The organism is Cupriavidus nantongensis, from assembly GCF_041726985.1.
GTDB lineage: Bacteria > Pseudomonadota > Gammaproteobacteria > Burkholderiales > Burkholderiaceae > Cupriavidus > Cupriavidus nantongensis_A.
Genome location: NZ_CP168302.1, coordinates 2,446,214 through 2,503,157, shown reverse-complemented (window position 1 = coordinate 2,503,157; position 56,944 = coordinate 2,446,214). Strand labels below are relative to the sequence as shown.

At 65.5% G+C, this 56,944-nt stretch carries 50 protein-coding genes (1 of these 50 only partly in view); 26 read left to right on the top strand and 24 right to left on the bottom strand.

The genetic code is table 11. The features are described from left to right. The 5 genes from ACEI37_RS10975 to ACEI37_RS10955 form a co-directional block, all read right to left on the bottom strand. Positions 1-357, bottom strand: partial view of a fumarylacetoacetate hydrolase family protein gene (locus ACEI37_RS10975; protein WP_373376729.1) — the start only. It extends 408 nt beyond the left edge of the window; only the first 357 of its 765 coding nucleotides appear in the window; the start codon lies at positions 355-357; its stop codon lies beyond the left edge, outside the window. A gap of 76 nt (positions 358-433) precedes the next feature. Further along, positions 434-1,882, bottom strand: coding sequence for an MFS transporter (locus ACEI37_RS10970; protein ID WP_373376728.1), 1,449 nt, complete (start codon positions 1,880-1,882; stop codon positions 434-436). A gap of 109 nt (positions 1,883-1,991) precedes the next feature. Further along, positions 1,992-3,518, bottom strand: coding sequence for an amidase family protein (locus ACEI37_RS10965; RefSeq protein ID WP_373376727.1), 1,527 nt, complete (start codon positions 3,516-3,518; stop codon positions 1,992-1,994). A gap of 90 nt (positions 3,519-3,608) precedes the next feature. After that, positions 3,609-4,913, bottom strand: a complete 1,305-nt coding sequence (locus tag ACEI37_RS10960; protein ID WP_373376726.1) for an MFS transporter — start codon at positions 4,911-4,913, stop codon at positions 3,609-3,611. A gap of 113 nt (positions 4,914-5,026) precedes the next feature. Then, positions 5,027-6,247: an alanine--glyoxylate aminotransferase family protein gene (locus ACEI37_RS10955; RefSeq protein ID WP_373376725.1), complete on the bottom strand. Its 1,221-nt coding sequence runs from the start codon at positions 6,245-6,247 to the stop codon at positions 5,027-5,029. A gap of 191 nt (positions 6,248-6,438) precedes the next feature. Here ACEI37_RS10955 and ACEI37_RS10950 point away from each other — a divergent pair, with 191 nt between their 5' ends. The 7 genes from ACEI37_RS10950 (at position 6,439) to ACEI37_RS10920 (ending at position 14,844) form a co-directional block, all read left to right on the top strand. Continuing rightward, positions 6,439-7,164 (top strand): GntR family transcriptional regulator, encoded by a 726-nt coding sequence (locus tag ACEI37_RS10950; RefSeq protein WP_373376724.1) that lies wholly within the window; start codon positions 6,439-6,441, stop codon positions 7,162-7,164. Between the two features lie 177 nt (positions 7,165-7,341). Continuing rightward, the gene (locus ACEI37_RS10945; RefSeq protein WP_373376723.1) at positions 7,342-9,402 is read left to right on the top strand and encodes a hypothetical protein; all 2,061 of its coding nucleotides are present in this window, start codon (positions 7,342-7,344) and stop codon (positions 9,400-9,402) included. A gap of 98 nt (positions 9,403-9,500) precedes the next feature. Beyond that, a complete protein-coding gene (locus ACEI37_RS10940; protein ID WP_252681566.1) occupies positions 9,501-9,734 on the top strand; it encodes a hypothetical protein in 234 nt (77 codons plus the stop codon). Between the two features lie 49 nt (positions 9,735-9,783). Next, positions 9,784-11,940 carry a phosphocholine-specific phospholipase C gene (locus ACEI37_RS10935; RefSeq protein WP_373376722.1) on the top strand — a complete coding sequence of 719 codons (2,157 nt, stop codon included), beginning with the start codon at positions 9,784-9,786 and terminating at the stop codon, positions 11,938-11,940. A 157-nt stretch (positions 11,941-12,097) separates the two neighbouring features. After that, on the top strand, positions 12,098-12,985 hold the full coding sequence (locus ACEI37_RS10930) for a LysR substrate-binding domain-containing protein (RefSeq protein WP_373376721.1): 888 nt from the start codon (positions 12,098-12,100) through the stop codon (positions 12,983-12,985). Between the two features lie 90 nt (positions 12,986-13,075). Beyond that, positions 13,076-14,095: a M14 family zinc carboxypeptidase gene (locus ACEI37_RS10925; RefSeq protein WP_373376720.1), complete on the top strand. Its 1,020-nt coding sequence runs from the start codon at positions 13,076-13,078 to the stop codon at positions 14,093-14,095. Beyond that, positions 14,092-14,844 carry an alpha/beta fold hydrolase gene (locus ACEI37_RS10920; RefSeq protein ID WP_373376719.1) on the top strand — a complete coding sequence of 251 codons (753 nt, stop codon included), beginning with the start codon at positions 14,092-14,094 and terminating at the stop codon, positions 14,842-14,844. Before ACEI37_RS10925 ends, ACEI37_RS10920 begins: the two co-directional genes overlap by 4 nt. Here ACEI37_RS10920 and ACEI37_RS10915 read toward each other — a convergent pair. The 4 genes from ACEI37_RS10915 to ACEI37_RS10900 form a co-directional block, all read right to left on the bottom strand. Next, positions 14,830-15,417, bottom strand: a complete 588-nt coding sequence (locus ACEI37_RS10915; protein ID WP_373376718.1) for a TetR/AcrR family transcriptional regulator — start codon at positions 15,415-15,417, stop codon at positions 14,830-14,832. The genes ACEI37_RS10920 and ACEI37_RS10915 overlap by 15 nt on opposite strands. 207 nt (positions 15,418-15,624) lie before the next feature. Continuing rightward, a complete protein-coding gene (locus tag ACEI37_RS10910) occupies positions 15,625-16,245 on the bottom strand; it encodes a copper resistance protein CopQ (protein ID WP_373376717.1) in 621 nt (206 codons plus the stop codon). 397 nt (positions 16,246-16,642) lie between these two features. Next, complete coding sequence (locus ACEI37_RS10905; RefSeq protein ID WP_373376716.1) at positions 16,643-17,209, bottom strand: TetR/AcrR family transcriptional regulator; 567 nt, start codon at positions 17,207-17,209, stop codon at positions 16,643-16,645. Between the two features lie 271 nt (positions 17,210-17,480). Next, a complete protein-coding gene (locus ACEI37_RS10900; protein WP_373376715.1) occupies positions 17,481-17,867 on the bottom strand; it encodes a hypothetical protein in 387 nt (128 codons plus the stop codon). Between the two features lie 337 nt (positions 17,868-18,204). Between ACEI37_RS10900 and ACEI37_RS10895 the strand changes: the two genes are divergently transcribed. The 5 genes from ACEI37_RS10895 to ACEI37_RS10875 all read left to right on the top strand — a co-directional run bounded on the left by ACEI37_RS10895 (position 18,205) and on the right by ACEI37_RS10875 (position 21,117). Further along, positions 18,205-19,131, top strand: coding sequence for an alpha/beta hydrolase (locus ACEI37_RS10895; protein WP_373376714.1), 927 nt, complete (start codon positions 18,205-18,207; stop codon positions 19,129-19,131). 150 nt (positions 19,132-19,281) lie between these two features. Continuing rightward, a complete protein-coding gene (locus ACEI37_RS10890; protein WP_010812500.1) occupies positions 19,282-19,566 on the top strand; it encodes a hypothetical protein in 285 nt (94 codons plus the stop codon). A 120-nt stretch (positions 19,567-19,686) separates the two neighbouring features. Further along, complete coding sequence (locus ACEI37_RS10885; protein ID WP_373376713.1) at positions 19,687-20,379, top strand: alpha/beta hydrolase; 693 nt, start codon at positions 19,687-19,689, stop codon at positions 20,377-20,379. A 58-nt stretch (positions 20,380-20,437) separates the two neighbouring features. Beyond that, positions 20,438-20,806, top strand: a complete 369-nt coding sequence (locus ACEI37_RS10880; protein ID WP_062803234.1) for a hypothetical protein — start codon at positions 20,438-20,440, stop codon at positions 20,804-20,806. A 110-nt stretch (positions 20,807-20,916) separates the two neighbouring features. Continuing rightward, the gene (locus ACEI37_RS10875; protein WP_373376712.1) at positions 20,917-21,117 is read left to right on the top strand and encodes a hypothetical protein; all 201 of its coding nucleotides are present in this window, start codon (positions 20,917-20,919) and stop codon (positions 21,115-21,117) included. A 193-nt stretch (positions 21,118-21,310) separates the two neighbouring features. Here the strand turns inward: ACEI37_RS10875 and ACEI37_RS10870 are convergent, their stop codons facing one another. After that, entirely contained in the window at positions 21,311-22,438 is a 1,128-nt protein-coding gene (locus tag ACEI37_RS10870; protein WP_373376711.1) for an AGE family epimerase/isomerase, read from the bottom strand. A gap of 134 nt (positions 22,439-22,572) precedes the next feature. On the opposite strand from ACEI37_RS10870, the gene ACEI37_RS10865 reads away from it, so the two are divergent. Both ACEI37_RS10865 and ACEI37_RS10860 read left to right on the top strand, forming a co-directional pair. Beyond that, positions 22,573-22,821, top strand: coding sequence for a hypothetical protein (locus tag ACEI37_RS10865; protein WP_373376710.1), 249 nt, complete (start codon positions 22,573-22,575; stop codon positions 22,819-22,821). 241 nt (positions 22,822-23,062) lie between these two features. Further along, complete coding sequence (locus ACEI37_RS10860; RefSeq protein ID WP_373376709.1) at positions 23,063-23,341, top strand: hypothetical protein; 279 nt, start codon at positions 23,063-23,065, stop codon at positions 23,339-23,341. Positions 23,342-23,374: 33 nt separating this feature from the next. Here ACEI37_RS10860 and ACEI37_RS10855 read toward each other — a convergent pair whose 3' ends face one another. After that, positions 23,375-25,009 (bottom strand): acyl-CoA synthetase, encoded by a 1,635-nt coding sequence (locus ACEI37_RS10855; protein ID WP_373376708.1) that lies wholly within the window; start codon positions 25,007-25,009, stop codon positions 23,375-23,377. A gap of 196 nt (positions 25,010-25,205) precedes the next feature. Here ACEI37_RS10855 and ACEI37_RS10850 point away from each other — a divergent pair, with 196 nt between their 5' ends. From ACEI37_RS10850 to ACEI37_RS10830, 5 genes are all read left to right on the top strand, one after another. Then, the gene (locus tag ACEI37_RS10850) at positions 25,206-25,922 is read left to right on the top strand and encodes a Crp/Fnr family transcriptional regulator (protein ID WP_373376707.1); all 717 of its coding nucleotides are present in this window, start codon (positions 25,206-25,208) and stop codon (positions 25,920-25,922) included. 118 nt (positions 25,923-26,040) lie between these two features. Further along, on the top strand, positions 26,041-26,685 hold the full coding sequence (locus ACEI37_RS10845; RefSeq protein WP_373376706.1) for an AraC family transcriptional regulator: 645 nt from the start codon (positions 26,041-26,043) through the stop codon (positions 26,683-26,685). Positions 26,686-26,893: 208 nt separating this feature from the next. Continuing rightward, positions 26,894-28,504, top strand: coding sequence for a hypothetical protein (locus ACEI37_RS10840; RefSeq protein ID WP_373376705.1), 1,611 nt, complete (start codon positions 26,894-26,896; stop codon positions 28,502-28,504). A 304-nt stretch (positions 28,505-28,808) separates the two neighbouring features. Continuing rightward, positions 28,809-29,441 (top strand): response regulator, encoded by a 633-nt coding sequence (locus tag ACEI37_RS10835; RefSeq protein ID WP_373376704.1) that lies wholly within the window; start codon positions 28,809-28,811, stop codon positions 29,439-29,441. Continuing rightward, a complete protein-coding gene (locus tag ACEI37_RS10830) occupies positions 29,438-31,279 on the top strand; it encodes an ATP-binding protein (protein WP_373376703.1) in 1,842 nt (613 codons plus the stop codon). Before ACEI37_RS10835 ends, ACEI37_RS10830 begins: the two co-directional genes overlap by 4 nt. A 55-nt stretch (positions 31,280-31,334) precedes the next feature. Here ACEI37_RS10830 and ACEI37_RS10825 read toward each other — a convergent pair whose 3' ends face one another. The 6 genes from ACEI37_RS10825 to ACEI37_RS10800 all read right to left on the bottom strand — a co-directional run bounded on the left by ACEI37_RS10825 (position 31,335) and on the right by ACEI37_RS10800 (position 36,240). Continuing rightward, a complete protein-coding gene (locus ACEI37_RS10825) occupies positions 31,335-31,502 on the bottom strand; it encodes a hypothetical protein (RefSeq protein WP_010812488.1) in 168 nt (55 codons plus the stop codon). Positions 31,503-31,709: 207 nt separating this feature from the next. Continuing rightward, positions 31,710-32,132, bottom strand: a complete 423-nt coding sequence (locus ACEI37_RS10820; protein WP_373376702.1) for a VOC family protein — start codon at positions 32,130-32,132, stop codon at positions 31,710-31,712. Positions 32,133-32,161: 29 nt separating this feature from the next. Next, positions 32,162-33,277, bottom strand: coding sequence for an NADH:flavin oxidoreductase/NADH oxidase (locus ACEI37_RS10815; RefSeq protein WP_373376701.1), 1,116 nt, complete (start codon positions 33,275-33,277; stop codon positions 32,162-32,164). An 87-nt stretch (positions 33,278-33,364) separates the two neighbouring features. Beyond that, on the bottom strand, positions 33,365-34,600 hold the full coding sequence (locus ACEI37_RS10810; RefSeq protein WP_373376700.1) for a YbfB/YjiJ family MFS transporter: 1,236 nt from the start codon (positions 34,598-34,600) through the stop codon (positions 33,365-33,367). A 155-nt stretch (positions 34,601-34,755) separates the two neighbouring features. After that, positions 34,756-35,364: a TetR/AcrR family transcriptional regulator gene (locus tag ACEI37_RS10805; RefSeq protein ID WP_373376699.1), complete on the bottom strand. Its 609-nt coding sequence runs from the start codon at positions 35,362-35,364 to the stop codon at positions 34,756-34,758. 249 nt (positions 35,365-35,613) lie between these two features. Then, entirely contained in the window at positions 35,614-36,240 is a 627-nt protein-coding gene (locus tag ACEI37_RS10800) for a DUF3304 domain-containing protein (RefSeq protein ID WP_373376698.1), read from the bottom strand. A 309-nt stretch (positions 36,241-36,549) separates the two neighbouring features. Between ACEI37_RS10800 and ACEI37_RS10795 the strand changes: the two genes are divergently transcribed. Continuing rightward, positions 36,550-36,741, top strand: a complete 192-nt coding sequence (locus ACEI37_RS10795; RefSeq protein WP_373376697.1) for a hypothetical protein — start codon at positions 36,550-36,552, stop codon at positions 36,739-36,741. Positions 36,742-36,928: 187 nt separating this feature from the next. Here ACEI37_RS10795 and ACEI37_RS10790 read toward each other — a convergent pair whose 3' ends face one another. The 5 genes from ACEI37_RS10790 to ACEI37_RS10770 form a co-directional block, all read right to left on the bottom strand. After that, positions 36,929-37,210, bottom strand: a complete 282-nt coding sequence (locus tag ACEI37_RS10790; RefSeq protein WP_373376696.1) for a hypothetical protein — start codon at positions 37,208-37,210, stop codon at positions 36,929-36,931. Between the two features lie 108 nt (positions 37,211-37,318). Beyond that, on the bottom strand, positions 37,319-38,683 hold the full coding sequence (locus ACEI37_RS10785) for a T6SS immunity protein Tli4 family protein (protein ID WP_373376695.1): 1,365 nt from the start codon (positions 38,681-38,683) through the stop codon (positions 37,319-37,321). A 9-nt stretch (positions 38,684-38,692) separates the two neighbouring features. After that, entirely contained in the window at positions 38,693-41,698 is a 3,006-nt protein-coding gene (locus ACEI37_RS10780) for a phospholipase (protein ID WP_373376694.1), read from the bottom strand. Positions 41,699-41,703: 5 nt separating this feature from the next. Continuing rightward, complete coding sequence (locus ACEI37_RS10775; RefSeq protein WP_373376693.1) at positions 41,704-45,000, bottom strand: type VI secretion system Vgr family protein; 3,297 nt, start codon at positions 44,998-45,000, stop codon at positions 41,704-41,706. 150 nt (positions 45,001-45,150) lie between these two features. After that, positions 45,151-45,984 (bottom strand): hypothetical protein, encoded by an 834-nt coding sequence (locus ACEI37_RS10770; protein ID WP_373376692.1) that lies wholly within the window; start codon positions 45,982-45,984, stop codon positions 45,151-45,153. A 277-nt stretch (positions 45,985-46,261) separates the two neighbouring features. Between ACEI37_RS10770 and ACEI37_RS10765 the strand changes: the two genes are divergently transcribed. The 6 genes from ACEI37_RS10765 (at position 46,262) to ACEI37_RS10740 (ending at position 54,906) form a co-directional block, all read left to right on the top strand. Further along, entirely contained in the window at positions 46,262-47,119 is an 858-nt protein-coding gene (locus tag ACEI37_RS10765; RefSeq protein WP_373376691.1) for a M15 family metallopeptidase, read from the top strand. Positions 47,120-47,206: 87 nt separating this feature from the next. Next, on the top strand, positions 47,207-47,476 hold the full coding sequence (locus tag ACEI37_RS10760) for a PAAR domain-containing protein (protein WP_373376690.1): 270 nt from the start codon (positions 47,207-47,209) through the stop codon (positions 47,474-47,476). Between the two features lie 58 nt (positions 47,477-47,534). Continuing rightward, on the top strand, positions 47,535-49,028 hold the full coding sequence (locus ACEI37_RS10755) for a hypothetical protein (RefSeq protein WP_373376689.1): 1,494 nt from the start codon (positions 47,535-47,537) through the stop codon (positions 49,026-49,028). Between the two features lie 60 nt (positions 49,029-49,088). Further along, the gene (gene tssM, locus ACEI37_RS10750; RefSeq protein WP_373376688.1) at positions 49,089-53,039 is read left to right on the top strand and encodes a type VI secretion system membrane subunit TssM; all 3,951 of its coding nucleotides are present in this window, start codon (positions 49,089-49,091) and stop codon (positions 53,037-53,039) included. Beyond that, on the top strand, positions 53,036-54,025 hold the full coding sequence (gene tagF / locus ACEI37_RS10745; RefSeq protein WP_373376687.1) for a type VI secretion system-associated protein TagF: 990 nt from the start codon (positions 53,036-53,038) through the stop codon (positions 54,023-54,025). Before tssM ends, tagF begins: the two co-directional genes overlap by 4 nt. A 92-nt stretch (positions 54,026-54,117) precedes the next feature. Then, on the top strand, positions 54,118-54,906 hold the full coding sequence (locus tag ACEI37_RS10740; protein ID WP_373377760.1) for an OmpA family protein: 789 nt from the start codon (positions 54,118-54,120) through the stop codon (positions 54,904-54,906). A gap of 55 nt (positions 54,907-54,961) precedes the next feature. On the opposite strand, the gene tssA is transcribed toward ACEI37_RS10740, so the two are convergent. After that, positions 54,962-56,053 carry a type VI secretion system protein TssA gene (gene tssA / locus ACEI37_RS10735; RefSeq protein ID WP_373376686.1) on the bottom strand — a complete coding sequence of 364 codons (1,092 nt, stop codon included), beginning with the start codon at positions 56,051-56,053 and terminating at the stop codon, positions 54,962-54,964. 245 nt (positions 56,054-56,298) lie between these two features. Continuing rightward, positions 56,299-56,934: a DUF6708 domain-containing protein gene (locus tag ACEI37_RS10730; protein WP_373376685.1), complete on the bottom strand. Its 636-nt coding sequence runs from the start codon at positions 56,932-56,934 to the stop codon at positions 56,299-56,301. Positions 56,935-56,944 lie beyond the last annotated feature (10 nt).

Sequence of the window (56,944 nt, the reverse complement as noted above, 5' to 3'; positions counted from 1 at the left end):
GTAGTCAAGGCTGGCCGCTTGCGCCAAGTCCACGCCCTGCCCCAGCCGCAGCGCAATTTCCGCCTCGATGCCGCGCCATGCAAAGGGCCAGTCTCCGGCGTTGGCCGGGCTGGTCCAGACCCCGGCCGATGGCAGCCGTGCATGGGTCAGCGTGGCCTCGCGCGAGGGACCGCCGGACTTCCAGTACGCGGCGCCGGGCTCTTGCCATCCCATTGTTTGCGCAACGATGGCTTGCACCGCGTAGGCCTGCTCGGCGTTGTCGAGCGCCGTGGCGAATGCCTGCGCATCAGCGCAGCGGTGTTCGCGCCGCGCGCTGAGCAGGGCCTGGGCGACGCGGTCGATATCGGTGGTTGTCATGACTTGGATGATTCCTCGTGGATCAAGAATATTGCCTGGCAAGCCGCGCCCGCACGCTGGCGGGCGCGTCCAGGCTTCAGGAAACGCTGGCGTTGGCCGTTTCGGCGCGGACCTCACGCGGGCCTTCGGCGTCATCGTCGGTCTCGCCCATGGCGCGGCCAAAGGTTTCCGGCGCGAACTGCACGGCCAGCGCAAAGACGCCATACATGGCCGCCAGCATGCTGAACATGCCGCCGACGCCGTAGGTCTCGAACACACGCCCGCTGACCAGCGGCGTCAGCGCCCCGGCCAGCGTGCCAAGCGCCAGGATCACCGAGGTACCGAAGGCGCGCACATGGGTAGGATACTGTTCCGGCGCGAAGATCCAGATCGAGGTATTCAGCAACACCACGCAGAAGGTGAAGGCCGCGCCGAACAGCAGCACCAGCGCAACGTTATACGTCAGGAAGCCGAAGCACAGCCCCGCTGCGCAGGCCAGCCCCGCACCGACGGTCAGCACCCGCTTGCGCGGGATGTGATAACCGCAGTACGACGCCGCCAGCGCGCCGAACAGGCTGCCGCTCTGCATCACCATGGTGAAGAGAAAGCTCTTGGAGATGGTATAGCCCTGTGCCATCAGGATGGTCGGCATCAGCGTCAGCACCGAGATCTGCGCGCCGTACGTCATCGACACCGCAATGCCCAGCGCGATGGTGCGCCGTCCCAGCCGGCCCTTGAAGATATCGCTCAGCCGCACTTTGGCGCGCGGCGCTTCGTCCTGCACCGCCGCCTTGATGTAAGGCGTGGGCTCGCCCTCGAGCTTGCCCAGCCGCCCCGATGCCAGTATCGACAGCACGCGGTTGGCCTCGTCCACGCGGCCCTTGGACAGCAGGAAGCGCGGCGTCTCCGGGATAAAGCGCCGGTAGAAGATGACGAAGAACGCCGGCAGCACCAGGCAGGCAAAGAGCCAGCGCCAGCTGTCCGGCCCCGGGAACATGGCGAAGACCGCCAGGCCGAACGCCGGCGCCAGCATATTGCCGAGGCCGCCGCTGCCGACACTGACCAGGCCCACCGCCGTGCCGCGGAAGCGGGTCGAGCACAGTTCCGCCAGCATAGTGACGGCGATCGAGATCTCGCCGCCCAGGCCGATGCCGACGATAAAGCGGCCCGCCGCCAGCACCCAGTAGTTCGGCGCCAGCGCGCAGATGATGGCACCCAGCGTGAACAGCAGCAGGTTGGCGCTCAGCATCGCGCGCCGGCCGTAGCGGTCGGCGATATAGCCCGAGCCGATGCGCCCCAGCGCGGCGGCGCTGAACGTCAGCGTGTTGAGAAAGCCGATTTCCGCCACCGAAATCCCCCACTGCTCGCGCAGCATGGGACCGATCAGGCCGACGGCGTTCTGCTCGAACACATCGAACATCACGCCCAGCATGATCATGAAAATGATCTTCTTGTGCGAGGCGGTCACCCCGATGCCGTCCATGGCCCGGTCCAGCTCATGCTGCTGGGGGGAATTCGGCGATTGAACTACAGTTTCTGCGCCCATCTTTTGTCTCCTCCTCGTTTCGAGGTGTCGCGGTTTTTCCGCGACCTTGGCGCCGCCGCGAGCGGCGGGCATGTGTCGAGCAGCGATAAAACTTCGTTCCGGCGCGCCGTTACTCCAGGGCCGGCGTCGAGTGCGGGGGCCGGCGGCCCCGCAAGGCCTGCTCGGCGGCGAACGCCAGGCGCAACAGCACCGGCTCCGTGAAAGGCAGGCCGAAGAATTCCAGCCCCACCGGCACGCCTTGCGGCGCATTGCACTCCGGCGCGGAAAAACCGGCCGGGATGACGATGGCGGGAAAGCCGGTGGCCGAGGCAAGCACGCCGTTGCGCTCGGCCTGGGTCTCGCCGACCGGCACCACCAGCCGCCGCTGGTGCGGAAAGACCAGTGCGTCAAGCCGGTGCCGCGCCATCAGGTCGCGCAGCCATTGGCGCAAGGCGTGCTGGCGCTGCAGGCGCTCGCGGTATTCGCCTTGCTGCTCGCTCAGCGCGACCGCGGTGGCCAGCGTTCCGGCCACGCTGGGGTGCATGCCGCCCATGGCGATGATGTCCTTCATCGATCGCACCGGCACGCCGCGCGGCAGCTGTTCCAGGTAGGCGTCGAGATCGCGCTCCATCTCGTAGTGGTGCACCAGCGTGGAAGCCAGCAATTCGTCGGGGCTGATCGCGTCGTCGATGTCGACCAGCTCCGCGCCCTGTGCGGCGATGGTGGCCAGCGCCTGCTGCATCACGGCGTTGACCGGTCGATGCACGTCCTGGCCGCCGAAGAAACTGCGCAGCACGCCGATGCGCGCGCCCCTCAGTCCGTCGCGGTCGAGGCTCGCGGCATAGCTTGCCGGGAGATGGCCAGCGCCTTCGCTGGTGACCGGATCGGCCGGGTCATGGCCGGCGATGGCATCGAGCATCAGCGCGGTATCGGCAACAGTGCGGGTGATCGGGCCGATGGTGTCCTGCGTCAGCCCGCACGGGACCAGCCCGGCCCGGCTGATCAGCCCCATGGTCGGCCGCAGTCCGACCAGGTTGTTGGCCGAGGCCGGAGAGCGGATCGAATTGACTCCGTCGGTGCCGATGCCAAGCACGCCGAAGCTGGCGGCGATGCCGGCGGCGGTGCCGCCGCTGGAACCGCCCGGCGTGCGTGCCAGGTCATAGGGATTCAGGGTCTGCCCGCCCAGCGTGCTGACGGTCTCGCCACCGGACGCAAGCTCGTGCAGGTTGGTCTTGGCCAGCACCACGGCACCTGCCTCGCGCAGCCTGCGGATGACGAAGGCATCGTTACCGGACAGGTTGCCGCGCAGGCATTCGGCGCCCGCCGTGGTGGCCATGCCGGCGCATTCGATGTTGTCCTTGACCAGCACCGGCATGCCATGCAGCGGCGCCAGCGGTTGAGAGGGATTGCGCGCAGCGATGGCGTCGAGGCGGCCCGCTTCTTCCAATGCCTGCGAATGGACCTGCAGGATGCTGCGCAGCGCGGGGCCGCGCTGGTCATAGGCGGCGATGCGGTCCAGGCAGCGGCTGGCCAGCTGGCGCGCCGTCAGCGTGCCGTCGCGCATCGCGGCATGCGCCCCGGCAACGGTGGCTTCCACCACGCTGAACGGCGCGTGCTGGCCCGGGCCGGGCGGCACCGGTTGGTACAAAATTTTCATGAGGGGATTTCCATGCGCGGGCACGGGCGCGAAGGGTTGGTGGGAGTGCGGCGGGGCCACGGCAAGTTCGCCGCGCCCCGCCTTGCCCGGCTATCGGTTGACCAGCCTGGCGGGAATGGTCCAGATCGCGAAGGCCCCAAGGACCAGCATGCCGGCGATCATGTAGTAGGCGCTGTTGCCGCTCTGGGTCACGTCGCGCAGGTAGCCGATCATGTAGCCGCTGGTGAAGCCGGCCAGGTTGCCGATCGAATTGCTCATGGCGATGGCCGTCGCCGCTGCCGCGCCACTGAGGAACGCAGTCGGCAGGGACCAGAACAGCGGGGTGCAGGTCAGGATGCCGGCGGCGGCGATCGACAGGAACACCAGCGACAGCGCGGTGTTGTGCATCACCCATGGCAGCGCCAGGAAGCCGATCGCGCCCATCATGCAGGGGATGATCAGGTGCCAGCGCCGTTCGCGGTGCTTGTCGGCGCTACGGCCGAAGAAATACATCGCGACGATAGCAGCCATGTACGGGATCGCGCTCAGCAGGCCGATATGGAGCGGGTCGGCGACGCCGGTCGACTTGATGAAGGTCGGCAGCCACAGCGTGATGCCGTACTGCCCCGTGACATAGCAGAAGCAGATCAGGCTGATCAGCCAGACGCGCGGATCGGTGAACACCTTGCCGACGCGGGCCTGCGGGTCCGCCGCCTTGACGTCATCCGCCTTGGCCTGCTCGAGCACGCGCTTCTCGTCGCTGGTCAGCCACTTGGCCTTCGCGATGGAGTTGTCGAGGTAGTAGAAGCAAAAGCAGCCCAGCAACACCGCCGGCACCGCCTCGATGATGAACATCCATTGCCAGCCACCCCACCCGCCCACGCCGGCCATGCTGCCCATCAGGAAGCCCGACAGCGGATTGCCGATGATGCCGGACAGCGGCGAGCCCATGCAGTAGATGGCCATGATCTTGGCGCGCCTGTGCGACGGATACCAGCACGACAGGTAATACACGATGCCGGGCGTGAAGCCGGCCTCGGCCAGGCCCAGCAGGAAGCGCAGCGTGTAGAACTGGGCGGGCGTCTCTACGAAGGCGAAGCCCGCGGACAGTATCCCCCACGTGATCATGATCCGGCCGATCCATACCTTGGCGCCGAACTTGTGCAAGGCCAGATTGCTCGGCACTTCGAACAGGAAGTAGCCGATAAAGAAGATCCCGGCGCCCAGCCCATAGACGGTTTCGCTGAAGCCCAGTTGCTGCGACATCTGCAGCTTGGCAAAACCTACGTTGACACGGTCGAGATAGGCGATCAGGAAGCACACCATCAGAAATGGCACGAGCCTCCAGCTCACCTTGCGATAGGTCGCATCCTCGAACGTCCTGATTCTTGTTCCCGCCTGCAGGGTCGTATCCACAGCGTCTCCTCTGTATTTTTGTCGGGTACGGCAGTGCTGCGCTGATCGGTTGCGATCAGTTTCCGGCCGGGACGTGCATGCGCCCGTCCCGGTGACGGAGGGAAAGGGCTGCGTCAGGCGGCAGCCTTGAGCGACAGCGGCACGGTGTGCGCGGCGAGGTAATCCATGGCGGCAACGGTGCCGCTGGCGGCAACCGGTACGCCCGAGATCTTCAGCCCCATCTCGCAGCCGGCCAGCGTGGCCATCAGCGTGAGGTCGTTGCAGTCGCCCAGATGGCCGATGCGGAACATGCGGCCCTTGACCTTGCCCAGGCCGGCGCCGAGCGACATGTTGAAGCGCTCGTAGATGTGCCGGCGGACCACGTCCGCATCGACGCCGTCGGGCATCATCACGCCGGTCAGCACCGGGCTGTAGACCGACGGATCCGCGCACTGGATCTCCAGGCCCCAGGCCCTGACCGCGCGGCGGCAGGCCTCGGCCAGGCGCTGGTGGCGGGCAAAGACGTTGTCCAGTCCTTCGTCCAGGATCATGTCGAGCGCTTCGGACAGGCCATACAGCAGGTTGGTGCTGGGGGTGTAGGGCCAGTAGCCGGTCCGGTTCATCTCGATAATCTCGTTCCAGCCCCAGAAGCTGCGCGGCAGCCGGGCCGAACGCGAGGCTTCGATGGCCTTGGGCGATACCGCGTTGAAGCTGATCCCCGGCGGCAGCATCAGGCCCTTCTGCGAGCCCGACACGGTCACGTCGACGCCCCACTCGTCATGGCGGTAGTCGGCGGAGGCGAGGCCGGAGATGGTGTCGACCAGCAGCAGCGCGGGGTGCCCGGCCGCATCGATGGCGCGGCGCACCGCGGCGATGTCGGAGGTCACGCCGGTCGAGGTTTCGTTGTGCACCACGCATACGGCCTTGACGGCATGCGTGGCATCGGCGCGCAGGCGGGCCTCGATCATGTCGGCCTGCACCCCGTTGCGCCAGCCTTCGATGCCCGGCAGGCCCAGGAACTCAGGGCGGATGCCTAGGTTCTCCGCCATCTTCTTCCACAGCGTGGCGAAGTGGCCGGTTTCGAACATCAGCACGGTGTCGCCGGGGCTCAGCGTGTTCGACAGCGCGGCTTCCCACGCGCCGGTGCCCGAGGCCGGATAGATCACCACTGGGTGTTCGGTCTTGAAGATCTTCTTGATTCCGTCCAGCACCTTCAGGCCAAGCGCGCCGAATTCCGGGCCGCGATGGTCGATGGTCGGGTAGCTGATGGCGCGCAGGATCCGGTCCGGCACCGGGCTGGGACCGGGGATTTGCAGGAAGTGGCGGCCGGCGGGGTGAAAGTTGAGATTCAGCATGGAACTCCTCCGTTTGAGTTTTGAATGCAAAATACTCTAGCAAAGGAGTGGCAAAAAAGCAGGGCCTGCCCGGACCTTTTTCGCTAGCGTTTACCCGGTAAATTGCGGTGCTACTGGGGTTTACGATCAATCTGGCGTTCCTGTTAAGCGGCTGCTAAACTTGCATTCAATCTGTCCATCGGACGAATTGAATGCAAATACAAGCCGATTCCAACCCTGACCTGCCGCGCCAGCTTCCGCCGGTGGAACGTCAGCGCCTGCACGACACCGTGGTGGCGCATCTGCGCACCCTGATCATCGAGGGCGCGCTGGAGCCGGGGCGCAAGCTCAATGAACGCGAGCTGTCCGAGACCCTGGGCATCTCCCGCACGCCGCTGCGCGAAGCGCTGAAGGTACTGGCGTCGGAAGGGCTGATCGAGATCTCGCCCAACCGCGGCGCCAGCGTCGCGCGGCTGTCCGCGACGGAAATCCGCGATACCTTCGAGCTGTTGAGCAACCTGGAGGCGTTTTCCGGCGAACTGGCTTGCGAGCGCATCACCGCCGTGGAGCTGGCCGAACTCAAGGCCCTGCACTACGCGATGCTGGCCTGCCGCGCCCACGAAGACCTGCCCGGCTACTACCGCCTGAACCACCAGATCCATGACCGCATCAACCTGGCGGCGCGCAATGCGGCGCTGCGCCAGACTTACCTGTCAGTGAACCGGCGGCTGCAGGCGCTGCGCTTTCGCTCCAACTACCGCAAGCCCAAATGGGACAGCGCCATCCAGGACCATGAAGAGATGCTGGCGGCACTGGAAGCCCGCGACGGCAAACGCATGGCCGAAATCCTGCGCCAGCACCTGCTCGACAAGCGCGACGCCGTGCTGCTGATGCAGGCGGGCGTGGGCGGCGAAGCCGGCGGCACACCGCAGGCCTAGCCCGCGTTCACCAGGTCCGCCTCAAGAATCCGAATAGCCCCATCAGCATTCTTTGCCCCGCTGTCACCACCGTGACAACCCCGCTTCTTACTCTGCGAGCGCATTGCGGCACACGCAATCCGCCGCGCGGCCATTGCCGCCGGCGCACAACAACGCAGATGAACAGGGGAATGAACGATGGCAGGGAACCTTGCACCGGACTGGTTAGCGGGGATGGCGCGCACGGGCACGCGTGCGCTGGCCGGCACCGTCGCCGTCATGCTGGCCGCGACGCTGGCCGGCTGCGGCGGCGACGACAGCGCAACGTCCGGCGCGCCCAACGATACCGATACCAGCAAGCCCGCGCCGGAGCCTGAGCGCGCCAGCGGCCCGCGCGTACTGCTGGTCGGCGTCGACGGCGCCACCTATGCACAGGTGCAAGGCGCGGTGCTGCGGCGTGAACTGCCCAACCTGGCCAGCCTGAACCTGGTGCCGACCGCCACCGGCGGCATGCCCGGCACCATCACCGCCCAGCCCACGCTCGACGCGCCCAGCTGGGCCACGGTGCTGACCGGTGGCTGGGCCAACCGCCATGGCATCGATGACGACACCGGCAGCACCGCGCTGCGCGCGCCGACCGTGTTCCACTACCTGCGCGCAGCCGGCAAGGCCGGCGGGCAGCAAGGCGCCGTGGTCAGTGCGCCGGTACTGCCGGTGCTGCTCAAGACCGACCAGGAAGCCGGCGTGCTCGATACGCTGGTCGACTGCGCGGGCGTCGACCGCTGCGTCACGCAGAATGCCGTGCGCCAGGTGCAATCCGGCTATGGCGTGGTGTTCGCGCAGTACAGCGCCCCGGCGCAGGCCGCGCAAGCCAGCGGCTTCGGCAACGGCGCCTATGCCGCCGCGCTCGGCGAGACCGACCAGGCGCTGGGCGAACTGCTCGCCGCCGTGGCCGCGCGCCGCCAGGCGCAACCGGGCGAGGACTGGCTGGTGCTGGTCACCACCAGCCACGGCCTGGATGCCACCGGCGCCACCACCACGGTGCCGACGGTGGAGAACCGTACCGCCTTCCTCGCCACCAACAAGACCCTGAACGCCGCGCTGGCCAAACCCGGCGCCGCGGCCCCCGACACCCCGGCGGACCTGTCGGCGCTGCCGACCGAGGCCGATATCGTGCCGACCGTGCTGGCCCACGCCGGTGTCGCGCTCGATCCCGCGGCAATGCGCCTCGATGGGTCAGCGCTGACCACCGCCAGCGCCGGCGTGCGGGCCATCGGCGCCAGCATCAGCCAGTACAACGACGCCATCACGTTGACCTGGCAGAACCCGAGCCCGGCTTACGGCGTCACGCGCGTGCTGCGTGACGGCGTGCAGATCGCCGCGCTGGGACCCGAGGTGCGGAGCTTCACCGACAAGGCTTTCGACATGCCCACGGGCCTGTACCAGTTCAACTACACGCTGGTGCGCAACGACGTGCCGGTGTCGTACCTGGCGCAGATCCACTACGTCAAACCGGTCACGCTGATGCCGTCGCTGCTCGATGGCCTGGCGTCGTATTTCAGCCTGGACAGCAAGCCGTTCGCCGACGCGAAGAACGCAGCCACGCTGGGCCCGTGGGTGGCGAGCCTTGACGGCGGCACGCTCGCCGCCGACAACTTCGGCCAACAGTCGCTGCAGCTGGACTCGCGCATCGACAGCTACCAGCTCAGGCACAACGCCGCCGATATCGCGCAAAGCCCGCAGTTCACCATCGGCCTCTGGTTCCGCACCGACTGCACCCAGGGCAACGGCACCGGCGAGCCGATCCTGTCGAACAAGAACTACATCTCGGGCGGCAATGCCGGCATTGCCATCGCCCTGTTCGGCAGCTGCGAGATCCGCTTCAACCTGGGCAGCGGCAGCGGCAAGCGCGACGACATCAACGGCATGAAGGTATCGGCCAACCAGTGGGCCTACCTGGCGCTGTCGGTCGACGCGGCGGCGAAGCGCTTCAGCGCCTACGTCATCGACCCGGTGCTCGGCCTGCAGAAGACCGAGAACAAGGCGATCGCCAATACCGACGTGACCAGGCTCGCCGGCCTCGGCACCGGCTGGGGCGTCAACGACGACGCCACGCACAACTACGTCGGCAACAACCCCGGCGCGCTCAAGGGCGTGATGGGCCTGAACGACCTGGCGATGTGGACGCGCGTGCTGACGCTCGACGAGCTGAAGGCCATCACCGGCGCACGCCAGCCGTTGTCGACGCTGAATCCCTGAACCCGAGCATCCGGCGGCGCACCCGTTTCCCCAGGGAACGGGTGCTGGCCTGCCCTCACCCTCCCCGCATCCCGATCCCCCTGCAGGAGATTGACACCATGACCTTCCGACCTTCCACCCTGGCCCGGCCGCACTGGCTGGCCGCCTTGTTGCTGAGCGCGGCGCTCGCCGGCTGCGGCGGCGATTCCGGCGAGGGCACCAGCGGCACCCCGGCCGCGGCGCCGACCACGCCTGGTGCTCCCGGCACCGGCGGCAACCCCGGCCAGGGGAACGGCAGCGACCGGCCTGGCGAGACCCCGGCGGTCAAGCCGCAGCTGCGCTGCGCGCCCTGAACCCGGCCCGGCCTGTCCAACCTCCCCGCAACCTTCCGGCACCGTATCCATGAACCCGCAAAGCAGACGCAACTTCCTCAGGCTCGCCGGCGGCAGCGCCGCCGCCACCGCCGCACTGGCGGCCTTCCCGCCATCGATCCGCCGCGCCCTGGCAATCCCGGCCAACAACGCCACCGGCACCATCCGCGATGTCGAGCACGTGGTCATCCTGATGCAGGAGAACCGCTCGTTCGACAATTACTTCGGCACGCTGCGCGGCGTGCGCGGCTTTGGCGACCGCTTCCCGATCCCGCTGGCGGGCGGCCTGAACGTCTGGCAGCAGACCTATACCAACGGCAGCACCACCCGCACCGTGCTGCCCTACCACCTCGACAGCAGCGCCGGCAATGCGCAGCGCGTCAGCGGCACCCCGCACTCGTATCCGGACGCGCAGAACGCGTGGGACCTGGGCCGCATGAACAAGTGGCCCACCTACAAGCAGACCCAGTCGATGGGCTTCTACACCGAGGCGGAGCTGGATTTCCAGGTGGCGCTGGCCAACGCCTTCACGCTGTGCGACGCCTACCACTGCAGCTTCCATGGCGGCACCAACCCCAACCGCCTGTTCCACTGGACCGGCACCAACGATCCGGCCGGCGCCTTCGGCGGCCCGGTGATCGACAACAGCGGCGACTCGTTCACGGGCTCCAACAGGCCCTATACCTGGAAGACCTACCCGGAGCGGCTGGAAACCGCCGGCGTGAGCTGGAAGGTCTACCAGAACATGCCGGACAACTTTACCGACAACCCGCTCGCGGGCTTCAAGCAGTATCGCGACGCCAATGCCGCGCGCGGCAACCAGGCCAACGGCAGCCCCTATCCGCCGTACACCAGCGCCGACGACGCGGTCAGCCCGCTGCTGAAGGGCGTGGCCAACACCATGCCCGACGGCGGCTTCCTGCAGGCGCTGCGCGACGACATCGCCGCGGGCAAGCTGCCGCAGGTGTCGTGGATCGTGGCGCCGGCCACGTATTCGGAGCACCCCGGGCCGTCCAGCCCGGTGCAAGGCGCCTGGTACACGCAGGAGGTGCTCGATGCCCTCACCGCCAATCCCGCGGTCTGGAGCAAGACCGTGCTGCTGATCAACTTCGACGAGAACGACGGCTATTTCGACCACCTGCCGCCGCCGTGCGCGCCGGCCTATGACGGCGACACGCTGGCCGGCGCCACCACGCTCGACCTGGAGCAGGTCAAGCCGGAATACCACGTCGACAAGCGTCCCTACGGCCCCGGCCCGCGCGTGCCGATGTATGTGGTCTCGCCCTGGAGCCGCGGCGGTTGGGTCAACTCGCAGGTGTTCGACCACACTTCGGTGCTGCGCTTCCTGGAAGCGCGCTTCGGCGTGGCGGAGCCCAATATCAGCGGCTTCCGCCGCGCGGTGGCGGGCGACCTGACCTCGGCCTTCAACTTCGTCAGCCCCAACACCAACGCCCTGCCCGAGCTGCCCAGCCGCGACAAGGCCAGCGCCGACGCCATCCGCACCGCTCAGGGCGTGCTGCCGCAGGTGCCGCTGCCTCCGGCCGGCAGCCAGCAGATGCCGCAGCAGGATCCCGGCACGCGCCCGTCGCGCGCCCTGCCCTATGAACTGCACGTCAGCGCGCGCGAAGACGCCCGCGACCAGCGCGCGGTGTGGCTGCTGTTCAGCAACACCGGCACGGCGGCGGCGGTGTTCCACGTCTACGACCGGCTGCACCTGGACCGCGTGCCGCGCCGCTATATGGTCGAGCCGGGCAAGGAGCTGCATGGCAGCTGGGACGTCTTTGCCACCGACGGCGGCAAGTACGACCTGTGGGTGCTGGGCCCGAACGGCTTCCACCGCGCCTTCCGCGGCGACGTGGCGGCGGTGACCGCGGCCGGAGCCAGCGCGCCGGAGATCCGCGTCTGCTATGACATCGCCAACGCCGCGGTGTATGTGGACATGATCAATACCGGCAGCGCCCCCTGCACCTTCACCGTCCAGGCCAACGCCTACCGCACCGACGGCCCGTGGACCTATGAAGTGCCCGCCGGCATGCAGTTGCAGCAGCACTGGCCGGTGGCGCGCCAGGGCAACTGGTACGACTTCACCGTCACCACCGCGCAAGGCGGCTTTACGCGCCGCTTTGCCGGGCGCATCGAAACCGGCAAGGACGGCGTGTCCGACCCGGCGATGGGCGCAGCCGCCTGACGCAGCCCGTCGACCTGGCGCAACGCCAGTCCCGCCCCGGCCGGTCCCCAAGCGGACCGGCCCGGGCGGGCGTAGCCGTTTTGTCATATTGGGCCGCTAGACTGCGCGGTCGTCCGGGCCGGTCCGGACCCCCTTCCCAAACTCCGCGCGGATAACCATGCTAGGCGACCTGCTGATGACCTTTTTCGAAGTGGCGCGCCAGGGCAGCATCACCATGGCGGCGCGGCAGTTGCGCGTGAGCCAGCCCACGGTCACGGGACGCATCCGCCAGCTGGAGGAAACCTACGGCGTGGAGCTGTTCCATCGCCGCGCCAGCCGCGTCGACCTGAGCGATGTGGGCGTGGCCCTGATGCCGGTGGTCGAGCAACTGATGCAGCAGGAAGGCAATGCCGATTACCTGCTGCGCAACGCGGGCAACCTGCGCTTTGGCAACCTGCGCATCGGCGCCACCGGGCCGTATTACATCCTGCGCGCGGTGGCGGCGTTCCGGCAGCGCTATCCGGCGATCGACGTGAGCCTGGATATCGGCAACTCGCAACAGATGCTCGAAGCGCTGTTCGAGTACCGCATCGACGCGGCCGTGTCCTCGCATCCGGTGGACGATGACCGCCTGGCCTGCATCCGGCTGGCGAGCGACCCGATGGTGCTGGTGGTGCATCCCGAGCATGCGCTGGCACGGCTGGCGCAGATCGACCTGCCGCAGTTGCGCGGCTGTCACCTGCTGGTGCGCGAGCACGGGTCGATGACACGCAAGACGATCGAAACCGCGCTGGCCGCTTGCGGGCTGGAGCTGCCGCCGCACACCGTGATCGGCAGCCGCGAGGCCATCTACGAGGCGATCCGCCAGGGCCTGGGCGCCAGCGTGGTGCCGCTGGGCGAGGTGCCACGCGACCCGCTGCTGCGTGTGGTGCCATTTGCGTCGCGCGCGCCGGTGCTGCACGAATACCTGTACTGCCTGCAGAGCCGGCGGCAGACGCGGCTGGTCGGCGCCTTCCTGGACTGCGTGGCGCTGGATGCAGCGACGCTCACCGCCCACGCTGCCTGATCCGTCAGATTTCATCTTTGGAGCCCCGCTGCATGCCAGCCGCACCACGCCTGGTCCCGTTCAATCTCATGGCCGCCACCCGGTGAGTCCATGCACCCGCGCGCCGACTTCCCGGAATATGACCAGTTGCTGACCTTGCTGGATGCCGGCAGCCACGTGCTCGAGACCCAGGTGGTGTGCGAAACCACCGTGCAGGGCCACCGCTTTGGCGTGCATGTCGCCACGCTAGGCAGCCGCGACCCGGGCGCGCCGGCCATCGGCATCTTCGGCGGCATACACGGGCTGGAGCGTATCGGCACTCAGTTGGTGCTGGATTACCTGCGCTCGGTGCTGTCGCGCCTGGCGTGGGACGAACTGCTGCACCGCGAACTGCAATCGGTGCGGCTGGTGTTCATGCCCATCGTCAACCCCGGCGGCATGTGGGCCGGCACGCGCGCCAACCCCAACGGCGTCGACCTGATGCGCAACGGTCCGCAGGATGCCGACGCGCGCGTGCCCTTCCTGGCCGGCGGGCAGCGCATTGGCGCCTGGCTGCCGTGGTACCGCGGCGCGGCCGGCGCGCCGATGGAGGTCGAAAGCAGCGCCCTGCTGCGCGTGGTCCGGCAGGAACTGCTGCCGCGTCCGCTCAGCTTTGCGGTGGATTGCCATTCCGGCTACGGCTGGCGCGACAGCATCTGGTTTCCGTACGCGCGCACGCGCCGGCCGATGCCGCACCTGGCCGAGATGTACCTGCTCAAGACCCTGTTCGAGCAGGCCCATCCGCACCATGGCTATACCTTCGAGCCGCAGAGCCACCAGTACCTGCTGCACGGCGACCTGTGGGACCATGCCTATGACCTGGCCCCGCGCGGCAACCTGTTCCTGCCGATGACGCTGGAGCTGGGCTCGTGGCTGTGGATCAAGAAAAACCCGCGCCAGCTGTTCTCGCGCGAGGGCATCTTCAACCCGATCAAGGCGCACCGCACCGCGCGCGTGCTGCGCCGGCACGTCAGCCTGTTCGACTTCCTCGGCCGCATCGCCTTTGCGTCGGACCGCTGGCTGCCCCGCGGCGCGCAGCGCGACGAACTGCTGCAGCAGGCACGCCAGCACTGGCACACGGAGCCGCCATGAGCCGATGGGTATTCCTGCGGGGACTGACGCGCGAATCGCGCCACTGGGGAACGCTGCCGGCGCGCTGGGAGGCAGCCGGGCTGGGACGCCCGCTGTTGCCCGACCTGCCCGGCAATGGCGCGCTGTCGGCACAGCCCGCGCCGTGGAGCGTGCGCGACATGGTGACGGCGGTGCGGCGCCAGCTGACCGCCGCCGGCGTGCCGGGACCGTACCGCGTGCTGGCCATGTCGCTGGGGGCGATGGCTGCGACCGAGTGGGCGAGCGCGTATCCTGAGGAAGTGAGCGGCCTGGTGCTGGTCAACACCAGCATGCGGCCGTTCTGCACGCCGGCGCAACGCCTGCGTCCGCGCAACTGGGGCAGGCTGCTGCGCGTGGCGCAGCACTGGCGGGATCGCGCGTATTGCGAGCGGACCATCCACGCCATCACCTGCGCGCGCACCGACACGCAGGCCGCCGACCTTGCGCAGTGGCAGGCGATCGCGGCGGACGCACCGGTCAGCCGGCAGGCCGCGCTGGCGCAATTGCTCGCCGCCGCGCGCTACTGCGCGCCCGCCGAGCCGCCGCGCTGTCAGGTATTGCTGCTGGCGTCGGCGGCGGATCGCCTGGTCAACCCGGCCTGTTCGGCGCGCATCGCGCAGGCCTGGGGCGTGCCCTTGCTGACGCACCACTGGGCCGGCCACGACCTGCCGCACGACGACCCGCAATGGGTGTGCGATGCGGTCGCGCGTGCCGGATCACGCTTCGGCTAGCGCCTCTTCTACTGGCATGGCGCTAGCCAGCAGCGCCGCCGCGGCATCGACGCGTTCCCACGTGCCGAACAGCCGCGCACTGATCAGCCCGTTCTGCAGCGCGCCGAATACCACCTGCGCCAGTTGTTGCGGCGGCATCGAGAACGGCGCTGCGCCCCGGGCGGCGGCCTGTTCGAGCAGGCGCGTCAGCCACTGCTCGTTAAGGCGGGTGAAATCCTGCATCGCGGCGCGCACCTCGTCCGACATGGACAGCACGTCGGCCGACAGCATGCCGACCACGCAGGCCTGGTCGGTGCATGCGCCGTCGCGCAGTGGCTGCAAGTATTGCCGCGCCTGCTCGGCGCACGGCAGGCTGGTATCGATGGCTTGCAGCCGCGCCTGCTTGCGCGCGCTGTATTCGCGCACCGCCTCGAGCACCAGGTCGTCCTTGGACGGGAAGTAGTAATGGATGCTCGAGGTCTTGACGCCGACCAGTTCGGCCAGGTCGCGGTAGCTGAAGCCGTTGAAGCCCCTGCGGCGGATCAGCACCAGCGCGTGTTCGACCAGTTGCTCGCGTACGGTTTGGGGTTTCATGGCATCACTCCTCGGCTTGCCGCCGGACCCTTCAGGCCGGCAGCGTTTGTGCGATCAGCGTGATGAGGGACCCGCTCGCAAGGCAAAGTCCAACCCATCCGCCCAGGATCAGCGCAGTGTCACGCCAACGCATGATCAACTCCTGAAGCGGGGCCGCTCCGTGGCGGCCCGGTGGTTTTGGATGGCCGGCGCCGGGCCGGCCGGTTCTCAGGCGATGGCGCCGTCGGTGTAGGGGTCGGCCTTGCCGACGCGCGCACCGTCGGTGTACGGGTCGACGCTGCGGGCCGGCGCGGCCGACACGCCGCTGCGGTCCAGGCCGGCTACCGTGCGGGCGCCGTCGGTGTACGGATCAGCCTTGCCCACGCGCGCACCGTCGGTGTACGGGTCGAAGCTGCGGGCCGGTTCGGCCGACACGCCGCTGCGATCCAGGCCGGCAACCGTGCGGGCGCCGTCGGTGTACGGGTCGGGCTTGCCCACGCGGGCGCCATCGGTGAACGGGTCGACCTTGCCGCTGCGGAAGTTGTAGCCGTAGCTGTCGGCCGGCACCGTGGCCGCGATCGTGCGCGCGCCGTCGGTGTACGGGTCAGGCTTGCCGACGCGTGCGCCTTCGGTGAACGGATCGAACTTGCCGCTACGCGCACCCTCTGTGAACGGGTCGAACTTGCCGGTGCGGGCACCGTCGGTAAAGGCATCGGCGTTGCCGACGCGGTAGCTGTAGCCGTACTTGTCGCCGGCGTTGGCGTTCACGCTGGCGGCCTGCGCCACACCGCCCGCGAGCGCGGCGGCAAGAGTGGCGGCGGTGATCAGGGTCTTGGCGGTCTTGGTCATGATGGGCTCCTGGGGTGCGATGGTTCGGATCGCGTCAAATTCGGTATCAGTGGCTGTTGCAGTCCTTCTTCCGATTCCGCATCTATCAGTAGATAGATAACCGGCCTCAAAAAAATGACCGCTTCCGGTCGTGCAATGGGACCGCCGTATGCCGCCTGGTCTTGCTTGTTGGTGGCGGTGCAGCGCTTCCATGGACTTGATACTATCTACTACTAGGTAGAGAGTCAAGGAAAAACGTTTCAATCGATCCGATAGGCATTCTCCATAACGCCTTAAACCGTTGTTTATGAAGCGATTTTCCGCAACCCGCCGGCCGCGCGGCAGGCAAATAAAAAAACCGCCATGCGGCTTGGGCCACATGACGGCTTCAGACGCGCCACTGATATCGCGCGCAAACTCAACCGGATACGGCAGCCATCAGCGTGTCGGCAGCGGCTTCAACGCGGTCCGACGTGCCGAACAGGCGTGCGGCGATCAGCCCGCTCTGCAGCGAGCCGAATACCACCTGTGCCAGCCGCGCCGGCGGCACCGGAAACGGCGTGCTGCGATGCGGCTGGGCCCGCTCCAGCAGGCCGGCGAGCCATTGCTCGTTCAGCAGGAAAAAGCCCTGCAGCATCTTGTGAACGGATTCGGGCAGGCACAGCGTCTCGGTCGACAGCATGCCGCACAGGCAGATCTGGTCCGAGCCGCAGCTGGCGCGGAATGGCGCCAGGTAGATGGCGGCCTGCTCGGTGACCGGCAGGGTCGTATCGATGGCGTTGATGCGCTCGGACAGGCGGGCGCTATATTCCTTCACCGCTTCCTGGACCAGGTCTTCCTTGGTCGGAAAGTAATAGTGGATGCTGGAGGTCTTCACGCCCACCAGCTCCGCCAGGTCGCGGTAGCTGAAACCGTTGAAGCCGCGCCGCCGGATCAGGATCAGGGTGTGCTCGAGCAATTGCTCGCGTACGGATTGGGTTTTCATGCAAGCAGTTTATCTACGCGAAGATAGACGCTCAAGTTGAAATGCCCCGGGGCTGGGGTAATTCCCTAGCCTCGGGGCACAGTGCACTACATGGGCGTTAGCCAGGCAGGACCTGCGCGGCGAAGGTAATCATCGAGCCACTCGTCACGCAAAGTACCAGCCATCCGCCAAGCAACAGGATGCTGTCACGCAAACTCATGATGGACTCCATCGGACGGCGGCCGGGTGCCGCCATCGTAAGTTGTGGGCCGCCGGCCGATGCCGGCGGCAATCAGGCCAGGGCGCCGTCGGTATAAGGATCAGCCTTGCCGACGCGCGCACCATCGGTGTACGGGTCGAAGCTGCGGGCCGGCTCGGCCGAGACGCCGGTGCGGTCCAGGCCCGCCACGGTGCGGAAGCCATCCGTGTACGGGTCGGTCTTGCCGACGCGTGCGCCTTCGGTGAACGGATCGAACTTGCCGCTGCGCGCACCCTCCGTGAACGGGTCGAACTTGCCGGTGCGAGCACCATCGGTAAAGGCATCGGCGTTGCCGACGCGGTAGCTGTAGCCGTACTTGTCGCCGGCGTTGGCGTTCACGCTGGCGGCCTGCGCCACACCGCCGACGAGCGCGGCGGCAAGGGTGGCGGCGGTGATCAGGGTCTTGGCGGTCTTGGTCATGATGGGCTCCTGGGGTGCGATGAGTCGGATCGCGTCAAATTCGGGGTCGGTGGCGATTCAGTAGGTCGTTTTCCAAGCTCGCATCTACTAGTAGATAGATTACAGGGCCTGAAAAAATGACCGCTCAGGTCATGCAATGGAATCGCCACATTTTCGTGCCTTCTTGCTTCCGTTGGCAGTGCAGCGGTGCCATGGACTGAATGCTATCTACTGATAGGTAGATAGTCAAGGAAAAAGATTTCTATCGAAGGGATAGCCGCCTCGCACCCGCCAGGGAAAAGCGCTCCTGGATGAACAATTCTTCACTTGCAAAGCCCGGCCTGCTAGCCTGAAGAAGATGAATCCCGACCCCCGCCCCCCTTCTCAAAGCGCGAGGCACCGATGGCTGGCCGCGGCAGCAGGCATGGCCGTGGCGGCCGGGGTCGCGCGGCATCTGCTGTTTCGTGCGCTGGAGCGCAAAGCCTTTGTCACGCCGACGGATGAGACAAGCCTCGCGGAATCACCCGACAATTCAGCCCCTATCGTGCGGCACGCCACCTTCGCCAGCGGCGACCGTATCCTCCACGCGGCCTTCATGCCGGTGGCAGACCCCGAAGCACCGGCCCTGATGGTGTGCCATGGCGACAACGAATGCCTGCCCGACTGGGCACCGGTGCAGGCCATGCTGGCCGATGCGGGCATCGCTTCCTATGTGTTCGACTACAGCGGCTACGGGCGCAGCAGCGGGCGGCCAAGCGTGCGCCGGCTGCGGCAGGATGCACTGGTCGCCTATGGACAATTCATCGCCGCCACCCCGCAATCGAAACGGCGCGTGGTGCTGGGACATTCGCTGGGCTCGGGCATCCTGCTCGATGTGGCGCGGCGTTTTGAGCCGCAGCCGGATGGCTATGTGATAGCCGCGGGCTTCAGCTCGGCGCGGCTGGCCGCGGTGCAGACCGGGCGCATCCCCGCATGGGCTGCGTGGCTGCTGCCGGATCCGTGGAACAACGCGGCACACGCGAGCAAGCTGGAACGGCCCCTGCTGGTGGTGCACAGCCGTGATGACGTGGTCATCGTGCCGCCCCATGCGGAACGCGTGGCAAGCGCTGCCAGGCATCTGCATGCGCTGGTCATGCACGAGGCCATGCCACACGATGCGGCCATATTGCCCGAGCATATCGACACCTTCTGGCCGCCGATCCTGCGCTTCGTGCAGGCACAGGCAACCAGCCCCGAAGCGCGATCGCAGCAAGCGCGTGATACCGGGCACATCATGGCCGATTAATCTAACGTAGAGTCCCGCGAGCGGCAATCATCCTTGTGGGCGAGGCGCCACGGCCAAGTGTCCGAGGGACGCTTTCGCGATTTCTTGTCTATATTTGTCCTCATGGCGAAAGCCCGCAAACTCGCTGTTGACAGCACTGGAGGTACTGCCATGCGTTGGCTTGCAAACTTGTTCAGTCCGCCGACCCCGGAAAAAATCGCCGAAAGGGAACTGCAAGACATGAGGCTGACGCTATTCCAGGCCGAACGGCGCTTGCTCGAGGCACAGATGCAGGTCGCCTACTACCGCGACATGGTGGCGTTCCTGGAAGATGTCGCGGCCAAGGGCGTGGAAGACGTGGTCGACAAGCGCCGCGCCACACCGCCCGCCATGCCCGAGCTGCCGGCGCGCACGCCCGGCCTGACCACGGTGCCGATCGTTCCGTCCGCGGCCTGAAGCGGACCCCATGCCGCGGCGCGTGCGAGGGCATGCGGCAAGGCAGGTCCGGACCTGTGCGATACTCGCGCTGCCTGACGCCCCCGTGGCGCAGGCACACCATCCACAGGAACCGGCCCCATGAGCGAACTGCTGCCCGCGATCGAAGTTGAAACCGCGCCCAATCCCGGCTGCGCCGTTATCTGGATGCACGGCCTGGGCGCCGATGGCAGCGACTTCGCTCCGGTTGTGCCCGAGTTGCGGCTGCCGGCCGCGCCCGGCGTGCGCTTTATCTTCCCGCATGCTCCGTCGATACCGGTGACGTGCAATGGTGGCTATGTCATGCCGGCATGGTATGACATCGTTTCCCTCGATCAGGCAGGCCGCCGCGCCGACGAGACCGGCATCCGCGCATCCTGCGAGGCCATTCGCGCCCTGATCGCACGAGAAAATACGCGCGGCATCCCGAGCGGCCGCATCGTGCTGGCCGGCTTCTCGCAAGGCGGCGCCATCGCCTACACCGCCGGACTGACCCACGCGGAGCCGCTGGCCGGCATCGTCGCACTGTCCACCTACATCCCCGCACCGTCGACGCTCGCTGCCGAAGCCAACCCGGCCAACGCCGCCACGCCGGTGTTCGCTGCCCATGGCACGCAGGACGACGTGGTGCCGCTGGCCATGGGCGTGGCCGCACGGGATTTCGTGCAGGCGCGGCCGAATCCGGTGACATGGCATACCTATCCGATGGGCCATGCGGTGTGCCTGGAAGAGATTGCGGAGATCGGCGCCTGGCTGGCTTCGCGTTTTGCGCAGGCCGGCGCCGCGCCCGCCTGACCGCCTTTGACATGACCACGGCCGGCCCCGCTGCGCCGGTCCGCACCAAGCTGCAAGCATGACCCTCGCCCCACCCCGCCGGATCGATTTCAATACCCGCAAGGCACTGCTGTTCGCGCTGGCCGCGGAACGCCTGTCGGCCTACTACGAACACCGCAAGTGGATGACCGACGCCCAGGGCGCCACGCTGGCCGGTGAATGGCTGTCGCGCTCGAAGCTGCAGTTGCCGCTGTCGGAACGGCGCCTGCTGTCCGAACTGAGCGACCAGTTTGCGCGGCAGCTCGCCGAGACCCTGTCGCGCGAAGCCGGCCTCTATGCTGCGCACGAAATGATGGAAGCGCTCGATCCGAACTACCAGTCCGCGTTCGCCTACGACATGCTCGAGGAATGCGAGCGGCTGCTGCACGAACACGGCGTCACGGAATAAGGACGACGGCCAGAAAGCCCGCAAAGGGGCTGCGTTTGCAAAGGTTGACAATCGCCCGGCGTACGCGCGCTTAAACTTCGCGCACCAATGACGCCCCACTGTCCGCCACCATGGAACGCAAGCACTGCCTGGCCTGGATTGCGCTGAGCATGATCGCAGCAGCCTTGCTGACGCTGCTGTGCCTGATCCTGAACGACCACGCCGAAACCCAGGCGCAGAAGCGCGTCGAGCAAATGGCTGTCCGCGTCAAGCCGGCCGGCGCTGGCCTGATCCAGGCCAATGCCCCCTCACCCTCGTCGCGACGCCCTTAGCCGTCCCGGCATTCTGAACGCCTGCAACAGGCCAGCGCCCGCTGAGTCGGGGCAGGCGCGCTCCGGCCCGCAACTTCAGAACGACGACCAGGTAGTTAAGAAGAATTGCGATGCAGGCCGGAGCGCGGGCTTGAGTGTAGACGCGCGTTCTCCCGGCAACTGCAAAGAATTGACAACGTCCTGGTCCGTACGGTCACGCAGCCGGTGCGGGCCATTGCAGCCCTGCTGCCGCAGCCAGCGCCTGGTAAGACGTCGCCAGGTGATAGGGCGAGGTCGAGGGCATCTCCGCACGCAGCACGTCGCCGGTCGGCGCCAGGCACTCATGCCAGCCTTGCGCAGACAGAAAACGGTTGCGGAACTGCGCGGCCCAGTCAGCCAGCATGGCCAGCGACTGCGCCGAGCCTTCCACTGCCAGCGCGCGCGCGAACTCGGTCTGCGCCCAGATGCGCTCGGTGCCGTCGATGCGTGCGCCGCCCGCCTCCAGCGCCGCGCAGACACCCAGCGTGCCCGCGGCCACGCCGTGCTGCTGCGCGAACGCGAAAGCGCGGCGCAGGGCATCCGACAGAGGCAGGTCGCCAAACAGCGCTGGCCTGCCGGCCACCAGCGAGAACCATTCGAACTGGTGCCCGGGTTCGATGCGGTTGTCCGCGCTGCCTTGCGGCAGCTCCGCCACGCAGCCGCTGGCGGGATCGACAAAACGCTCGTGCACCGCCATCGCAATCTCCCGCAGCCGTTCCGCATACCACTCGTCTCCGGTGGCATCGAGCGCGGCCAGGTAGGCCTCGGTCAGGTGCATGACCGGGTTCTGCAGCACGCCCGCACCCTTGGGCCGGAAGTGCTCGGTCAGCGCCGCGTGGTACAGGCCCTGTCCATCGGCGAAGCGGTCTTCGACGATATCGACGGTTTCATCGAGCACCTCCAGCGCGTCCTCGTTACCGAAGCGCGCGTAATACGCGGCGCAGGCGAAGATCACGAAGGCATGGGTGTAGAGGTCGCGTGTGCTGTCGAGCGGCGCGCCGGCCGGGTCGACGCTGTAGATCCACGCGCCCTCGCCATTGCCGAAATACGCCTGCAGCGAGCCGAACAGCGTATCGGCGTGCGCCTGCTGCCCTGCCAGCGAGAACACGTACAGCTGGCGCGCGCACGCCATGGCGCGATAGCGCGCCGGCGGCAGCGGCGCGGCGCTACCGCCGTCGAGCCCTTCATAGGGGAGCAACAGGTCGGGATTCCAGCCAGAGGCGGTCCACAGCGGCAGCACGACGGCATCGTAATGCGCCGTCAGGGCGGCGATCCGTTGGTTGAGCTCGGGCGAGAGAGGCATGTTCAGGCGACAAGATCCGGCGCGGCGACTGCCGCAAAGGCCGTATCTTGCCATGTCGCGGCCCCAATGCCTCATGGCATTTGCGGCGCACACTTGCTAGCATCAATGCGCCTACCTGCGAACGGGAGACACCCATGTCGACTTTGCCTCTCACGCTGACCGACGACCACCGCACCCTCGTGCTGCATGTCCTGGAGGACGCACCGGGCCAGTTCACCTGGCGCATCGTCATGGAAGAACGCTGTGGCGCCGCCGACGAGGACTGCACGGTCGCAGCACCGGGCACCTACAGGTCCTATGCGGAAGCCGAAGCCGCATGCTGGGCCGCCGGCAACGGCATCCTGAACGGCCCGCGCGCCGCAGGCGAACTGCGCATCACCTGACACCCGCAAAATTCCGCGATTCACTTGCACTACGCGCCGCGTGACCTAGTCTGGAAGCGTGGCAGTGGCAACGCGGGGGGATGCATTACCCGCGATTCTCCATTCCGGCCACGTCCCGGGCAAGCGCTGCTGCCCGGTGCGCTTTTCTGCCACCTGCCTGTCATCTTCCTGGCCTTTACTGACCTGGTCGCCATGCCGCCCCAAGAAACGGGTACGGTGCCCACGGCCGCAGGAGCATGCAATGGACAAGCCGGTCGTCACGCCCCAGCGCTTCGTTGAAATGATGAACGAACGCCTCACCAAGCATCCGCTGTTCCGCGAGGGCATGCGGGTCTATGCCATTCCGCAGCACAGCGACCATCCGCGCAGCCTGGTCTGCGTGGGACCGCGCGGCACCGAATGCGTATGCGCCACCATCGAAAGCATCGTGCGCGGCGAATGCGAGGTCTTCCCCGACATCGGCCCGGACTGGCATCAACCACCCCGGACTGCAACGCCGCCCGAGGTGCGGGCGCGCTGAATGGACGCGGCGCCGTATGGCGCCGCTTGCATTTCAGACGTCGATGGCCGAATCCGACTTCACCTTGCGGCGCAGCTCGAATTTCTGGATCTTGCCGGTGGAGGTCTTGGGCAACGGGCCGAAGTAAACCGCCTTGGGCACCTTGAAGCCCGCCAGCAGCGTGCGGCAATGCGCGATCAGTTCTTCCGCGCTGACGCTGGCCCCGTCCTTCAGTTCGACAAAGGCGCACGGCGTTTCGCCCCACTTGGCATCGGGCTGCGCCACCACCGCCGCGGCCAGCACCGCAGGATGCCGGTAGAGCGCGTCTTCCACTTCCACGCTCGAGATGTTCTCGCCGCCGGAAATGATGATGTCCTTGCTGCGATCCTTGATCTTGATGTAGCCGTCGGGCATGCACACACCCAGGTCGCCGGTATGGAACCAGCCGCCGGCGAAGGCTTCGCGCGTGGCCTTCTCGTTCTTCAGGTAGCCCTTCATGCAGATGTTGCCGCGGAACATGATCTCGCCGATGGTCTCGCCATCGGCCGGCACCGGCTGCATGGAGTCGGGATCGAGCACGGCCACCTGCGACTGCAGGTGGTAGCGCACGCCCTGGCGCGCCTTCTTGACCGCACGGTCCTGCTCGGACAGCGTGCTCCAGTCGTCCTGCTCGGCGCAGACCGCGGCCGGGCCGTAGACCTCGGTCAGGCCGTAGACGTGGGTCAGCTCGAAGCCCATCGCCTCCATCTGCGCCAGCACCGCGGCCGGCGGCGGCGCGCCGGCCACCATGCCGCGCACCGGCCCACGCACGCCCTCGCGCCACACAGCGGGCGCATTGACCAGCGCGGTATGCACGATCGGCGCGGCGCAGTAATGGGTCACGCCCTCGTCGCGCATCAGATCGAACACCAGCTTGGGCTCGAACTTGCGCAGGCATACGTTGACGCCCGCGCGCGCCGCCACCGTCCACGGGAAACACCAGCCGTTGCAGTGGAACATCGGCAGCGTCCACAGGTAGACCGGGTGCTTGGGCAGGTCCCACTCAAGGATGTTCGAGATGGCATTGATGGCCGCGCCGCGGTGGTGGTAGACCACGCCCTTGGGATCGCCTGTGGTGCCCGACGTGTAGTTCAGCGCGATCGCATCCCACTCGTCAGCAGGCAGTTGCCAGGTGTACGCCGGGTCGCCGCCGGCGAGGAAGGCTTCGTAGTCGGTGTCGCCGAACGGCGCCGCCTGCGGTCCCAGCACGTCGTGCACGGCAATCACCTTCAGGCCCGGCAGTTCATGCGCCATCTGCCGCGCCACATCGGCAAACTCGGTATCGGCCAGCAGCACGCGCGCCTCGCCATGGCGCAGCATGAACAGCAGGTTGGCGGCGTCGAGTCGGATATTCAGCGCATTGAGCACGGCACCGGCCATCGGCACGCCGAAATGCGCTTCCACCATCGCCGGCGTATTGGGCAGCAGCGCGGCCACGGTATCGCCCTTGCCGACACCGGCGCGTGCCAGCGCGCTGGCCAGGCGCCGCGCACGCGTATAGGTGTCGCGCCAGTTCTGGCGCAGCGGACCATGCACGATGGCCAGGCGATCGCCATACACCTCGGCGGCGCGGACCAGGAAATCAATGGGAGTCAGCGGCACGAAGTTGGCCGCGTTGCGGGCCAGGCCGCTGTCGAAATCGGTTGGCATTACGGGTGTCTCCGCCTTATCGAGTCAATCGGGCGCTGTCATTCGGGCGCCTTGCGGCGCTGTCACTTTTTCCGGCACAAGGCTATCATCGCACACGCCGGCGCACTGTCGTCGAGACGACAAACCTGCCGCAAACCCGCGCCAGGCAAGGCTTACACGATTCTTACAGGATCCGGCGCAGCCCGCCCGTCCCGCCATGAGCGAACCCGCAGACCCCACTTCCCTCCCCGCCCCGGCGCCCGCCGCGGTGCTGGCCGGCCATGCCTGGTTCGGCGAACTGGCCCCGGCGCACCAGGCCCTGGCCGCGCGCGAAACCCTGCTGCAGCCTTTCGCCGCGGGCAGCTTCATCGCCCGGCGCGGCGAGCCGTCGCGCCACTGGATCGGCGTCGACAGCGGCCTGATCAAGCTGGCCGTGTACACGCCCGATGGCCGCGGCTGCACCTTCTCCGGCGTGCCTGCCGGCGGCTGGTGCGGCGAAGGCAGCGTGATCAAGCGCGAGGACCGCCGCTATGACGTGATCGCGATCCGCGACTCGCAGGTGCTGCTGGTGCCCGAGCCGGTCTTCAACACATTGCTGGCGCAGAGCCTGCCGTTCGCAAGCTTTGTCGTGCGCCAGCTCAACGAACGCATGGGCCAGTTCATCGCCACCGTGCAGAACGATCGCCTGCTGGGGGCCGATGCGCGCGTGGCGCAAGCCATCGCGCAGCTGTTCCATCCGGACCTGTATCCGCGCACCAGCCCGGTACTCGAGCTGTCGCAGGAAGAGATCGGCCTGCTTACCGGACTCTCGCGCCAGCGCGTCAACCAGGCGCTGCGCCGGCTGGCCGATGCGGGCATGGTGCATCTGTCGTACCAAAGCATCCGCGTGACCGACCTGCCACGGCTGCGCCACTTCGGGATGTCTGACCTGTAATGCGGCCGCCACCAGGGGCCGGGGCCGGCCTTAAACCGCTGTCCGTGGCTTGCGCCGCCCGCCGAATCCTGCGACAGTTACCCGCCGCACCGCCGCCAGCTTCCGGGTCGTTTTCCGCATGCCGCTTGTCAGCCGTCACCACGTCCGCTTTGCCCGCCTGCGCTTTCCCTTTGCCGTTCATGTGCAAGCCCTGCACGGCACGGCCAGCCTGCGCGATGCCAATGCGCGGCGCGAAGTGCGGCCCGGCGACCCGTTCGTGGTGCACGCCTTCGCCCACTTCGACTGCGACCTGCCCGGTACCTGGCAGCAGCCCTGCGCCATCGTCCTGACCGCCGTACCGGACAGCGAATGCCCGCGCCTGGCCGGCAAACCCGCCGAGCGCCCCTGGTCGCGCCAGTTCGCGGGCCTGGTCTTTTCCCGCCCTGAAACCGACTGGAACGCGGAGCGCCTGGCGGCGCAGTGGCAGGTGCCGGCACGCCTCGTGCGAGCGCGCCTGTTTGCCGAAGGCGAGGCGCTGCATCCGCTCCTGCGCGAGCAACGTGCCGCCCATGCGCTGCACGCGCTGGCCAGTGCCGTCGGCCCGGTGCCCGCGCTCGACCAGCTGGCCGCGCATGCGGGCCTGCGCTCAGCCACCGCACTCGCGCGCGGCTGGCACGACTGGTTCGGCATCGATGCCGCACGGCTGCTTGAAGATTGCCGCGCCGGTGGCCGCACGCTTGCGCCGCCGGCGACGTGGCCGGCGCTGATCCAGGCCGCAGCCTGAGTCGTCTTGTTTCCCTGGGCGGCCAACCGCCCCTCATGCCCCGCGCAGTTTGTCAATCACCTCAACGCGGGTTGGGCACGCTGAGCCATTTCACGCAAAATCGCGCCCGCAGGGCGGGTCAGCCTCCCTGTGGGCGGGGTCCTGCATGAGCCAGTGTTCCACCACGCAGCGCCCTGCCATAACAAGAACCACAGAAAACAATACAGGGATGAAAACAAAACATCTGTTTTTGACGGGTCTGGCGGCGGCCGTACTGACGGCCTGCGGAGGCGGCGGCGGAGATTCGGCGCCCACCGCGGCACCTACCGCCACGAAGATCACCGGCACCGCGGCAGTGGGGGCGGCGTTGGGCAATGCCACCGTCCAGGCCAAGTGCGCCGCGGGGAGCGGCACGGCCACTACCGCCGCGGACGGCACCTTTACGCTCAGCATCGAAGGCGCCACGCGCCCCTGCGTGCTCAGCGTCAAGACGCCTGACGGCACCACGCTGCATTCGGTACTGGAGGCGGGCACCGGCACCACCGCAGTGGCCAACATCACCCCGTTGACCGAGCTGGTGACCGCATCGCTGGCGCAAGGCAGCACCACGGCCTTCTTCGAACAGTTCGACGCTGCGGCGCAGGCCAAGCTGACTTCCGACGGCCTGCTCAGCGCGACCCAGGCGGTGCGCCTGGTGCTGACCGGCGTGGTGGACCTGGGCAGCGTCGACCCGCTAAAGGATCCGCTGGTGGCCGCCAACGGTGCCAACGCCGGCAATGCGCAGGACAAGTTGCTGGACCAGCTGGGCGATCGCCTGGAAGCGTCGCAGACCACGCTGGATGAGTTGTCCTCCGCGGTGGGTGCCAATGCCGACGCCGCGGCGGTCCAGACCGCGCTGCAACCTGCGGCGGCGACCTGCGCCGGGCTGAAGACCGGCAAATACCATGTGATCGGACTGGGCTCCGCAGCGGCGGAAGCAGGCGACCTCGACGCCGCCGCGCTCAAGCTGCAGCTCGGCAACGAGACCGTGCCCTTCACCGCCGTTGCCAACGACAACTGCCGCTTCACCGTGCCGGGCACAAACGGGGCCACCAACACCGTGATGGTCGCCAAGTCCGGCATCGCACTGGCCGTGCCGCCCGCGGGCCCGATGACCGATCTGCCCACCCTCCTGGTGCCGGCACAGGCGGTTGCCCTGGCCGACCTGGCAGGCGACTGGAACGGTCTCGGCATGGAGCGGGACCACAGCGGAGCCCCCTACGCATCGCGCCGCGTGACCTTCAGCATCGATGCCGCGGGCAAGCTGACCAAGGGTGCCGACTGCTCCGGCGTGAACACCTGCGAGCCATGGCTGCCTGAAGAACTGCCGACGCTCAGCGCCAACGCCGACGGCAGCATCAAGATCAGCGACAGCTTCGGCTCGCAGCTTGCCTATGCATTCAAGGGCACCGACGGGCAGGTGACGGTCGTGATCACCCACGATGATGGCTTCATGATGGCCACCAAGCAGGTGGTTCGCCCCCTGCCGGTGGTGGGTGCGACCAACTCGTACTGGGACACGCTTGTGTATGGCGGCCTGGTGCCCACGCTGGAAAACGCCGGCACGTGGTCGACCATCGTGACTGTGGTGGACGCGCAGACCGGCAGCTACACGCGAAAGCGCGTGGAAGACGGCCGCCTGGACAGCTGGAAGGTCAACAGCCCGGCGAACGGCCTGCGCTACCGTGCCGCCAGCATCAAGGCTTCCGAGATGATCTCGCTGGTCACGGGCAATATCGGCCTGAGCTGGGGCATCGCCGTGAACGGATCGTTCTACGATATCTCGGTAAGCCGCCCGTAAACGCCCATAACCGCCCCGCGAGGCGCCCGGTGCGGGCGCCTTGCACCAGGCAGGTCAAGCCGGTGCCGCGATGCGGTGCCGGCTTTTTTTGCTTCTCGCGGGCCAAAAAAATACCCACAGCCGGGTGGTAGTGGGTAACAAAGTGGTGCGGGCACGTCGCGGAACTGCCCACGGCTCGCATCTTTGCATCGGCATTGCCGTGCGCCAATAATCTTTCCGGACTAGTTGCGTCCCCACAGCGGTTGCATGGACAAGCGTGGTCGATTCTTGTCCAATGGATCGCCCCTCGAGTCCGCTCTGTTCAATGCCCCACGCCCGCCTGCTGCTGATCGACGACCACACCCTGTTCCGCACCGGGCTGCGCCTGGTGCTGGCCGACAGCCCGAGCGTGGCGCATATCATCGAGGCCGGTTCGGTCATGCACGCGGTGCAGGACCACGGCGGCGCGGCGGTCGACATCATGCTGCTCGATATCCAGATGCCCGGCCTGAACGGCATCGAGGGGGTCAAGGTATTGCGCCGGCATTTCCCGGCGGCGCGCATCCTGATCGTGTCGGGCACTTCGGGGCTCGAGACCATACCGGCCGAAGTGCGGCGCGAGATTGCGGGCTTCCTGCCCAAGTCCGCGGACGCAAACGAAATCGAGGAAGCGATCGCGTGCTGCCTGGCCGGCGGCACGCATTTTTCCGGCGAAGCCGATGCCGCGGCACCGCCCCAGACATCCTACGCTGCGAGCAACCTCACACCGCGCCAGCTGGAAGTGCTGCACCAGCTGACGCTCGGCCGCTCGAACAAGGTCATTGCCTACCATATGGGCCTGTCCGAGAACACCGTGCGCGTCCATGTCGCGGCCATCCTGGACCATCTCGGCGTGGTCAGCCGCGTCGAAGCCATCCTCGAAGCCCAGCGGCGCGGCCTGGTACAGGCGGTGCGATGACGGCGGAGACAAAAGCCCCGGCCGGCCCCGTGCGCGGGCCGCTGCGCTGGCTGCCCCGCTACGATGCCCCACGCATTCTGGCGGCGCAGATGACCCTGATCGACCAGAGCTTCGGTTGCGCGATGGCAGGCAGTTCGCTGGCAGCGATCTTCCTGGCGGCGGGCCTGGTCCTGAACTGGGACCGTCCCGGCGCCCTGCCCTGGGCCGGTGCGATGGTGCTGGCTTGCGCCGTCGCGTACTTCGGGCGGCTGCGGCTGCCCGGGCGGCTGAGCGAAGCCGGCGCGGCGCGCTATGCGCGCGGCATGACCGCCATGCTGATGCTGATTGGCGCGCTGTGGGGACTGGTGGCGTGGCTATACCTGGACGTGCGCATGCCGGCCGTGGTGATCTGCATCCTGTCGCTGATCGCCGGCATGAGTGCGGCGGCGCTCGCGGTGTTCTCGGCATGCCTGCCGGTGGCGATCGGTTTCTTCGTGCCGGCGATCGTGCCGGTCTGGATCGCGTTCCTGGCCACCGGCGATATCGAATACCTGCCGATGTTCCTCGCCACGCCGCTGTACCTGTGCGTGCTGCTGGTATTTGCGCGCAACTACGCGCGCGTGGCGCGGCAATCGATCGCGCTGCGCTTCGAGAACGTGGAACTGATCGCGCAGCTGCGCGAGCAGACCGCGCGCGCCGAGGCCGCGCAGCACGCGGCCGAAGAAGCCAGCCGCGCCAAATCGGTGTTCCTGGCCTCCGCAAGCCATGATCTGCGCCAGCCACTGCACGCGATGGGGCTGTTCCTGGTATCGCTGGGCCGCACCAGCCTGGATGAACGCCAGCGCCAGTTGCTGGCGCATATCGAGGCCTCTTCCGGCGCCGCGCGCGAGATGCTGAATTCGCTGCTGGACTTCTCCAAGCTCGAGGCCGGCGTGATCACGCCGCGCGCGCGAGCGTTCCGCCTGCAGCCGCTGCTGCACAAGCTGGAGAACGAGTTCGCGCCGCAAGCCGAGGCGCGCGGGCTGGTGTACCGCACCCGCGATACCACCGTCACGCTGCATGGCGATCCGACGCTGGTCGAACTGGTGCTGCGCAACCTGATTGCCAATGCCATCCGCTATACGCAGCGCGGCGGCGTGCTGGTGGCCTGCCGCAAGCGCGGCGAGTGCGCGACGATCGAAGTCTGGGACACCGGCATCGGCATCCCCGCCGCCCAGCACCGCGACATCTTTCGGGAATTCCATCAGCTGGGCAATCCCGAACGCGACCAGCGCAAGGGGCTGGGGCTGGGACTGGCCATCGTCGAGGGCCTGGCGCGCACCATGCAGACGCGCGTGACGCTCGCGTCCAGCCCCGGGCGGGGCTCGGTGTTTCGCTTCGGCATGCCGCAGGCCTGGGAGTCCCCCGAAGAGAGCCCGCGCCCGCCGGCGGCGCGCGCACTCGATGGGCTGCGCGTGCTGGTGATCGACGACGACGAGGCCATCCGTAGCGCGATGTCCGAGCTGCTGTCGGCATGGCGCTGCGAATGCCGCACGGTCGAATCGGAAGAACAGGCACTGGCAGCGCTGGAGGAATTCACGCCCAGGCTGGTGCTGGCGGATTACCGCCTGCGCGGACACCGCACCGGCCAGCAGGCGTTGGACGCGATCCGCCAGCAGCTGGGCCGCCACGTGCCCGCCATCATCATCACGGGGGATACCGCGGCCGACCGCCTGCGCACCGCGCACGCGACCGGCACCGCATTGCTGCACAAGCCGGTGGTACCGCAGGAATTGCAGGCGGCCATCGACACCCTGTTGCGCGAGTTCCCGGCACAGGTCAGCGGCGCTAAGGACCGCCAGGCGGCGGTCACGAAATGAACTACGCCCCGGTCACGCCGGGGTCAGGTCCAATGCAGGGCCAGGTCAGGGCCAATCAACCGCCCGAATGCAGCGGCGACAGCGAATAGGCCAGCACCAGCCCCGCTACGATCGCCGGCGACCCGAGCCGGATCGCCGTGCTGCGGGACAGTACGCCCAGATACACATACAAACACACCAGCACCATCGCAGTCACATACAGCAGGCTGTCATAGACTTGCATGGACGTCTCCCTTGCCATTGTTCTTATTGCTTTACTTCGGTGGGCTGCCAACGGGGCGGGATGCGTGGGGGTGCTGCGGAACTGCGTGGGGCGCTCCGTCGACAGCATGCTATGGCTGTCTGTTCAAAGGATAGTCCGGACTTCGGCGGCGCGTGGCAATTATGGAAATCCCTTTGCGGCGCTGCACCAGCAGCGGTGCGCGTCCGCTCAATCGGCTGGCAGCATCTCGGGGTTCCATGCGATTTCCCACAAATGTCCGTCCGGATCGTGGAAGTAGCCGGCATATCCGCCCCAGAATGTGTCCTGTGCCGGCTTGACCACGCTTGCCCCCGCGGCCAGTGCCTGGGCCATCACCGCATCGACCTCGGCCTTGTCGGCGACGTTATGGGCCAGCGAGAAATCGGTCAGCGCGCGCGACGTTACCTGCAGTCCGGCATCATGCGCCAGGCTGGTGCGTGGCCATAGCGCGAGCTTGAGTCCAGCCTGCAGGTCAAAGAACGCCACCGCGCCGTGCTCGAACTGCTCACCCACGATGCCGGCGGTAGGCAGGCCCAGTCCGTCGCGATAGAAGCGCACCGCACGCTGCAAGTCGTCGACACCCAGCGTGATCAGCGTAATCCTCGGTTTCATGGCAGTTCCTCACATTGTTGGTCGACAGGCTAGCGCTGTCCAAACGCTGCACCGGCGAACAGGTCTTTCAGCTCGCGCGGCTGCGAACGCCAGTATTGCTTGGGCGCCTGCACGCTCGCGCCAAGGCGCGCCGCCGCATGCCAGGGCCAGCGGGGGTCATACAGCATGGCACGCGCCAGCGATACCGCATCGGCTTCCTGGTTGGCGATGATCGCTTCGGCCTGTTCCGGTTCGGTGATCAGGCCCACTGCAATCGTCGGCAGGCCTACCTCCGCCTTCACCCGCTGCGCGTAGGGCACCTGATAGCCGGGCCCGAGCTTGATCGCCTGCTGCGGCGAGACCCCGCCGGTAGTCACGTGGATCGCCGCGCAACCGCGCGCTTTCAGCGCCTTCGACAACGCCACCGTGCCCTCGATATCCCATCCTCCCGGCACCCAGTCGGTTGCCGAGATGCGCATCCACACCGGTCGCTGCGCCGGAAACGCCTCGCGCACCGCGTCGAACACTTCGATCGGGAAGCGCATGCGGTTCTCCAGGCTGCCGCCGTATTCGTCGTCACGGTGGTTGGCCAGCGGCGACAGGAACTGGTGCAGCAGATAGCCATGCGCGGCGTGGATCTCGATGCCATCCAGCCCCAGCCGCGCCGCACGCCTTGCCGCGGCGACAAAGTCATCGCGCACCTTGTCCATGCCGGCGCGATCGAGCGCCACGGGCGCGACTTCCTCAGCGCCGTGCGGCACCGCAGAAGGTGCTACCGTATGCCAGCCACCGGGTGCATCCGGGGCAATCTGCTGGCCGCCGTCCCACGGCGCCTGGCTCGACGCCTTGCGGCCGGCGTGCCCCAGCTGGATCCCAATGGCGATTGGCGAATGCGCACACATCGCGTTGACCACGCGGCGCAGCGCCGCTTCGTTGTCGTCCGAATACAAGCCCAGGTCTTGCGGCGTGATCCGCCCTTCCGCCGAGACCGCCGTGGCCTCGACGATCAGCATGCCCGCGCCCGACAGCGCCAGCGAACCCAGGTGGATCATGTGCCAGTCGCCCGCGTTGCCGTCGTGCGCGGAATACTGGCACATCGGCGCGATAGTGATGCGATTAGCAAGGGTGAGGCCGCCGATAGCGAGCGGCGCGAACAGAAGGCTCATGTGTAATGCTCCTTGCAGGGATCTTGCTGCCCTTCCAGACAGGAATTCTGATTCTAGGCCGATGCCGGCGTTGCTGCAGGCGGCGGCTCACCGCCCTGCATGGCGCTCCGCAACCCATCCCAGGACCAGTGCCAGTGCCACAGCTACCGCACCACAGCCGAAGATCAGCGTGTAGCTCTCATGCGAATGCGCAAACAACCAGGCATAGCCATATCCCGCCAGCGCCTGGAACAACGCAAAGGCACTGGTGGCATGGCTCCACGCCGCGCGCTGCGCGGCCGCGTCATGCGGCAGGATTTCCTGGATAGCGCCGAGGCCCAGCGGCGCAATCCCCGGCGTAAAGGCACCGAGCACCACCGCGGCCACGCCGATCGCCAGCGGATGGCCCGACAGCGCCAGCGCTGCCGTCGCCAGCCCCTGCAACAGCAACGCGCCACGATAAGCGGCACCAAAGCCCACCCGGTCTCCGGCGAACCCACAAACCAGCGGCCCCGCAATCGCGCCGATGCCGTACAGCACCCAGTAAGACGCCCCCACGCTGCTGCCGCGGCCCAGCCCCCGCGCCACCAGATCCACCAGCAGCAGCATGGCCGGCACCAGCCCGAAGGCATTGATCGCGTACTGGGCGTAAAGCAGGCGCAGCTTGCGGCGGGCAGCCGGCAAGATCGCAGCCGACGCGTTTGCCGCCGTGCCCGCGCTCGCCGCGGCTTGCGGCAACTGGCCTGGCCAGCCGAACCAGCTCAACGCCGTCAGCGCCAACGACAGCGCACCCAATCCCAGCCACGTCTCACGCAAGCCGAATTCCAGCAGGCTCGGCACCAGCGTGCCGGAAGCCGCGATGCCCAGGCCGAGCCCCAGAAAGATGGTTCCCATCACCAGGCCGCGGCGCGGCACGGGGATATGCGGCAGGATCGACGTCGCCACCAGCACCATGATGCCGCCGCCTGCCAGCCCGGAAGCAAAGCGCCACGCAAAGAACCACGCCACCGACAACGGCCACGCGCAAGCAAAGAACGCCACCGTCGCCGCCAGCATCAAGCCGCGCAATACCGTCCGGTTCGACCAGACGGACACCAGCGGCCGCCCCAGCAACGCGCCGGCGAGATAGCCGGCAAAATTCGCCGCACCCAGCGTCACGGTCTGCGCCGCCGGAAACCAGTTTGCCTGGATCAGCGGAGGGACCAGCGTGGTATAGGCGAAGCGCGCAAGGCCGATCGCCACGAGGCTGGCGCAAAGGCCAGAAAATGCCGCGTAGAGGTCGCGGAGGCTTAGCGGTGCTGCAGGCATGGCGCACGACGGCGGTGCAGGGATTGGGCGAGACATGGTGTTCTCCAGTGACCGCTTGCCTTGCAGCAGGCAAGACGGGGCCGTCGGCCCCGGTGCATGGGGCCGTAAAAAAGGATGCAGTTCACCGGCACACGGCCCGGGCCGCGTACTTGGCCTCTACGGAGGAAGAGTCAGGAAAAGGCTGGGAATGTTCAGCCGGTGCCGGCGCCGAGCGGCGGCAACCCCAGCAAAGCCAGCGTCGGCCGCACCGCGCCTTCCAGCAGCTCGCGCTCGGGCGCGGCACGTGCCAACACGCGCATGCCGAGCAGGACGGCCAGCAATTGCGCGGAAACCTCGTCTGCAGAGAGGGCCGCATCCGCCTCGCCCGCCTGCTGGGCAGCGGCAAACTGACCGCGGAAAAAATCACGGATTTCGGCGAAGGCATTCGCCACGATCTGCTGCAGGTCCGGGGATTCCGGCGTGACCTCAAGCGCCGTGTTCACCAGCAGGCAGCCACGGTGCAGCGGATCGGCGAGCGATCGCTCGATACTTTCAGAGAAATAAGCCGAGATCGCGGCTGCCGGCGGCAACGCCGCCCCCAGCCTTGCCATACGCTCACGCACCGTACCGTCGAGATAGCCCTCCAACGCCGCCAGGAACAGCGACCGCTTGTCGCCGAAGGCGTTGTACAGGCTGGGCTGGGTCATGCCCATCGCGCTGGTCAAATCGCGGGTGGAGGTGGCTTCGTAGCCGCGGGCCCAGAAGGCGTCAAGGGCGGCGGTCAGGGCGGCCTGTTCGTTGAACTTGCGGGGGCGGGCCATAGGGTTGGGGGTTTTGTATCGATTGGTATGGAATGGGATTATAGAGCGGTTGATACAAAACGCAAGGGAGCTCTAAGGGACGGGAAATGGTTGCCGGCCCGCTATGGGATGCCGACGAGCTCGGGCATCGGCGGAGTCGTGGGCCGCAGGCGGATGCTCTTGAGCAAGGCATCTAGCCGCGGGCGGGCAGCGAACAGCGCGCGTGGCGGTATTAAAACTGAGTTCATACCAGCCGGGCTGAAACGCTACTCATTGTCGCGCCTTCGGGTACAAGGGCAGTTGCTCTTGCTGAAGTACTTGAGGGTCATCGGGATTTGCCTGAAGCACACGGTGTGCCTCTCGCGACCGGGCATGGGCTTCGACCTCGCTTGCAGCACCACGCCACGGCTCGAAATGGAAGTCCGAGGGCTTAACTGGATAGTCGGGACCGGGATAGTCGCGGTGGCCGGACATTAAATTCGAGACAACAATTCTGATCTTCCCTTTAGGTAGGAAATGAACCTGAACCGTGCCAGGCTCGTAATATTTCTCGATTGGCACAATTGCCTCATGCCACGTCTCCTCAGCCTCCGCGCCCGTCGCATTCGGATCCGAACTCGAGGTGGTCCACCGGACCTTGGCAGACAAGCCTTGATGCCACTTCCTTGGGTAGGTAACGCAACAAACAAAACCTCCCCCTCCGCCATATGCGAAGGAATTACCTCCCCACGCATCGTCGATATAGAATTGATGAATATAGTCAGGCGTATGATTGTAGGCAGTTATGCTGGACGCAGCCATGTCATCCTGCAATCCCTCGCTCTTGCTGCAGGCGGTAACCAGCATGCTTAATGCTGCCAGGACAATTGCCGTTATTATTGCTTGCTTTTGCTTCATGTTACTTTCCGCTCTTCCATCCTAGCATTACACGCACCTGTTTCTGTGCTGATCTCACCATGCTACCGGACTCATGGCGGCACGACCGGTACTCTTCCCTTCCAACACATTCCACAAATTGTCGGACCATTGCGCCATGCATTCCTTAAGACTGTCGCCACTAGCCACCTGTTTCCAGGTATCCGCGAGTTCTGGCAGTCGAAAGAGGGTCTAGGTACAGGTAAGGCTTAGCACTATGAACGGCAGCCGGTCTGCCGGCTGCCTTATGCCCAGTGTTGTGGAGCGATCGAGATAGCTCATCAGCGCTGCATGGAACTTGGCCCGCTGATCAACGGGAACCAATTCAGGTGTCGTGTCCAGAAGGAAGCTGAACATCGTGTCGGCCTCGCTGACCTCCAGCATTGCAGCGAACTGGCCGCGGGTCAGATGCAGAAATTCGTGCTGATCGGTGATTTCGTCGCTGCATTAAAAATCCATCGTCCCAAGCATTCGCGATGGTGAAGGAGTTCCTATCAGAGATGCCTTCGCGATTGAGGCTAGCCCAACTTCGTTGGTATGGCGTTTGCCCGCGTGATTCGCACCAGCTCAACGTCATTGCCGCCCTTCCAACAGGCTCGCCGGCATCACTGTGAACCGCAATCCAAATGCCGACTTCAATAAGGTATCAGGACGTCCCACAAAACTTCCACTATTGCAGCCCCACCAACTCCGGCATCGGTGGAGTTGTGGGCCGCAGGCGGATGCTCTTGAGCAAGGCATCCAGCCGCGGGCGGGACTGCTCATAGGGTGGCGCGTCCATCTTCAGTTTGGGGTAGGAGGCACGGGCTGCGGACTCCATCACCACCTCAATGGTCGGCAGGATTTGCGATCCAGCCCACCCGGCGTATCCCGTGTAGACGTGATAGCCTTCGCGCGGTGGTTGGCCTAGGCGTTTGGCTTCTACCACGATGCCGCCCTGCTCGGAGTTCAATGCACCGATCTTCGCGGGACGAGGACCAAGGCGCTCAAAACGCAAGGGTGGGAGGCCCCTTCAGCTTCCCTACCAAAGCCCGCGTTCAAAGCGAGCCACGATCGGCCATCATTTCCCCGACTTACTTCGATCTGCCGGCGTGGCATTTGTGGGGCGAATATGAAAGCTTTCTAGTAGAGCATCATAGCGAGACTGCGCCTCTTGATATGGCGGTGGATCGGCCTGCAGCTTCTGGTAACGCCTCCGCAATACGGACTCCATTTCTACTTCGATGCCTGATAGCAATTGAGAACCCGGGCGGCCGCCGTATCCCGTATAGACGTAATAACCTTCCCACACATTCCCTGCTTCAGTCGACTTCATTACGATTCCGCCCTGTTCGGCGGACAAGGCGCCGATCTTTGCTGAACGAGGGCCAAGCCGCTGCGTTACCGTCACCCCGTCGGGAAGACGAGCAAATAATCCCGTAGCTGAACGCCCACCAGCCTTGATCAGGGTGCTCAGCGAAACCTGCCCGGCCGGTATGGTTTCAAAATTTGCGGTATAGATTAAGGCCGGGTCCTCCGAGAATCGGAATGAAGCAGAAATCTTGTGTGCAGATCGTCCGTCATCCTTTATGAAAGCATAGGGTAAACATAGCCCAGGGTCTCGTGGAATCTCGTGCAGTTGACGCGCGCGCAACCGGCTAACCACATCTTTGATTGATGCCTCCGCCTTCGCCCATTCGATGTCACTTGGAGCAGTGGGTTCAGCGAGGCCCAATAACATGGCTTTGAAAACAACAATGTGTTCATCCAGGGTTACGGCACCTCGGATCAATGTATTACTGGCCTTGGTATCCGATCGGAATGCAGTCGCATTTGGCACTCCGAGTTCGATTTTCGGTTGATATCGATCCGCCTTGATATCTGCAATACTCCGTTCGGTCGCCCTTCTTTCCGATTCCATGGAAGCTATCGTTTCAGCAGTAGCCAGAGATTTATTGCCCCGAATCAATTTCTCTTCTCCCAGCTGGTCTTCAAGTTGACGCTGAAGTCCAGCCAGGGAGTGGGAATTCATACGATCTCTATATCCCAATATACTTTGACGCAACGCTGCCGTAGTCGGACCAAAGATTGCCAATGAAATGCGCAACCCCTGGCTCACAAACTCGATACTCCCTCTGCCCGTTCCATCATCAAAACGACCATATAATGAATCGAAGGCATCATCATTCTCCCGTAGCTTTGTCGGCACTGCCCACGCGAAACTTTTCCCTGCCCCTGCATTAAAAACCCATCGCCCGAGGCATTCGCTAGCCGAGGGGATTCGGCTCGACGATTCCTTCTCGATCGAAGCAAGCGCAACTTCGTTGGCAAGATTGTCTTGCTCAGTGCCTCGATCCGATCTACGTCCTTCGATAGTACGCCCGTTGTCTTGCCCACATGCAGCGATCAAGAGCAAGAAGAGCGCAACGACCTTTCCTTTCACCATACAATATAATCAAGCAACATTATTCAAGTCAGCATCACGCTCTGGCCCGCCTACTGCGCCAGTTGCGCCGGCCTTTGCGATGGCTGTTCCATCCGCATCTGATCGATCCGGTCCAACGGCCAGCGCAGTCAAATTCATGCCAGAGAAATTGTTCTCACCCTCGGTCCACCGTGTGGGCAACGATACTATGAATCCTTCCACTCCCACGGGGGCAGATTCGGGGAGCACTTTGTTTGCACCCCATCCATGCTCATGTTCCTTGCCGCCACTCCAAAACTGCTCATTGAACGGCATAAATCCTGACATGCCGTTACTTTCCTCTCTCCACGTTGGCCATATAGAGCTAGCGCTATCGATGGATGGCAGGAACTTGAACGCTGCGCTATAGGCTTTTGCATTTTTCGCAGCGAGCCTTTGGATTGCCAATATTGTGTCGGGAGCAGAAGGTTTATCAATACAGCTAACAAGCTGGTTTGCAGGCACACCGCCGTCGAGTCCGAAGTGCTTCCGCCATAGCGCCCTTCTTAAGGACCCAGCAAATGTACCGACACTTTGCTCCTTCTTTCCATCCAACGACTTCTTATCGGAACCATCATCATGGATTACGACTGCCAACTCAGAATCCCGCCCGCCCAACTGACTTCGATCGTTGATGTTCGCGCTACCCAGAACCACGGCCCGATCATCTGCGATAAGCAACTTGCTATGCACGTAGATCTGCTCGGTAACTGGCCTCCCCGCTAGCAACGTCCAGTTTCTTAGATTCAAGAGAGTCAGATATTTCCTCCAACTAGCATCAGGGATCTCGCGCTGCAAAACACCAACCGGTACACTATTCGCTCGCTGCAAGGCTTTTTGCCATGGCAGTTTTTCATTACGCAAATATATTCTTGCCAACAATGCACGCCGGATTCGATTAATGAGGCTATGACTCCCAAAAACCAGGGATTGCATCGTAAGATACTGTTGAGTCATAATGTTTATCGTATCCAGCGTACCCTCAGGATGAACTGGAAGAACTAGATATGCGTGAAAGGGCAAATCGTCGCGAATTGCTCGAGATATGCGCTCGCCCAATGATTCACAAATTGGATTTTCCAAACTCCGTTGACTCGGACCCAAGACGCGTGAGCCAGCAATTTGCGTCTGAGTAGCCATCATTCTCTTCAGATCAGCGACAAAGTATTTTCCGCCTTTCTTATCGCGCCGGATGTTATCAACTTGACTCCAGCGTATATATCTAGCAAATTCACTCGGGTGCTTATCATTAATACCGAGTTGCACGGCATATCGCTTGTAGGCCAGTGAGCTACGGACATCCATCAGCGCGTGCATTGGACCGGACGTAGGCATGGCATCAGTGCGAACCGCGTTGCCAATGAGCTCATCCCCGTGTTCACTTTGAAAAAACTGTCCTTCAATGTATACGAAATGAACGGCTTCCCGAATGTTCTTTACCATCGCACTGAGACAGCTGCTCTCGCATAGAGTAGGTTGCGTCGTATCGAGCTCCGCTACTGCCTCCGCTTTTTTCATCTTCAATGGTGCACTCCTAACAACCTGCACCCAGCATGAACCCGATTGCTCCTTACTCCGGACAGGCCGATGTGCGCTCGCAATCCTGGGAACTTTCAGCGGCCCCGTAATCCCGAGTTGCCTGAGAAGCGGGAGCGCGACCTTTCCGTCCGCATCTTCATACTGCTTCGCAATTCCGTTCCAACGGCGAATGAAGTTTCGGCTAAGATCAAATACAGAAGGCCCCGAAATTCGGCAATGCACGTCATGCCAAGGCATGCGCGGTTGACTATTGACATCGTGGCAACTTCCCCCTGCGGGGAGGGTCTTCTTTAGCTTCAAAAGGTTGGGATAGCGCGATTTCCTTTGGCTACCCGCCATCTGCAAGGCAAGTATAATACGTATGGAAAAGGCATGAATGGTTTGTGCGGTAGATTCAAGCAATCCTGGTGGCAGGCTCTCTAATGAGGCGCCATTTAGCCATGCCATCAAAGCTTGGGATGAGCTCTTCAATTGAGCACCACCGAAGTCGCGTGCCTGCCCAATTGCCTGCTGCAGTTCTGCGCCTAGCTTTTGATATGCCCATTTACTGAGATCGTTGGCACCATCTTGCACGGCATCTATCGCTTTATCCTGTGCTTGACGAATAAAGTCCGGAATGACATCGGACTCACTCCACCAGTCGATAAACTTTCCGCCGATATCCTTTATTTTTCCCGTAACGACGTCAATCAAATCGAGTGTGCCAGCAATCTCCTTGACAGGTGCGGAAAAAATAAACTGAGCGACTCGCCCAAGTTTTGTGTCGAAGCATGCGGCCAATAGCTCGGCTCTAGTCAAATAGGCGGTCTGTTCAACACGGGTAAGCGCGTGAATTGGCGGTATGCATGCGTTGTAGAATTCATTTCCGCTACGACCTTCGGCCTTTAAGGAACAGCGACCATCATCACGTCGTCCATATGCCAAGTCCAGCCCCCCGACAAAAGCAGTCCGGTTGTCAATAACGACAAGTTTCTGGTGGTGCGAAAAAGCGATTCCAAGTGCGCCAGGTTGGTCGCATTGAGACACTGCTGGCAAGACGAAGGCCCGAGGTACGGTTAGCCCCGCATTCAGTTGAATAACCGCAAGGGCCGTTTCCAGATCACCGGTGTCGACCCCGATCTTCGGCGACATCCAGGGCATTACATAGACATAAACACCCGGATTTTTGTCAATTGCACCCCTGAGACAGTCCCAGAGCGTTTTCGACCCTGTCAAAAGGACATCATAATTAACCTGCCATCCGGCAATAAATATACTTGCAGTGGCATTCTCGATCGCTGCGGCCACATCCTTGAAATACTCAACACCATTAACGTAGTGTTTTAATGCATTTCCCTTCTGTGGCGTGGAGAAAGCTTTTCCGTCGAGAACAAAGCATCCCGGAATTGAATCAGCCGTCTTTGCAGGTTTGCCCTCGCTCGTCAGTACTTGAAGAATCTGCTTTTCGGACGCACCCATAATTTCTATTTTTTTAAGTTGCGGTAGAGTTCTTTAGGGCCAGCGATATCGAACGCTTGCTTAGCGTAGTCCAGACGCTCCTCAATTTGGCTATCGGACAGAGTTGCCGGCGTATCTGTACTGAAATCCGCGGCATTTAGTGCATGGCGGGCGGAATCAACGTCATCCCATTCGTCTTCCCAGGCGACGCCTAGGCGAACAGTCTGCCCCGGATATACCACCCAGACATTCTCCGGATTCGCACAATATGCACGTGCCAAAGCATCTTGTTGCGAAGCATTGATTTGCAGATATCCATCCGCATCAGTTTCACCTGATGCAATAAGAGCGTCTTCGTCTATTAGCCCCAAACCCAGCGGCGCTTCACCAACCGCGATCTTCCACGGTGCAAATGCCAAGGGATGGCCACCAGGACCCGGAGTATTTGCCAATCGCATCTTGAATTCCATTGGCCGATACGCCATGGGGGCTTGCGGGAAAGCAGGAAGGGGGTAGGAGTTTCTCACCGCCCCCTCAAACTTCCTCTGCGCCGCCTTATAAGTAATCGCCCCCGGACACTCCACCGTAATATTCCCGCCCTCGATCAATATCGACGCCCCGCCCGCCGTGGCAATGCGGATCCGTTTCGCCGCGGCGAAATCCACGTTCATGTTGGCCGACACCACGGTCAAATCATCCCGTGCCGCCAGCTTCAGCAGATCGTGCTGCGCCTGGATATCGATATCATCCTGCCCCGCCGTCAGCTGCAGGCCGATATTGTTGTCCCCCGCTCCCGACAAACCCGCCGCCACGCCGATCGCCTGCCCGGCGTGCACGCGGGCCTGGCCGGCCACCGCGAAGTTGCTGTCCTGGCCGCTGGTCAGGGCCACGCTTTCGCCGTTGGCGATCTGCAGGTCCTGGCCTGCCACCATCGTCAGCCCGGCGCGGCCGTTCAGATGCACCATGGCTGCGGACTGGTGCGGAACCTTGCCGGGAGTCGTGGTGTTGCCGCTGGATGCGTCGTCCCTGGCGGTTTCCAGCGCCTGCCCGTCGACCATGCCCGACGCAGCCTGGGTCTGCTTCGGCAAGGGGGCTTCGTCATCCTTGCCGGTGGACAGCGCCTGAGTCTGGTGCGTGGTCGCGCCCTGGCTCAGGGTCTTGACGAGGCCCCCAGCCTGGCGCAGCAACGCGATGCCGGCGGCGTTATCGCCGGTGGGCAGGGTGCGGCCGGTGGCGGCGTCGCGGTAGGTGGTCAGCAAGAGCCCGGCCTGGCCGCGCACGGCGGCGTGGCCGTCGGTGCGCAGCTCGAACCCCTGGCCGCGGAAGCTGCCGCGGCGGTTGTCCTGCTGATGGATCACGTGGCCAAGATTGAGCTGGGTCGACTGCAGCGTGGTGGCCAGTTGCGTGCGCAACTGGCCGTCGCTGTCGTCCAGCACCAGTTGGTTGTAGCCCTTGCCGCCGTGTTCCTGGCTCTTGAAACCCGTCAGCGCCGCGGCATTGCGGTGGCCGTCGGGCTGCATGCCCAGGCCGTGCCAGGCGGGGCTGTTGCCGCCAGCGAGGTTGCCTTGCGCGCTGGGTGCGCTGTCCGTGCCCTGTGCGTACAGGGCCTGGCTGTCGCTGCCCGCCGCGGCGCTCTTGCCGCCGGGCGAGGGCGCGTGGCCTGCTTCGCCCTGGCCGTTGTACAGCGCGCCAATGACGAAAGGCTGGTCGATGTCGTCGTCGGCGAACTTGACCAGCACTTCTTGCCCGATGCGCGGTAACCACTGCCAGCCCATGCCGGCGCCGGCCTGGCGCTGTGCGACGCGGATCCAGCGGCTGCTGCGATCGTCGGCGCGCTCACCGCGCTGCCAGTGGAAGCGCACGCGGATCTCGCCGGCGGGGCTGGCGTGGTGTTCGGCGTTGCCCTCGGTCTGGAACTGGCCATCAGGCCCGACGACGATTGCGCTATGTACTCCCAGCGGCATGGCGCGGCTGTATAGACGCGGACAATCGACGTCGAGGACGCAAGCGCGCCAGGGGCGGCGGGCGTCGATGGCGCGAAAGATAGCGGCATAGCCCTGTTCGCGCGCCGCCGTCTGCAGCGCTTGCGTGGGAACCAGCCGCACGGGCGCTTGATCCGGCAGCACGCCCAGCAGGCCGGGCGTGGCCTCTGCGGCGTCCGGTGCGGCCGGGGGTTCGTCGAAACACAAAGCTGCCTCGAGCGGTCCCATGCGATCAGCCAGCGCCGCGCGTGTGTCGGCCGCCAGGTTGTTGATGCCGCAATGCTCCACCGCATCGAGCAGCAGCGGGTACCCTGCCGCATCGTCTTCTTGCTGCGGCAAGTGAGGGCAACCAATGACGGTCAGGCGCATCCCGCTGCGCAGCGTGCGCACGGACGCCCGGCCGGTGAACAGCAGTGCGCGGGCCTCGACGGCTTCGATCACCTGCTCGGCAACACGCTGCGCGCTCGCGGCGTCCGGCGCCAATGACAGGCTGACGGACAGGTACGGATCCGGGCTGACCGCCCGGCCCGCATTGCCAACATAACGTGCCGGCGCGTGGCCGCGGATCGCACGCTTGGCCTCCGGGTCCCATGCCGTCACGGCAACGCCGCCCACAGTCGCGCGAGTCTCGCACGCCAGCTGCTGGATGGCATCGGCCGATTCCTGGCTGTGCGCGCGATGGAAGCGGATGCCGCCACCTGCCGCAGATTCTTCGTCTTCCGGCAACTGCGCGCTGTCGGCGAAGATCACCACGGCATGCCCGCTGGGCGCTTCCTCGTCTTCCACGACGGTATAGCCCAGGCCGGCCTCGGCCAGCAGGCGCGACAGGAACTCGTGGTCGGTCTCCCGGAACTGCGCGACATGGGCACGCTCGCCGATGGCGGCGATGCGCGCTTCGGCGCCGGCCGCGTAGCGCCATTGCGCGTGCGGCGCATAGGGCTGCAGCACGGTCTCGATGATGCTGTCGAGCTTGCGGTTCTGGAACACCTGGCTGTTGCGCTGCTGCGTGGTCAGCCACAGCCACGGCACCACGGTCAGGCGATAACGCGCCAGGCTGCCGTCGGCGCCGAGCTTCTCGGCCTGCCGGATCAGGCCGGTGCGGCGCGACTGGCCGCCGCCGGCGAGCGTGGTCAGCAGCGTGACACGTTGGCCAAGCAGGCTGTCCAGTGCGATATCGGCGTTGGCACTGACCGCGACGATACGCGACTCGGCCAGCGCGGACACGCCTTCGCGGCCGATCCAGGCCTCGACGGCGAGTTCGCCCAGCGCGCCTTCACCTTCCAGCGCATACAGGCGGTGCGCCGCGCTGAAAAGATGTTGGTAAAGAGTGGTTACATCCATTCGCTGTCCGTTCGTGCAGCCGCAACTGCTTCAGGGGCCGACATGCCGGCCGGTCCACCGTTGCCGGTGCCGCCTAGATTGCAAGCACGGTGTGGCGCATGCCGGGCCGCCACACCGATTCTCTGCCATGCGATCGAACCGTCGCGAGGTTCAGTTGCGCGCCTTGGTGGTAGAGCGCGTGCTGGCCGTCGCCGTGCTGATCGGCTTGCCCTCGGGTTGGGACAGCAGCGCCGCCAGGACTTCGGCATCTGGGTCAGCCGTCGTGGCGGAGGATTTGCGACGTGTTGTTTTCGGCTTGGCCGATGTGTTGGCCTTGGCGACGGTCTTCTTGTCTTTGCTGTTCGCAGCGGTACTGGCGGTGCTTTTTTCCACCGGCGTCGTCTTCGACGTGGCTGTCTTTTTGGTATTTTTGCTGACTTCAGCGGTCTTGGGCCTGGTTCCGGCTGGCTGGGTACCGAGAGACGTCAGCGCGGCCAGCGTGGTCGCACCCGCGACGGCACCTGCGGCAACCGCTGCGCCGTCGACCTTGCCGAGTCGATCCAGCGCAGGGTCGCTGTTATCGGCATCGACGATGGTTGCGGCCTGTGGCTGAGAATTCTCGGCAACCGATTGGGCGGATTCCGCCGACGCGGCGGAAGTGACCGGCGCCGATGCGGGCGCATTGTCGGCCAGCGTCTGCCCGCCGGCCGCAGCTACACCAGTGCCAGGCTGTGCAGGGACCGCCGGACTGCCCGCCTGTATCGATACGGGCGCATCGGCGCCCTGGTCCAGCCATAGCCAGCCGGCCACAGCCGTAGCGGCAACAGCGACCAGGCCGGCTCCCAGGTAGCGCCCGGCCGGCTTCCTGGCCGGAGCCTTGGCCGCCATCGGCACGCGGCCTTCCAGGCTGGCCAGGATGCGGGTCTGCCCGGCGGCGCCGGCGTCAGGCTCGCTGCCGAAGAGCGTTGGTGGCCCTGACGGCTTCACATCGTCGCTATTGCTCATCTGTCATCAAGAAATTTGAAATAAAATGCGCGGCGGACGCTACCGGCCGGATTTACAATTACCGGCCCGTTGTGTCATATACGGCAGATTCGATCATTTTGGCCTTAGACTCCCGGATTCTACGGCTGGCATCGTCGAAAGACAAACCCGATACGGGGGACATCACCCCGGATTGAGATCAAATCGAATACAGATGTAAAAAATACTGAATATGCTCGGCACCCTTGCGGAGGTTTCGCCGCCGGGGCGCAGCCCCAGCCCGGTCAAGCAGGTAAGCATGGTCTTTGTCGCACTGGTCCTCTATTTCGTGTTGATGGTTGCCGCTGCTGCCGTGCTGCTCCTTCCCGCAGTACGGCAGCGCTGCTTTGCGGTAGCGCGCTCGCAGTGGCGCCGCGTGAGCACCAGCGCAGCGTCGGCGGGTTCGCAATCGGCCAGTTCGATCCGCCACTCCGTGGGCAGCGCCACCACGACACTGGCTTCAGCCCGTGACTTCCTGGCCAAGCGCCGCGCGCTGGTGCTGGCGGCGGCTGGAGTGGTAACGCTGCCGCCGGTGCTGGCGCTGGCGTTGCGTCACCGGCAGGTCTTCCAGTTCGAGGACGATGACGGTGTGCGCGAGCCGGATCCGCAGATCGCTGCGCTGCTCAACGGCGAGCGGCTGGTGCCGCCGCCACCGCTGCCGCCGGAGGTGTTCACCACGCGCGAGGTGGAACTGATCCGGCCGGCGATCCGCGAGGCCAGCCGGGATTGGGAGCAACTGGATGCCGAATTCCGGCAGCGGCTGCTGCTGGTCTACAAGATCATGCGCGACGAGCACGGCTATGAGATGGCGCTGCTGGAGGGATACCGCAGCCCGGAGCGGCAGGCCAAGCTCGCCGCGATGGGCAGCCATGTGACGCAGGCCGGCGCCTACCACAGCTACCACCAGTTCGGGCTGGCCGCGGACAGTGCCTTCTACCGCGACGGCAAGCTGGTGATCAGCGAGAAAGACCCGTGGGCGATGCGCGGCTACGAGCTGTATGGCCGCGCCGCCGAGTCAGCCGGCCTGGTCTGGGGCGGCCGCTGGAAGATGATGGATCTCGGGCACGTCGAGCTGCGACGCCCGGGAGTGCTGGGCAAGCGGCCGGCACAGCAATAAGGTGCAATCGCCCCGCATGCGCGGGGCTGGCAGGAACATGGATACAGGGCCGGCAGCAGCTAACCGGCGCAATTTGGGGAGAGCGAAGTGTCACGTCCTTTCATTCTGCTGGGCGACAAGACCGACCACGGCGGCGTGGTGATCACCGCCTCGGGCAACACCAGCACCAACGGCAAGGGCATTGCGTGCGTGGGGGATCGTGTCACGTGCCCTCGCTCAGGCCATGGCGGCACCACCGTCATCGTCACCGGCGACCCCAACGTGATCATCGACGGCCGTGCCGCCGCGCGGCACGGCGACAAGACCGCTTGTGGCGCAACCTTGCTGTCCAGCCAGGGCGTGACCGGCAGCGCATGAAGTCCCGGCAACGAACGGCCGTTTCAAACGCCCTTCCGCCGCTTCTCGACACGAAACCATGTTTCCAAGACTGATCAAGTCCACGCTGATCCTGTTCGCGGTGTTCGCCGTGGTGTGGGTCGCGACCATCGCCTGGTGGCAGTCGATCAACCGGATGCCGACCACCACGGATATCGTCACGCACATGGTGCTGATGCCGGCGGGCATGGTGGCGGCCTACCTGGTCATCAAGCGCGCCCTGGACGGCATCCGCACCAATGTCGCGGCCGCCAGCCAAACACCCGCCACTGCGGCACCCGGAGAAGCCGGCAATGCCGTGGAGGGGGCGCAGGTGGAGCCCAACGATCCCACCCGTGCCTGGCGCGCGGCGCTGCTGGCCACCGCCGTGCGCACGCCCGCTGGCAACGCGCCCGATGCGCTGGCGGAAGCCGCCAAGGCCGGCAACCGGCCTGGCCTGGTTGCGATGGATGGCTTGCCCGCACCTGTCTTTGCCGCCCAGGTCGAGTCGCTCGATATCGAAAGCCTGCGCACGGAATTCGCCGCGCGCACGCCTGATCTGGTCTGGGACGACGAAGCCCTGCGCGCGCTCGCGCTGGCGGCCGAGGTCACCGACGAGCTCGCCATGCAGGCGGCGGTCTTCGCGCCAGGCGGCCACGACATGGCCGTGCCGGACAGCACCGCGCCGCTGGTAGCCACCCTGCTGCTCCCACGCGGCTGGCCGGAACCGCGCCAGGCCGCGGCAGGCGACTGGTTGCGCGAGCGCTTGTCCCAGTACTGGCCAGCGGCGCGCCTCACGCTCGAGGCCACGGCCGCGCGCGGCGACGGCGATGCCCTGCTGTTGCTGGATCGCGCCACCCAGGCCGTGAACCGCCCGGTCGACGGCCAGCCCGCGCTACGCTTGCTGGTGGCCGCCGATTCGCTGATCGGCGCCAATGCCGTCGAAGCGCTGGAACAGGAAGACCAGCTGTTCAGTGCGCGCTGCCCGCATGGGCGGACTCCGGGCGAGGCCGCCGCCGGCGTGCTGCTGGGCGCGCACCACCCTACCGCCGGCGCGGCCAAGACCGGCACGGACGAGGATGCCGACGCCGAAGGCAATAGCGCACCGATCCTCGTTACGCGCACGGCAATGGCCCGCCTGGAAGCGCCTACGGCAGACCGCGGCCAGCCACAGCTCGAGGCACTGGCCCAGGCCGTCGCCCAGGCGCTCGAGACCATTGCCGGCAAGGCCGAAGCCGTGCCCCAGGAGGCAGCAGACACCGCGCCGCAGTCCGACGACGCCCCGGCGGCAGTGGCAACCATCGTCACAGACACCGGCGTCCACCCCGTGCGCACCGTCGAGATCGCCCAGGTCGTCAGCACCCGTTTCCCCACACTGGACCCCGTTGCCGACCTGCTGGCGCTGGGCCTGCCGTGCGGCTACGCCGGCGCCGCCAGTGCGCTGCTGCCAGTGGTCGTGGCCCATCAGCTGGCGCTCGATGGCGGCCGGCCCGTGCTGGCACTGAGCGCCGGCGACGCGCAGCAGCGTGGCGCCGTCGCAATCCTGCCGGCGTGATCCAGCGCCTCACCCGAACCGCGCCCCCGAATCCCGTATTGCTCCCGAGCCAAAGGCAACATGCATCGCATCCTTAACTTCCTGACCCACACACGCACGCTGTCGGTATTCGGCGTGGTCGTGCTGACCGTCTTCCTGTTGCTGATGGCGCAGACTTTAGAAATCGGGCTGGCCTGGGTCGCCATGGTCCTGGGTGTGTTGTTGCTGGCGTGGCTGGCCACCTACCTGTGGAAGCGCTGGCGCGCGCGCCGCGCCAGCGGCAAGCTCGAAGGCATCCTCGAGCAGCAGGCCGACATGGCCGCCAAGGCCGCGCCGCCCGACAAGCGCGACGAGGTCGAGGCGCTGCGCACGCGCCTGGCCAGCGCCGTGAAGACCATCAAGACCTCGAAGCTGGGCCAGATGTCGGGGAGCGAGGCACTCTACGAGCTGCCCTGGTACATCGTGATCGGCAACCCGGCGGCGGGCAAGAGCACGGCCGTGTTGAACTCCGGCCTGCAGTTTCCGTTCGCCGACAAGAACAGCGCCGTGATCCACGGCATTGGCGGCACGCGCAACTGCGACTGGTTCTTCACCACCGAAGGCATCCTGCTCGATACCGCTGGCCGCTATGCCGTGCATGAGGAAGACCGGCGCGAATGGCTGGGCTTCCTGGACCTGCTCAAGCGCTATCGGCCCAAGGCACCAATCAACGGCATCGTGGTCACGGTCAGCATTCCGGAACTGACGCAGAACCGGCCCGAGTTCGCCATCAACCTGGCCAAGAACCTGCGCCAGCGCGTGCAGGAACTGACCGAGCGTCTGGAGGTATTCGCGCCGGTCTACGTGATGTTCACCAAGGCCGACCTGATCACCGGCTTTACCGAATTCTTCGGCGACAACGAGAAGCAGGAACGCGACCGCGTCTGGGGCGCCACCCTGCCCTTCGCTCCGGAAGAGCGCCGCGACGTCGCCTCCGTATTCGACCAGCGCTTCGACGAGCTGTGCGACGGCCTGAAGGAGATCAGCGTGGCGCAGATCGCGCAGCACCGCAACGGCAAGCTGTCGCCGGGGCTGCTGAGCTTTCCGCTGGAGTTCGCCTCGATCAAGCCCACGCTGCGCGCCTTCCTGGTCACGCTGTTCGACGAGAACCCGTTCCAGTACAAGCCCGTGTTCCGCGGCTTCTACTTCACCAGCGCGGTACAGGAGGCCAGCACCACCAGCGTGTCGGCCGAGCGCATCGCGCGCCGTTTCGGGCTGAAGCTGGAAGGCGTGGCCGGCAACCGCGAGGTGTTCTCGAAAAACGGCTTCTTCCTGCGCGACCTGTTCTCCAAGGTGATCTTTGCCGACCGTCGTACCGTGCGGCAGTTTGCCAGCCCCGCCAAGACGCGGCTGCGCTTTGCCACGTTCTTCGGGTTGGTGCTGGTGCTGGGCCTGCTGTTGGGTGGCTGGACCTGGTCGTTTCTCGGCAACCGGCAACTGACCGCCAACGTGCAGGCGGACCTGGACAAGATCGTCAAGATGCAGCAGAACCGCGTCGACCTGCAGGCGCGGCTGGAAGCGCTGGACATCCTGCAGGACCGCATCGAACAGCTGGAGCGCTTCCGCGCCGACCATCCGCTGGCGCTGTCGCTGGGCCTGTACCAGGGCGACACGCTGCAGCACAAGCTGCTGGACGAGTACTACAACGGCTTGCGCCAGGTGATGCTGAAACCGGTCGGCGGCGCCATCGAGACCTTCCTCGCTGAAGTCAACGCGCATCCCGAGCAGCTCGCGCCGATGGTGCGCCCGCCTGAAACCGGCGCCGTGGCGGCGGCGTCGCTGCCATCGGCAGCACCGGCTTCCGCCCCCGCTGCAGCGACAACCGCCGCAGCGCCTGCTGCGGGCAAGCGCTACACCGACGCCTCGCCCACCAACGTGGAAGACGCGTACAACGCGCTCAAGACCTACCTGATGCTGGCCGACAAGCGCCATGTCGAGGTCGCGCACCTGACCGACCAGATGACGCGCTTCTGGCGCGGCTGGCTCGAAGACAACCGCGGCAACATGCCCCGCGAACAGCTGATCCGTTCGGCGGAGCGCAACCTGTCGTTCTTCCTGGCCCGCGTCAATGACGACAACTGGCCGCTGCTCGAAGGCAACCTGTCGCTGATCGACCAGTCCCGCGAGAACCTGCGCCGCGTGGTGCGCGGCATGCCCGCGCGTGAGCGCGCCTATGCCGAGATCAAGGCCCGCGCCTCCACCCGTTTCGCTCCGATGACTGTCGCCCGCATCGTGGGAGACACCGGCGCCTCCGTGGTCGCCGGCAGCTACGCCGTGCCCGGCACCTTCACGCGCGAGGCCTGGCTTGGCTACGTGCAGCCTGCGATCCGCGAGGCCGCCAGCAAGGAACTGCAGAGCAAGGACTGGGTGCTCAATGTCGCCGCGCGTGATGACTTGACCCTGGAAGGCAGCCCCGAGCAGATCCAGAAGACGCTGGTCACGATGTACAAGACCGAATACGCGCGGGAATGGCAGCGCTTCATGCAGGGCGTGACCATCCAGGATTTCGGCAGCTTCGAGCAGGCCGTGGCCAGCATGAACCTGCTGGGCGACCCGGCCAACTCGCCGATCCGCAAGGTGCTGGACACCGCGTATGAGCAGACCTCGTGGGACAACCCCTCGCTGCTGAATGCGGGCCTGAAGCAGGCCAAGTCCGGCATGCTCGACTGGATCAAGCGCCTGATCTCGCGCGGCACGCCCTCGCAGGTCAGCGTCAATGTCGATGTCAGCGGCGCCAATACCGCGGCCGGAACCATCCCGATGGGTCCGGTCGGCAAGGAGTTCTCCGGCCTGGCGCGCATCGTCGTCATGCATGACAACAACTCGATGCTGCGCGGTTATATGGAGTCGCTGTCGAAGGTCCGCACGCGCTTCAACCAGCTCAAGAACCAGGGCGATCCCGGCCCTGGCGCGCGCCAGCTGATGCAGCAGACGCTGGACGGCAATGGCTCGGAGCTGGCCGATGCGCTGAAGTATGTCGACGAGCAGATGATGACCGGCCTCACCGACAGCCAGCGCCAGGCGCTGCGGCCGCTGCTGGTGCGCCCGCTGCTGCAGTCTTACGCCGTGGTGATCCGTCCGGCCAGCGTCGAGATCAACAAGGTCTGGAACGCACAGGTGTACCAGCCGTTCAGCCAGACCCTGGCGACCAAGTATCCGTTTGCCTCGGATGCCAAGATCGAAGCCAGCGCGGCGGAGATCGGCCAGATCTTCGGGCCGGAGGGCGCCATTGCCAAGTTCACCACTGCCACCATCGGCCCGCTGTCGGTGCGCCGCGGCGACATGCTGGCCGCGCGCACCTGGGGCGACCTGGGCCTGACGCTGGCGCCGGAGTTCACCACCAACTTCACGCGCTGGGTGGCGCCGCTGACCGGCGGCGCGGCCGGCGGCAGTGGCGGCGCCACCGCCGCGGCAGCGCAGCAGACCGTGTTCCAGGTCCTGCCGACGCCCGCGACCGGCACCACCGAGTACACCATCGAGATCGATGGCCAACAGCTGCGTTATCGCAATACGCCGGCGCAATGGGCCAACTTCGTCTGGCCTAACCCGCAGGGTTCGCCCGGCGCGAAGATCACGGCGACGACGTTCGACGGCCGCTCTATCGAGCTGCTCAACGAGCCCGGGCGCTTCGGCCTGGAGCGCCTGATCGCCACGGCCGCCCGCAAGCGCCGCCCGGATGGCGCCTTCGACCTGACCTGGAGCCGCGACAACATCGCGGTCAGCGTGGCATTGCGCATCATCAGCAGCCCGCAGACCGCCGGCAACGCCAGCGCATCCGACTCGCCGCAGAGCCAGGGCCTGCGCGGCCTGCGCCTGCCGACCGCGATCGCCGACGCCAATGCGCCGCTCAATACCGCGACGCCGCCGGCCGCTTCACCGTCGACTTCGCCAGCAGCGGCGCCGTCCGCCCCGCCTGCCCCGAACCCGCAGGCCAGCACGCCGGGCAGCGCGCAGACCTCGGCACAAGTCAATCAAGGAGGTACGGCGCAATGAGCCAGCCGACCCAATTGCAGCTGTCCTATTTCGGCAAGCTCCCGTCCCGCGGCGACTTCGTCAAAAGCGCCAATAACACCCAGTTGCTCGATACGCTGGACCGCTGGCTTGCGCAAGGCATGGAACTGCTGGCCGAAGACCCGGCCTGGAAGGCTTGCTATGACGCGTGGAAGCCGATGCACTTCGCCTTCCTGGGCTCGCAAAGCAAGTTGGCGATCGCCGGAGCGCTGATGGCCAGCAGCGACCTGTCGTCGCGGCGCTTCCCGTTCCTGACGGCTGCGGCGATGGAGGTGGAGCGTCCCCTGCAATTCATCGCGCGCAGCCCGCTGGCTCTGGCCCGTCTGTGGACGCGCGCCGGGCAGCAGATGCATGCGCTCGCACAGGCATCCGATGCCACCGAAGGCCTGCAGCAGCTGGCCCAGTCCCAGTTGGGCGTGGAAACCGGCGCCGGCGCCCAGACCCACGACGCAAGCTTTGCCGACTTCATCGACTTCCAGACCGTGGCCGGCCTGGAGCACATGCTGGCCGGCCAAGGCCAGCATGTGCGCTTGCGCCGCACGCTGCTGGCGCTCGGCATCCTGCTGCAGCCGCTGATGTCGTCCGGCTCCTCGCACCTGGAAAAAGGCCTGACCCTGCCGCTGCCCGCCGATCCGCTGTACCGCAGCCTGGTGGCGAGCTTCTGGCTGGAACTGGTGTCGCGCTTCCTGCACCGCGCCGATTTCGAACTGTCGATCTTCCTGGGGCAGATCGGCGGCAACGAGCGGCTGGTGATCGGCTTCAACGGCGCCTCGTCACGCACGCTGCACGGCGTGATCTCGCCGCTGGCCTATGCCGAGCAGAACATCAATATCGATGACCCGGAATGGGTCGAGCAACACGTCAACGGAGACTACGGCATGGCCAAGTTCGTCAGCTACATGGACCAGCCGCAGCTGTCGCTGCGCCTGGCGCTCGACACCTTCCGTGAAGTCCTTGCCGGGGAATGAGCATGGGTGTCAATGCAGTACGCAACCGGGTGGCCCACTTCAAGGCTGCCTCCGCCGCCGTTGGAACACGCACGCCAGCGCTGATTACGGGAATGCTGGCCGCGCTGGCGATGCAGCCTGGCCATGCCGCGCCGGGCGATCCGGGCACGAGCGGGACCGCCATTTCTACCGCGCCTGCAGCGGCAGCTTCAGGCCGGGTCGTCGCAGGCGGCGCGGTCCCTGATGAAGCCACCAAGGCCAGCGTGCTGGCGCGCTTGCGCGAGCTGTATGGCAGCGCCAACGTGGTGGACCAGATCGAAGTCGGCAATGTGGTTTCGCCCCCGAACTGGTCGGCCAATGTGCAGAAGATCCTCTCGCCGCAAATCAAGCAGGTCAGCCGCGGCCAGCTCAGCATCGATGGCACGCAGGTATCCGTGCACGGCGACGTGCGCAACGAGGCCCAGCGCCAGCAGATCGCCAGCGACATGGCCACCGGCCTGGGCCAGACCTATACGGTGAAGAACGGCTTGCGCGTGCCGGCATCCGAACAGAACCTATTGGACCAAACCTTGGCCAACCGGATCATCGAATTCGAAACAGGCGCCGCCACGCTGACGCCCAAGGGCCGCGCCATCCTCGATGAAATGGCCGCGGTGCTGCCGCGCCTGAGCGGGCGCAAGATCGAGATTGTCGGCCACACCGACAACTCCGGCAGCCGCGCGCTGAACCTGACGCTAAGCCAGGCACGCGCCGAGACGGTGAAGAACTACCTGATCGGCAAAGGCGGCGAGCCCGGCATGCTGACGGCAGTGGGCGTGGGGCCGGACCAGCCCGTGGCACCGAATGACAAGGAGGAAGGGCGGGCGAAGAACCGGAGGATTGAGTTCCGGGCGGGGCAGTAATCCAGCATTGTGGTGATCCACGCCGGCGCATCGATACTGCCGGCGTGGCTTGGGATTACGCGTCGTTATCGGTTGAAGGATCCGCGCTAACGCCAAGCAGTTCCTCGATCTGCGACAGCGTGGCATCGTCCTTGACCACCGTGCGCAGCCACGCGTGCAGCGGCATGTCGCCCCACTTGGCAGCGCGCGCCGCCAGGTACGCCACCGGGCTGTGCGGCTCCGTGCGTCGGAAAAAGTCCGCGACCTCGCGCAATTGGGCCAGCGCCTGGCCACGCGTGCGAATCGGGCCGGAGTGAACGGCGTCACCAGGGGCAGCCGGCACGCTTGCATGTCCGCTCTGCGCCGGCGAGGACGATGCCAGGTTCACTTCTGCGCCGGCTGTCCGTTCCACTGGCTTCCCAACAAAGCGCTCCACCAGCATACGCACCGCCTCCAGCGCCTCGCGCGCCTGCCGGAAGCTGGGCGCATGCTCGCCGGCCCGCTCGTCCAGCACCTCGCCGAGGTGCTTCAGCGCTGCTTCGCAGGACACCAGGTCCGCATGCAGTGCCGTATAGAACGCCGCAGGCGTCTTCTTGCGCGCCGCCTCGAATTGCTCCTGGCTGGTCTTGCCCTGTGCCAGTTCGTCCGCCTGCTCCGGATCGCGCCGAATCGCTTCCGCGAGGTGCGTCGCCACCTCCCAGTCGACGTAGGTATATCCACCCGCCGATTCATCGACCAGTGGAATCTCGCGGATCAACTGGCTCGACCGCCCCGCCAGCCACGTCACGCTGCCGGTACGGTAATCGACATCGTCGGCTTCCATCACCGGATGCAGGTGATCCCAGTATTGGCCACAAAGCTCGGCCGTCAGCTGGTAGCCGTCGCGCAGCCCGGCAAAACCCCTCTCCTTTGATAGCGCCTCCGTCAACCACACCGCCAGGCGGAGATCCTTGGTCCGATCCTGCAGCAGCGAGGTGGCTATTCCGATCACCTCGCGCCAGTCTGCCTCCTTGATATCCGTCACCCAATCGCCCTGGTCTAAGGAAGGATCGTCAGCGCGGCGCGCCTCCTGGATGCGATCGAATTCAGCGGAAAACAGCAGGTCTTCGCCGCAGGGCTGGTCGCCAGGAAGCGGAGCAAGCAGACGGTCGAACTGGAGGGATGCCATGGTGGTCAGTCAGCCTTGGGAACAAGAGGTAAGTGTACCGTTGGACGTACGGTAAGGCCATGGGCTGCCTGTCGGCGCCATCCTGTCGTGGATCATATTCGTCGGTGCGGCGCTGACGGGTATGCGAGGCTATGTAGCTGCTCTGCCGTTTCGCGAACAACCTTCCATCGGAACGGCTCGTCGGCCCAATCTGGTCATCTCGTCGCGCCAGCGTCAACGGTAGGGTTCACGATGCGGGATCAACTTTAAGCAGATGTGCCATCAGGACCGAGACGATTTCTCCGCTCGGCATCGTAATCCAGGGCCATCCTCAGAGCCCGCTCGCGGTAGGTCAGTAACTCATCCTCGATTGCGGGCCCCCTCGTCTTAAGGTCCCCCGCATAGCGCGGCTCATACTGGACAAAGGCATCCTCCGGATCGATAGCGCAGGCTACCTCTACCTCTGCCGGCCAGACAGAGCGTTTGCAGGTCTTCATGGCCAGATAGCGGAACAGCGCCCACGGCAGTGTAATGAACAGCATCAGGACTCGCCAGATACCGGAAAATTGGCCGCTCACCTGCGTAATTACCGCATTCCGAAAAGTCGGTTCAGTGCTGACCGTCATTGCCAGTGGTGGAAACGGCAGCGATTGCGGCCCATCCTCCATATACCTGCGAACCATTTCCCAATGTTCCAGGACCGCACCGCGACTGTTACTGCCGTCCATTCCAACTGCGAATGTATCGCGGACCATTCTTTGATCGTCGAGGACGTGACAACGCAAATCGAACGTGAAATACGTCTGTCCGCCCATAGCTGGCCCGGAACGTCCGATGAAGAAATAGGCGTCGTCCCAAGGCACAGTGAGAACACCTCCCGGGACCGTTATGTCGAAAAACATAGACTACCCT

Bases quoted from the DNA above. Each gene is read 5' to 3' on its own strand.
- ACEI37_RS10970 (WP_373376728.1), bottom strand. From the start codon at position 1,882: ATGGGCGCAGAAACTGTAGTTCAATCGCCGAATTCCCCCCAGCAGCAT.
- ACEI37_RS10965 (WP_373376727.1), bottom strand. From the start codon at position 3,518: ATGAAAATTTTGTACCAACCGGTGCCGCCCGGCCCGGGCCAGCACGCG.
- ACEI37_RS10955 (WP_373376725.1), bottom strand. From the start codon at position 6,247: ATGCTGAATCTCAACTTTCACCCCGCCGGCCGCCACTTCCTGCAAATC.
- ACEI37_RS10950 (WP_373376724.1), top strand. From the start codon at position 6,439: ATGCAAATACAAGCCGATTCCAACCCTGACCTGCCGCGCCAGCTTCCG.
- ACEI37_RS10945 (WP_373376723.1), top strand. From the start codon at position 7,342: ATGGCAGGGAACCTTGCACCGGACTGGTTAGCGGGGATGGCGCGCACG.
- ACEI37_RS10940 (WP_252681566.1), top strand. From the start codon at position 9,501: ATGACCTTCCGACCTTCCACCCTGGCCCGGCCGCACTGGCTGGCCGCC.
- ACEI37_RS10935 (WP_373376722.1), top strand. From the start codon at position 9,784: ATGAACCCGCAAAGCAGACGCAACTTCCTCAGGCTCGCCGGCGGCAGC.
- ACEI37_RS10930 (WP_373376721.1), top strand. From the start codon at position 12,098: ATGCTAGGCGACCTGCTGATGACCTTTTTCGAAGTGGCGCGCCAGGGC.
- ACEI37_RS10925 (WP_373376720.1), top strand. From the start codon at position 13,076: ATGCACCCGCGCGCCGACTTCCCGGAATATGACCAGTTGCTGACCTTG.
- ACEI37_RS10920 (WP_373376719.1), top strand. From the start codon at position 14,092: ATGAGCCGATGGGTATTCCTGCGGGGACTGACGCGCGAATCGCGCCAC.
- ACEI37_RS10915 (WP_373376718.1), bottom strand. From the start codon at position 15,417: ATGAAACCCCAAACCGTACGCGAGCAACTGGTCGAACACGCGCTGGTG.
- ACEI37_RS10910 (WP_373376717.1), bottom strand. From the start codon at position 16,245: ATGACCAAGACCGCCAAGACCCTGATCACCGCCGCCACTCTTGCCGCC.
- ACEI37_RS10905 (WP_373376716.1), bottom strand. From the start codon at position 17,209: ATGAAAACCCAATCCGTACGCGAGCAATTGCTCGAGCACACCCTGATC.
- ACEI37_RS10900 (WP_373376715.1), bottom strand. From the start codon at position 17,867: ATGACCAAGACCGCCAAGACCCTGATCACCGCCGCCACCCTTGCCGCC.
- ACEI37_RS10895 (WP_373376714.1), top strand. From the start codon at position 18,205: ATGAATCCCGACCCCCGCCCCCCTTCTCAAAGCGCGAGGCACCGATGG.
- ACEI37_RS10890 (WP_010812500.1), top strand. From the start codon at position 19,282: ATGCGTTGGCTTGCAAACTTGTTCAGTCCGCCGACCCCGGAAAAAATC.
- ACEI37_RS10885 (WP_373376713.1), top strand. From the start codon at position 19,687: ATGAGCGAACTGCTGCCCGCGATCGAAGTTGAAACCGCGCCCAATCCC.
- ACEI37_RS10880 (WP_062803234.1), top strand. From the start codon at position 20,438: ATGACCCTCGCCCCACCCCGCCGGATCGATTTCAATACCCGCAAGGCA.
- ACEI37_RS10875 (WP_373376712.1), top strand. From the start codon at position 20,917: ATGGAACGCAAGCACTGCCTGGCCTGGATTGCGCTGAGCATGATCGCA.
- ACEI37_RS10870 (WP_373376711.1), bottom strand. From the start codon at position 22,438: ATGCCTCTCTCGCCCGAGCTCAACCAACGGATCGCCGCCCTGACGGCG.
- ACEI37_RS10865 (WP_373376710.1), top strand. From the start codon at position 22,573: ATGTCGACTTTGCCTCTCACGCTGACCGACGACCACCGCACCCTCGTG.
- ACEI37_RS10860 (WP_373376709.1), top strand. From the start codon at position 23,063: ATGGACAAGCCGGTCGTCACGCCCCAGCGCTTCGTTGAAATGATGAAC.
- ACEI37_RS10855 (WP_373376708.1), bottom strand. From the start codon at position 25,009: ATGCCAACCGATTTCGACAGCGGCCTGGCCCGCAACGCGGCCAACTTC.
- ACEI37_RS10850 (WP_373376707.1), top strand. From the start codon at position 25,206: ATGAGCGAACCCGCAGACCCCACTTCCCTCCCCGCCCCGGCGCCCGCC.
- ACEI37_RS10845 (WP_373376706.1), top strand. From the start codon at position 26,041: ATGCCGCTTGTCAGCCGTCACCACGTCCGCTTTGCCCGCCTGCGCTTT.
- ACEI37_RS10840 (WP_373376705.1), top strand. From the start codon at position 26,894: ATGAAAACAAAACATCTGTTTTTGACGGGTCTGGCGGCGGCCGTACTG.
- ACEI37_RS10835 (WP_373376704.1), top strand. From the start codon at position 28,809: ATGCCCCACGCCCGCCTGCTGCTGATCGACGACCACACCCTGTTCCGC.
- ACEI37_RS10830 (WP_373376703.1), top strand. From the start codon at position 29,438: ATGACGGCGGAGACAAAAGCCCCGGCCGGCCCCGTGCGCGGGCCGCTG.
- ACEI37_RS10825 (WP_010812488.1), bottom strand. From the start codon at position 31,502: ATGCAAGTCTATGACAGCCTGCTGTATGTGACTGCGATGGTGCTGGTG.
- ACEI37_RS10820 (WP_373376702.1), bottom strand. From the start codon at position 32,132: ATGAAACCGAGGATTACGCTGATCACGCTGGGTGTCGACGACTTGCAG.
- ACEI37_RS10815 (WP_373376701.1), bottom strand. From the start codon at position 33,277: ATGAGCCTTCTGTTCGCGCCGCTCGCTATCGGCGGCCTCACCCTTGCT.
- ACEI37_RS10810 (WP_373376700.1), bottom strand. From the start codon at position 34,600: ATGTCTCGCCCAATCCCTGCACCGCCGTCGTGCGCCATGCCTGCAGCA.
- ACEI37_RS10805 (WP_373376699.1), bottom strand. From the start codon at position 35,364: ATGGCCCGCCCCCGCAAGTTCAACGAACAGGCCGCCCTGACCGCCGCC.
- ACEI37_RS10800 (WP_373376698.1), bottom strand. From the start codon at position 36,240: ATGAAGCAAAAGCAAGCAATAATAACGGCAATTGTCCTGGCAGCATTA.
- ACEI37_RS10795 (WP_373376697.1), top strand. From the start codon at position 36,550: ATGGAACTTGGCCCGCTGATCAACGGGAACCAATTCAGGTGTCGTGTC.
- ACEI37_RS10785 (WP_373376695.1), bottom strand. From the start codon at position 38,683: ATGGTGAAAGGAAAGGTCGTTGCGCTCTTCTTGCTCTTGATCGCTGCA.
- ACEI37_RS10780 (WP_373376694.1), bottom strand. From the start codon at position 41,698: ATGGGTGCGTCCGAAAAGCAGATTCTTCAAGTACTGACGAGCGAGGGC.
- ACEI37_RS10775 (WP_373376693.1), bottom strand. From the start codon at position 45,000: ATGGATGTAACCACTCTTTACCAACATCTTTTCAGCGCGGCGCACCGC.
- ACEI37_RS10770 (WP_373376692.1), bottom strand. From the start codon at position 45,984: ATGAGCAATAGCGACGATGTGAAGCCGTCAGGGCCACCAACGCTCTTC.
- ACEI37_RS10765 (WP_373376691.1), top strand. From the start codon at position 46,262: ATGGTCTTTGTCGCACTGGTCCTCTATTTCGTGTTGATGGTTGCCGCT.
- ACEI37_RS10755 (WP_373376689.1), top strand. From the start codon at position 47,535: ATGTTTCCAAGACTGATCAAGTCCACGCTGATCCTGTTCGCGGTGTTC.
- tssM (WP_373376688.1), top strand. From the start codon at position 49,089: ATGCATCGCATCCTTAACTTCCTGACCCACACACGCACGCTGTCGGTA.
- tagF (WP_373376687.1), top strand. From the start codon at position 53,036: ATGAGCCAGCCGACCCAATTGCAGCTGTCCTATTTCGGCAAGCTCCCG.
- ACEI37_RS10740 (WP_373377760.1), top strand. From the start codon at position 54,118: ATGCTGGCCGCGCTGGCGATGCAGCCTGGCCATGCCGCGCCGGGCGAT.
- tssA (WP_373376686.1), bottom strand. From the start codon at position 56,053: ATGGCATCCCTCCAGTTCGACCGTCTGCTTGCTCCGCTTCCTGGCGAC.
- ACEI37_RS10730 (WP_373376685.1), bottom strand. From the start codon at position 56,934: ATGTTTTTCGACATAACGGTCCCGGGAGGTGTTCTCACTGTGCCTTGG.